Here is a 57,671-nt window from a genome sequence, read left to right as displayed (position 1 = left end):
TATGAAGAAGAACTGTGAAAAAGGAGTTGAAAAAAGTATTTCTTTATAGAAGTACTTTTTTTTCGCCAAAAATTAATTTTTTTGAAATATAGCAGATGTTGCTAGCTTTATATGGGGGATTTCTGGTAAATTATGAGAGTATGGAATCAATAGCGTTCATGCTGAAATTGTTTTTTTATGAAACAATTGGATCAATTAGAGAAAAGTGGTTGAAAAATGAATAAACGTTTAAGCACAAGCCGCTATATTACCGGGTTTGACGGCATTCGAACCTTGGCAGTCATCGGCGTTATTTTATATCATTTACTACCTACTCATATGCGAGGCGGGTATTTAGGAGTTCCAGTATTCTTTGTCGTATCAGGTTATTTAATCACTGACTTGCTGAGGCAAGAGTGGGATCAAAACGGCAAAATCAAAGTCAAAGATTTTTATGTTCGGCGGATGAAACGGCTCTATCCAGGAATGGTGGTGATGCTGCTTATCTCAGCAGCATATATCACGTTGTTCCAGCGAAACCTGTTGAATAATTTGCGCGGGGTTTTTGTTAGCTCGTTGCTGTATTACAACAACTGGTGGCAGATCAATCATGGGTTGTCCTATTTTGATCGGTTCGGTAATGAATCCCCCTTTACCCATCTGTGGTCGCTGGCTGTAGAGGGACAGAACTATCTGATTTGGCCTTTAGTGTTTATTTTGTTGATGAAAATCGGCAAGCAGAGGCATCGCGCCTTTAAATTTACTGCCGCAGTCACGATTTTGTCGGCAATTCTGTTAGCAGTCCTTTACACACCAGGCGCTGATCCGACACGGGTCTATTATGGAACGGATACGCGGCTCTTTTCGATCTGGATGGGGAGTGCCTTAGCATTCATTTGGCCAAGTACCCATTTGAAGAAAGAGATACCGCAAAAAGCCAAACGGGTCTTGAATATCTCTGGCTTTGCTTCCTTGGCTGGTCTGATCGCAGCGTTCTTTTTCTTAGATGATCATTTGACTTTTGTCTATTATGGCGGCATGTTCTTGATCAGTATCCTATGTACGATTCTTGTGGCAGTCACCGCTCATCCCGGAGCCAGCTTGAATCGGGTATTGAGTAATCCGATTTTCAGTTATATTGGCAAGCGCAGTTATGGGATCTATTTGTATCAATTTCCAGTGATGATTTTTTACGAAGCAAAAGTGGGGAATATCGGGGAGAACGTGCTGATGCACACGTTAGTGGAACTATTCTTGATCTTGTTTATCAGTGAATTGTCCTATCGGTTTATCGAAAACCCAATGCGTAAATTCCAGTACAAAGACACATTCAGAACGGTCCGCGGTTGGTTCAGTAAACCGATTTTTAGTTGGAAAAAACCGTGGTTAGTGCCCAGCTTACTGATTACCCTCGTTGCTTTGTTTGGCGTCGTGACCGCACCGACGAATTATGTCGATGCCCAGCAGCAGCAGTTGAAAGACAACATTGCGGCCAATAAAAAAGCGGCAGAGCAATCGCAAAAGAATGCGAATGCTGAAGGCAATGAAGCAGACGATGAGGCGAACACAAGTGAAGATGAAAAAAATATCATGGAAAAATATGATTTAACAGCAGCCCAAGTGAAAAAAGCAGAATCTCTTGAAATCACGGCTTTTGGTGATTCCGTGATGCTGGATGCAACGGCTGACTTGAAAGAAGTCTTTACCCAAGCGGTAGTTGATGGGGATGTTGGGCGCCAGCTGTATGCGAGTCCTGAATTGATCAAAGACTTGAAAGAAAAAAATCTTTTGCGGGATACCGTCCTTGTGGGGCTAGGGACGAATGGTTCCTTTACAGAAGCCCAATTTGACAGCTTTATGAATGAGATCGGTGATCGCAAAGTCTACTGGATCAATGTGCGGGTACCGACACAGCGTTGGCAAAATGAAGTCAATCGGATGTTGGAGCGCATGGCGGAAAAATACGACAATATGACCTTGATCGATTGGTATGATTTGAGTAATGACCAAGAGTCATGGTTCTATGAAGATCGGGTCCATCCAAATCCAGATGGCATGGATCAATACGTGAAGCTAGTTGCCCAAACGATTTTACAAGAGGAATAAACAAGAAAAAGACAAACCTCACGCAATCATAAGGTTTGTCTTTTGTCTTAAACGGTGCTTTGTAAGAGCAGCGTTTTTTAATTCTTTTCTATCACCGTTAATAGTGAGTCAAACAAAATCGCACTAGAAGCCGATCCGGGATCGATATGACCGATGGCACGTTCACCAACATAAGAGGCACGGCCTTTTTTAGCAACGAGTTCTTTGGTATGTTCTTTCGCTGCTTCGATCGTGTCTTTGGTCAATTCACCTTTTTTCAAGGCTTCTGCGACAGGTTGCCAAACATCGATCATCGTTTTGTCTTCAAACTCAGCTTTTCCCCGCATTTTGATGCCCGTCAAGCCTTCTTCAACGATCGTACCTAATTGTTCAAAGGAGTCGATCGTTTCTAGTTCCTTCGTTGCTTTGGTCATATTCATAAACGCCGAACCATAAAGGGGACCTGAAGCGCCGCCGACTTTTGAGATCATTGCCATCGAGAAGACTTTAAAGGTATCACTGATCGTCGTTGGCTGTTGTTTGGCATAAGCTTCTTGATAAGCAGCTACGCCGCGTGCCATATTGTTGCCATGGTCCCCGTCGCCGATCGGTGTATCTAAATCGCTCAAATAGGCTTTGTTTGCTTCGATTTCTTTTGTGAAGGTATCTAACCATGCTTGCACCGTTTCTGTTGTCAATTGCATCTCTATTCGCTCCTTTACCAGGCTATTGTTGTGACGGCTTCATTTAACGCATCGGTGTGATCCGTTTCGCTGAAGTCGATCAAGGTCAGTGAAAGTCCCTGCATATCGATGGAAGTCATGAAATTGCCGACTTTATGGAAGGAGACAGGGATGTCTTTTTCTGCGAGTAATTTCGCGACATCATTGGCAAAAACGAACAGCTCCATTTGCGGCGTACCACCCATACCGTTGATCAAGACACCGACTTTTTCTGGGGTCTTTTCATAATCCGCTAAGATTTTTTCCACCAACTCTTGTGCTAGTTCACGTGAGGGTTTCAGTTTTTCACGACGGTAACCAGGTTCGCCGTGGATGCCCACGCCATACTCGATCTCATCATCGGCTAAGTCAAAACCTGGTTTCCCAACTTCAGGAACTGTTGCCGCTTTTAATGCGACCCCAATGGTTTTGATCGATGCAACCAAGGCATCGCCCAGTGTTTTTAATTCGCTTAAGCTGGCACCATTACGAGCAGCTGCGCCTAAAATCTTGTGGACTAAGACCGTACCGGCAACTCCTCGTTTGCCAGCAGTATAGGTGCTATTTTCAACAGCGATATCATCATCCACGACCACGATCTCCGTCGTGATCTCTTCCATTTCTGCCATATCTTTGGCCATCTCAAAGTTCAAGATATCGCCAGTATAGTTTTTGACGATCAGCAAGACACCTTGTCCTTGATCAGAATCTTGGATAGCCGTCAAAATCTGGTCGGGGGTCGGGGAGGTGAAGACATCGCCTAAAACGGCGGCGCTAAGCATCCCATCACCGACAAAGCCAGCATGGGCCGGCTCATGTCCGCTCCCACCACCAGAAACAAGACCGACTTGTTCTTTTTGATTATTCTTAGCAATCACCCGTGAGTCTGCGACTTGATGGACCAGTTCGGGATAACTGCCTACGATACCAGCCAACATTTCTTCTACGATCATTGAGGGATCATTAATGATTTTTTTCATGCTTCATGCCATCCTTTCTCGGCTGCTTTTTTTGCTTCTGCAACGATTTGCGCCAAATCATCACTGAAACCAGCGGTGATCGCTGCAGCAAAGGCACCTTCCACCAGCGGCGCGTCGATCAGGTGATAGCGTTCTTGTTGCTGAGGTTCCAGCATGTCGTATGCAAGTTCGGCATTCAAAACGGCACTGCCTAGATCGGCAAAGACTAAGATCAGTTCAGCGTCTGCGGATTCGTTGACGGCATCCACGATTTTCGTGGCGTCAGAACCCAGCTCTCCTTCTGCTGTCCCGCCTAAAGAATAGATCGTGACTGACTCGCCGTCAGCCATTTCTTCGATCATCTGTTTTAATCCTTCGGTGAGTTGCTGACTGTGAGAAACGAGTAAAATACTTTTTTTCATCCAATTTCACCAACACTTTCTGATTAAATTTGGCTGTTTGACAAGGGGGTTGCCTTTTCCAAAGAAACACCGTCCTTGTTGAAACCGCCTACAGGTTCAGTATACCAAATTTCTTTCTTCTTGTATGGTTGCACCTATGGAGAGGGCAAAAAAACAGCATCGTCTTTCTGGACAAAGCAAGAAAGAGCGATGCTGTAAAATCAATTAGGATTGTTTAACGAGCACTTTGGCTGAAAAGCGCTTTGTTAGGAAAGAAAGCCCCACGTACAGGCAGATGTTCAATGCCATCATGCCAAGGAAGTAAGGCAATGTTACGGCGGTCAAGAAACCGACTTCCAGCAATCCGTGGAAAAGCATTGCTGCGACATAGATCCCCACGGTAGTGGTAATCGCTAAGAACAATCGCAATGGATTTAACGGCAAGCAAGCGCGAATCACAGCGATACAGCTGATCCCGATCAACAAATAGTACAACAAGGTCGTCGTATCAAATTGCGACCAACCGTAGTCGGTTTGTAAGAAGCGGATCGCAAAGTAATTGACTAACACCAACAAGGCATTTGGTAATGCATTGAGTAAGACCGTCGGCAAGTAGCGCCCCTTGATCGGTGCTTTGTTTTCTTCAAAGGAAAGGAAGAAAGAAGGATAGCCTTCAATTGCTAAGTCGATCAATGTGATTTGGATCGGCAAGAACGGAAAGGCGCTGGATGTCAGGATACAAACCAAAGAGAGCAAGAAGCTGTAAATCGTCTTGATAAAGAAGATCCCCGACGCTTTGGTGACGTTATTGACGACGCGGCGTCCTTCAAATAAAACATCTGGCAACGTAGTAAAGTCAGAATCCAATAAGACAAAGTTAGCGATTTGACGAGCCGCACTGTCGCCAGCAGCCATCGCAATACTAACGTCGGCTTCCCGCAGCGCCAACACGTCATTGACGCCATCGCCCGTCATAGCAACGGTCCGTTGATTGGCTTTTAATTCTTGGACAAGCAGTTTCTTTTGTTCAGGGGTCACACGACCAAAGACCGTATAGCGTGTCGCAGCTTCTCGGACTTCTGCTTCGGTCGTTAAGGTAGAAAGATCGATGGCTTGATCGGCATTCGCAAGACCTGCACGATGGGCGATCGCTGCGACAGCTATTGGATTATCGCCAGAGATCACCTTTAGATCGATGCCTTGATCGGCTAAGTAAGCCAAGGTTTCTTCAGCGTTTTGGCGGATGATATCAGATAAAATCAAGACTGCCACCGCTTGTGCATTGCTTGGGTCAAAGGATGCTGGCGCTTTTGGATCGGTCTCTACAGCTAAAATCAACACCCGCAGACCTGCTTCTTGCGCTTCTTTGACTTGCGGCAAGGCAGCAGAGCCAGCGACTTTTTCAGGTGCGCCAAGATAGACATTTCCTAGATGTTCAAAAGCCACAGCACCCCATTTGCGCTGTGAAGAAAAGGCAGCGACTTCGATCGGCTGATGATCCGTTAGCTCAGGGCAGCCTTGACGCAATGCTTGCATCGTCAAATTGTTATCTGTGCTGGCTGCCAAATAATTCCCTAAGAGCATGTTAGGGTCGCTGTCGGCTTGGAGAGGAACGATCGATTCGAGAACCATATGGCCTTCCGTCAACGTCCCCGTCTTATCCAGACAAAGGGTATCGACATGCGCCAAGGTTTCAACGGCATACATGTCTTGGACCAAAATCCGTTTTTTGGCCAATTTAATGACACCTGTCGTCAAGGCGATACTGATCAGCAGGACAAGTCCTTTTGGTAACATTCCTAATAAGGCAGCGGCAGAAACGACGACGGATTCCTTGATCCCAGCATCTCGCATCATAAAGGCTTGGAAGAACAAAATCACCCCTAAAGGAACGATCACATAGCTGGTGAATTTGGATACACTACGGATCGAAGCAAGCAGCTCAGAGCGGATCGGTTTGTGGACCTTCGCCTCATTGCTTAGTTTCGCTGCGTAGTTTTCTGCACCGACATGAATAACTTTTCCTGTCACTTCACCGCTGACGATGAAACTTCCTGAGAGTAAGGAAGCACCTGCTTCTTTGACAACCAGATCGGCTTCACCAGTCAGCATCGCTTCATTGACTTCGACTAGTCCAGAAAGCACCGTCATATCAGCGGGGATTTGGTCCCCAGCACCAAGAATGACTGAGTCTTCTAAGACCAATTCTTTGGCTGAAATCTCATGGGTTTGACCATCTCGAATCACTCGTACCGTTTGCGGTGAAACAAGTGAGAGTTTTTTTACTAAATTACGTGCGTGCAATTCTTGGCTGATCCCAATGGTGATATTCACAAAAATAATCGCTAAGTAGAACATGTTGGAATAGGCGCCTACGGCAAATAAAAAAACGCCAATCAATAGGTTGAGAAAATTGAATAACGTCAGTAAATTGTCCTTGATGATCGCAGTAGTTGATTTACTGGTTTTTGTTTCATAATCATTGTGCAGCCCCTCTTGGGTTTTCTTGGCCACTTCTGCTGCAGTCAAGCCGGTGGGTAATTGAGTCATAAGCATCTCCATTTCATTTGTTCATTTCTTTCTGATTCCTTTATCTAGTCTAGCCATTCGAAAAAGGCAATGCAATCGTTGCGAGGGAAATAACGATAAAATTAATTAAAATCTTAAACAATCAACACGTGTTCTTTTAAAGAAAGAAAAAAACTGGGGGAACAAACCGCACCATCGACTTTTTTCTGGTGCTTACGTATAATAGGGGAAGAGAAAAAGCCGAGAAGCAGATGCTTAGCGGACAAAAGAGGGTAGCGAGCATGTCTTTAAAAGAAAAAATTATTGCAGAAAGCAAGCGGCTTGGCATCGACAAGATCGGGTTTGCTTCAGCGGAGCCGTTTTTGGCATTGGAGCCTTCCTTGCGGGAACAAAAAGCCAAAGGCCATACCTCTGGTTTTGAGCATCCCGTGATCGAAGAGCGGATCTATCCTGAACGGACATTTGAAAATCCGCAAACGATCATTGCGATCGCTTTAGCTTATCCGACAAAAATCAAAGAGAAAGTCCCGCGGGATGAAAAACGTGGGATGTTTGCCCGTGCCTCGTGGGGCATCGATTACCATGATATTTTGCGAGAACGATTGGATCGCTTGATCGCCTTTATCAAAGAACAAGCGCAAACGATGGAAGAACAAGTCGAATGGCGTTTCGCACCGCAAGTCGATACAGGGGAATTGGTGGATGTGGCGGCAGCGCAGCGGGCGGGTCTTGGCTTTATCGGTCGTAATGGCTTGCTGATCACAGAAGAGTTTGGTTCGTTTGTTTATCTCGGGGAGATCGTCACTAATATCTCTCTTGAACCAGATGAAGAAGTCCCGTTTGGTTGTGGGGATTGCATGCGTTGTGTGACGGCTTGCCCCACCAAAGCGTTATTGGGCGATGGTCGGATGAATGCCCAGCGCTGTTTGTCCTATCAAACCCAGACGAAGGGCATGATGCCAGAAGAGTACCGCAAAAAGATGCATAACGTGATTTACGGTTGCGATATTTGTCAGCTGGTCTGCCCTTATAATCGGGGGAAGGACTTCCATTTTCATCAAGAGATGGAGCCTGAAGTCGATACCGTTTATCCAAAACTGCAACCGATGCTGTCTTTATCAAACAAAGCCTTCAAAGAACAATTTGGCCATCTATCTGGCTCTTGGCGGGGGAAAAAACCGCTGCAGCGTAATGCCATCATCGCCTTAGCCAATGTGGGAGACCGCAGTGCCTTGCCAGCGATTTGGCGCTGTGCGACAGAAGACGTGCGCCCAGTGATTCGAGGAACGGCTTATTGGGCCATTGGTCAGTTGGGCGTCAAAGAACCAGAGATGTGGTTAGAGCGACTGCAACGATGCGCAGAGTTAGAACCCGAAGAAGAAGCACAGCAAGAATTGCAGCCTGCCATCGAACGATTGCAAGCAGTCATTACCAAAAAGCAGGAAAAAGAGCTATAAAAAAAGCAAAACGTGCCCGTGGCCGTTTTGCTTTTTTGTTTAATCTAGTACGTCATCACTTTCAACGATTTCTTCTGAATCGAGTTCAAAATCGGGTGCTGGATGCACACGCTCAGGCAGCTCCATTTCTAACTCGCCTTCTTCGGTGTATTGGTTGTCGGTATCGGCAACGTCAACTAAAATTTCTTCAGGAAGCTCTTGTTCCAACCGATAGCCTTCTGCATGACGTGCATCGAGTAATTCCAAAAGATGTTGCCACTCGTCTTTCGAGATCACTACAACATCAATGCCATCTTTGTTTTGTACCTCTACAACAGAGGAAAGATCGGTGCCGACCGTTTTAATGATCGATTCCAACGACCATTTACTCGTTTCTAAGTCAATTTTTTGTGCCATAAGAATTACCCCTTTTTTGAGAAAAATTTTGTCCTACCTTAATTGTAACGGGAAAGTTGCAGAAAACAAAATAGCTTGATTGGGAATCGTCCCTGATATGCGCAAGAACATTTGCACAGCGGCTTTAACCAAGGTAAGATAAGAGCAAGAAGGGAAGGAATAAAAATGACAGAAAAACAGACATTTCATGTGAATGGGTATTTAGCACTGGTTGTGCTGATCGGGTTATTAGTTGGCGGCGGTTATTTGTTTTATCATGGGTTCGTAAATGAGAGCGTTCTCGAAATCGTTCTCAGTATTCTTTTATGGATCGTTTCGTTTCTGTTCCTTAGTTCGTTAACGATCGTACAGCCCAACCAAGCCAAAGCGATCCTCTTTTTTGGGCAATATTTAGGGACCATTAAAGACAACGGCTTATTCGTGACAACCCCCTTAACCCAAAAAATCAATGTTTCATTGAAAGTCCGTAACTTTAACAGTTCGCTGTTGAAGGTCAATGATTCAGACGGAAACCCGATCGAGATCTCGGCGGTGGTGGTTTTTAAAGTCGTAGATACGGCGAAAGCATTGTTTGATGTCGATTATTACCAAGATTTCATTGAGATCCAAAGTGAAACAGCGATTCGTCATATTGCGACGCAATACCCGTATGACACGTTCAATGACGATGATCTGACGTTGCGAGGCAATACCAATGAAGTTTCTGAAGAACTGGCAAAAGAATTGCAAGAACGATTGGCTGTTGCTGGGGTCGAAGTCATAGAGACCCGCTTAAATCACCTCGCGTATGCGACTGAGATCGCTAGTGCGATGTTGCAGCGCCAACAAGCTAAAGCAATTTTATCAGCACGGCAAATCATTGTTGAAGGGGCCGTCTCCATGACACAAATGGCGTTAGAACAAATCGAAGACGGACAGGACATCAATTTCACAGATGACCGCAAAGTCCAACTGATCAATAATTTATTGGTGTCGATCATTACCGATAAAGGCACGCAGCCGGTGATCAATACGGGCGATGTCAAAGAGAAAGGAGTGTAGCATTTGAAGAAACTTTACATCAAACAGAAGGTTTTCAGCATTGGCGAAAAATTTACCGTCACCGATGATTTACAAAACCCTCGCTATTATGTCGAAGGCAGTTTTTTTAAGATCCCGAAAAGTTTTACGATCTTCAATGAGCAGCAGCGACCGATCGCGGAGATCACCAAAAAAGTGTTCAGTTTATTACCGAAATTTTTTGTGGAAGTCCACGGCCAAGAAGCGATCGTTTTAGAAAAACATTTCACATTTTTTAAAGCCCGCTATTCCATCAGTGCAGAAGGCATCGATGTGGACGGCAATTGGTGGGATATGGATTTTGTGGTCAACCGCAACGGCAAACGGATCGCAGATATCCACAAAAAATGGATCTCTTGGGGCGATACCTATGAAGTTGTGATCTATGAAGAAGATCTAGATGACCTGATCATTGCATTAGTGGTAGCCATCGATCGCGTCAAAGCAGATGATGCCGCAGCGTCAAGTTCAGCAAGTAGTTAGAAAAAAAGGAGCGATGTGCATGTTATACGGTTCGATTGAAGCAGGCGGCACAAAATTTGTGTGCGCCATTGGCGATGAAGAAATGACAATCAAGGAAAGAGTGAGCTTTCCGACAACGACACCTGAGGAAACAATGCCTTTAGTCATTGGTTTCTTCAAACAATACCAAGCAGATTTAGCAGGGATTGGGATTGGCTCATTTGGGCCCATCGATATCCATCGCGATTCTGCCACTTATGGGTACATTACCTCGACCCCGAAATTGGCATGGCAAAATTTTGATTTCATCGGTACCATGAAAAAAGAATTTCCGATCCCGATTTCTTGGACAACAGATGTCAATGCGGCCGCCTATGGTGAGTATGTCTTCGGCAGTGGCAAAGGATTGAGTAGTGTCGTTTATTACACGATCGGTACAGGTGTTGGCGGCGGTGCCTTACAAGAAGGGCGCTTTATCGAAGGCTTTAGTCATCCAGAAATGGGGCATATGCTGGTCGTCCCTCATCCAAAAGATGACTTTGCTGGCAGCTGTCCATTTCATGGCAACTGTTTAGAAGGGATGGCTGCTGGACCCGCCATCGAAAAACGCTTAGGGAAAAAAGGTCAAGAGGTTGCAGAAGATGATCCTTATTGGGAAATCGAAGCCTCCTATATTGCTCAATGTGCCTACAATACAACCTTGATGTTTTCTCCAGATGTGATCATTTTTGGCGGTGGTGTGATGAAACAACGTCATATGCTGCAAAACGTCCACGACGCATTTGCAAAATTGGTCAATGGGTATGTCGAAACACCTGAGTTAAGCAAATATATCGTGACCCCAGCATTGGAAGACAACGCTGGAACGCTCGGTTGTTTGGCATTGGCTCGAGAAGCGGTCTTACATTCATAAATAAAAAAAAGATCATACTCTTTGATATGCTCCCCCTATATAGGACACTGAAATATAAAGTGGCTTATATAGGGGGAGTTTGTATGTCTAGAGGAAAAATGAAATTAAGTTCAGAAGAACGGCTAGCTTTTGTAGAAAGAGCTTTAAAAAATGAAGCTAGCATAAACAGCCTGGCCAAAGAAGCACAAGTAAGTTTCAGTACGATAGAAAGGTGGATCACTCTTTATGAGAATGAAGGACCCACAGGTTTACTCCCTACAAAAAGGAATCAATCATACTCAACAGAGTTGAAACTGAATGCGGTCCATGATTATTTAGCTGGAACACATGGTAGCTTAAGAGCTGTCGCCAAGAAATACGGGCTTCGTAACAAAAAACAATTAGAAGACTGGTTAAAGATATATAATACTCATAGAAACTTCAAATCAGAAAGTGGTGGAAGTAGAATGAGTAAATCCAGAAAAACAACATTGAATGAACGAATTAAAATTGTGCATGACTGTATTATCAACGGTCGAGACTATGGGAAAACCGCAATTCAGTACCAAGTCTCTTACCAACAAGTTCGGAACTGGGTGTTGAAATACGACGAGATGGGAGAAAAAGGCTTAGAAGACCGTCGAGGGCAACGAGCGGGAAGTAAACCTGCCAGAACACCCGAAGAAGAAATGCGCGATAAACTGGCTCAACAAGAACGACGGATCAAGTTGCTTGAAATGGAAAATGACCTGTTAAAAAAAGTCAGCGAGTTAGAAAGGAGGCGGGATTTGAATTAGTTCGTCATACGTTTGAATACCAATCGATCAAAGAGCTGCACGAGACAAAAAGCTATCCAATTAACACCATGTGTACCCTGCTCCATGTCACAAGATCGGCCTATTATCGTTGGTTAAAAAATCCCAAACTGCCTGAAGTGGTATTGAATGAACAGTTGGCAGACCTTGTTCGTTATATTTATGAAGCAGACAACGATAAAGGATATCGCAGAATCTGTGAAGATCTCGTGAATGATTATGGCTTTCAAGTGAATGACAAGCGTATTCTTCGAATCTGTCGCAAACTTCAAATCCAATCAACCATCAAGCATTCAGGCAATAGTATCACTAAGGCATCCAAGACTCCGTATCATATTGCGAAAAATTATTTGAATCGAAAGTTCTATGCGGATCAACCGAATCAAAAATGGCTAACAGATGTGAGTGAATTCAAGTATTATGAAGGGGCCGAAGTGAAGAAAATCTATTTGAGCGCTATTCTCGATCTCGCCGATCGTCGCATTGTTTCATTTGTCATCAGCGACAAAAATGACAATAAATTAGTCTTTGATACCTTCGATCAAGCAGTCGCCGCCGAGCCAACCGCTCATCCGCTATTTCATAGCGATCGCGGATTTCAATATACAAGTAAAGTTTTTTGCACAAAGCTAAAGAAAGCGAAAATGAAGCAGAGTATGTCTCGTGTCGCCCGTTGTACCGATAATGGTCCAATGGAAGGCTTCTGGGGAATGCTTAAGCGAGAAAAATATTATCGGCGAAAGTTTATCAGTAGAGAAAGTCTCGTTGAAATGATCGAGAAATACATGAACTATTACAACAATGGTCGCTATCAACGATGTTTGAAGAGCAAAACACCGATCCAAGTTCATCAAGAATTATTAATGGCAGCTTAATCACTCCCCCTCTTGGACAAGCGAATAGAATAAATCCGCTTAACCAAGAAGGAGGCCAGTCGAGCAAAGTTGAGGTTAAACAAAGTAAAAAACATAAAAACTGCCTACCGAATTTCGGTAGACAGTCGTCAAAATAATTTTATTCTATTTCATTGTCCACTTGACGGGGAGCCCAGCACTTCGGGTATGGTCTTTTTTTACAGCGTATTAGTGGCACTTTTGGCGACTTTTTGTATACTTAAGCTGAGGTGGAAAAGAATGAAATTAGCTGTTCGAAAAAGAAAAATCGGGAATATTCCGGTCTTAGAAGTCGTACCAGAAGAAATGATTTATGAGCCGCTGCCATTGATTATTTACTACCATGGCTGGCAGACGAGTAAAGAATTAGTGTTGACACAAGGCAGAAAGTTGGCTAGAGAAGGTTTCCGGGTGGTCTTGCCAGATGCAGCCAATCATGGGGAGCGCAAGACCCAACTATCGGAGATTCCTTCTCTAACTTTTTGGCAAAGTATCCAAACCAATCTATTTGAGTTTTCTTACTTAGTCGATTTTTTTGAAAACCTTGGTTTGGTCAACGGTCAGATCGCAGTTGGCGGAGTCTCTATGGGAGGGATGACCACGTGCGGTTTATTGTGCCAGCATCCAGAAATTACAGCGGCAGCTTGTATCATGGGTTCTCCTTCCATGTTGAAATACCGTGACCGTATCCAAATGCACGCTGGCGCTGCTGGGTTCTTTGTACCCGAGGATTATGGTCAGCTTTTAAGCTGGATGGATGCTTACGACCTGTCTTCTCAACCAGAGAAATTGGGACAGCGTCCTCTTTTGTTTTGGCATGGTACCCAAGACGAGAAAATTCCTTATGGTGATGTGGAAGCCTTTGTGGCAGAAAATCCAGAAGCAAATTTGCAGTTTATCTCGCGAGAAGAACGCCATCTGGTACGTGGAGAAACGATGGATCAAGTCACAGCTTTTTTCGTGGCAGAGCTCAATCAAACCAATCCATGACACGGTTTGCGCAAGGAAAAAGATTGTGTGAAAAGGTACAAGCATAAAACTCGTTTTTTGTCACGTGATAACCTATACTGTAGGGTGCAAAAAAAGGAGGAATTGGTTTGACATACCGCGTTTTATTATTTTATAAATACACAACAATTGAAGATCCGGAAAGCTTCGCCAAGGAGCATTTAGCATTTGGAAAAGAAATTGGCATCAAGGGCCGTATTTTAGTAGCCAATGAAGGGATCAATGGCACACTTTCTGGAACGGTTGAAGCAACGGATCGCTATATGGAAAAAATGGAAGCTGATCCCCGTTTTAAAGGGATTTTTTATAAGATTGACGAAGTAGAAGAACATGCGTTTAAAAAGCTATTCGTTCGTCCGCGTAAAGAATTGGTTTCATTGAACCTTGAAGACGACATCGATCCATTAGAAATGACTGGAAAATATTTAGATCCTAAAGCGTTCAAAGAAGCGTTGTTAGATGAAGATACCGTGGTGATCGATGCCCGTAACGATTATGAATATGATTTAGGCCATTTCCGAGGAGCCGTTCGTCCCGATATCCGCAGCTTCCGTGAGTTGCCGCAATGGATCATCGATAATAAAGAAAAATTCATGGATAAAAAAGTCGTTACTTATTGTACTGGTGGTATCCGTTGTGAAAAATTCTCAGGCTGGCTGCTGCGAGAAGGCTTTGAAGATGTGGCCCAACTCCATGGCGGTATCTTTGCTTATGGGAATGACCCAGAAGTTCAAGGTGAGCTTTGGGATGGGAAAATGTACGTCTTTGATGAACGCATCAGTGTGGAAATCAATCATGTAGATAAAAAAGTCATCGGCCGCGACTGGTTTGATGGGACACCTTGCGAGCGCTATGTAAACTGCGCCAACCCAGAATGCAATCGCCAATTCTTAACTTCTGAGGAAAATCAGGCTGCCCATTTAGGTGCCTGCAGCTATGATTGTGCCATCCACGAACACAACCGTTACGTGGAGCAACATGGAATCACAGAAGCAGAAAAAGCTGAACGGTTAAAAAACTTTGCAACAAAAAATGAAACAGTCACTGCATAAACCGACAACTGTTTCACAGGAAATGAAGGATTAAAAGAGTCGCACGTGAGTCCGAAAACTGGCTTAGCTCAGTCAGTTTTTCCACCTTCCGTGCGGCTTTTTTGAATGGACAGAGTTGGAAACGATTGTTTTTTAATTATCTGAAAAATCTAACTATTCCAATTGTTCTTTTTTCTTTCCTATCGAGAAAAAACGCAAGGCTCTCGCATATTTCACGATTTTAGAGTAAACTATACCTAATTGTGGAAGAGGAAAGAGGAATTCAGATGAAAATTGTTATTGCTGGTGCAGGTGCTATGGGCAGCCGTTTTGCTATTATGCTAAAAAGAGGCGGAAATGACGTCACGTTAATCGACGGCTGGCCTGCGCATATCGAAGCGATCCGTGAACACGGATTACGAGCAAACTTAAACGGTGAAGAGATCGCAGTCCCTTTTTCGATCTATTCGCAAAATGAGATCCCAACGACTGTACAAGCAGACTTGATCCTGGTCTTTACTAAAGCGATGCAACTGGATCAAATGATGCAAACGATCAAACCGATGATCGGAGAGCAAACGAAAGTCTTATGCTTATTAAACGGGATCGGTCATGAGGACACGATTGAAAAATATGTTAGCACGGATAAAATCTTTTTAGGAAATACCATTTGGACGGCGGACTTGATTGGTCCTGGTAATGTTCGCTTGTTTGGGGATGGTTCTGTAGAACTGCAAAACATCGAACCGGGGAAAGAAGAAGATGCCCGTCAATTGGCGGCAGTCTTGGCTGATGCTGGGTTGAATGCGTCTTATTCTGAGAACATCCGTTACTCCATCTATCGCAAAGCCTGTGTCAACGGCACCCTAAATGGCTTGTGTTCGATTTTAAATGTGAATATTGCCCAATTCGGACAAACCTCAACGGCGCGTGCGATGGTCCAAACGATCGTGGAAGAATTTGCGGCAGTTGCTGCCCATGAATCTGTTGAACTGGATGTATCCGAAGTAGTCCACCATATTGAAGAAACCTATGATCCAGAAGGCATCGGAATGCACTATCCATCCATGTATCAAGATTTGATCAATAATCATCGCAAAACCGAGATCGATTATATCAATGGCGCAATCTCGAGAAAAGGCCGCAAGTACCAAGTGCCAACGCCTTATTGTGACTTTTTGACTCAAATGATCCATGCTAAGGAAGATATTTTAGCAGCAGAATAACCTAAGTAAATCTATTCTAAACATGCAAAAACGGCGTATCCTTTTAGGGTTCGCCGTTTTTTTGTCCATTTATTGAAAATGTGTTGTTGTAGAGTGCATTCAAAGGTGACGCTATTGAGCAGGCAGATCCGCCATAAACCGTTCGCTACCTTGAAAGACCGCTAATTGATTGACACCAAAGGAACGCAATAGATCGCTCATCGCTGCAAAATCTAACCGATAGTCACTGGCTTTATGGGCATCAGAGCCGAGGGTGAACAATTTACCACCGACACTTTGATACAGCGGGATTGCATATTGATAAAGGTGGGCATTTTGATAGGGGCCAAAGCTCTTCGCGTTGATTTCCATCGCTAAGTCACGGGCAACGATTTTTTTGAAGATCGTCGTTAACTCTGTTTCAAAATGGGCGGCCAATTCCTCAGCTGTAAATTGGAAACGACGCAAGCCATAATCAAAGTGGGTCACGATGTGCCCGTCAGAAAACGAGTCCAACACGTGGGCCATTTGGTCAAAGTATTGTTTGGCGACTGCAAATTTGTCCTTGTTCAACACGGCATCGTCCATATAATCAAAGGTACCGTTTTGATGGATACTGATCAATTTCAAGTCATAGGGATGGCTTTCAAGATAGCGCAAGATTTCTTGTTCTTGACCAGGCACGACACCAATCTCAATGCCTTTTAAGAGTTTCGTCGCTGTGGTCTCTTGCAGCTTCTGGTGGGTATTTACTAGTAATTCATAGTCAGGAATATCATCACGGAATCCCGAATAGGGGTTCTTCAAATCGAAATGATCTGTCGCAACGAAGTAGGCAGGCTGGTAAGCAAGATAATTCTCAAACTGTTCATCTGAATCAAAAGACAAAAATGTATGCAGATGTTGATCATAATAATTCATAAACAAGACTCCTTTTCTTGAATACGATACCACAAAAAAGCAGAAGAAACTATGATTGGCTGAGAAAAGGTTTTCTCTTGGACAATTTTTCGCTTATAATAAATAAGAATAGAGCGAAGGAGTCGGTCAGCCATGAGTATGTACCTTGAAATTCCTGAATTTGAAAGTGAATTTCGTTTTCGAACGTTTCTAAATGATGGGTTGACCATCGTTTACCCCCATGTCCATAAAGAAATCGAGATCATTTACGCTAAGCGCGGCACGGTCAATATTGGTGTTGACGATACGATCATTGAGTTGGAGGAAGGGGATCTGTATCTTTTTTCCAGCGGGCAACCCCACTATTTTCTAGCATCGCCTGAGAGTGAACGCTATGTCTATCAATTTGATATGAAGCTTTTTGAAGAGCCGTTGCTTCGAGAAAATGAAGTATCCTTGATGACACTCTTTGAAGAAGGGGAGCCCCACAGCAAAAATTGGCCAACGAGTTTTACGGAAAAAATAACAGGTCTCTTGATCGAGTTGTATCAGTTGGAAGAGGAAAATGTTGTTGGGAAGCGTTATTTGACTCTCGGGCTGCTTTACCAGTTGATTGGGGAGTGCTATCAAGGTTTGCCTAAGCGCAAACAAGCCGTCAATCCGCTAAAACGAACGGCCGCACAATACAAAGAAACCTTGCAGCGTCTGAATGATGTCTTTGAGTACATCGAATCTCATTACCAAGAAGTCTTGACGATGGAGGACACCGCAAGACATGTAGGGTTTAGTCCCCATTATTTCACGCGTTTCTTTAAAACCAATACTGGCAAGACCTTCATGCAGTTTTTGACGGAATACCGCATCAATCAAGCCAAATTTATCTTGGCCAATGAAAAGATCCCCATGGCAGAAGTCGCTGAAAAAGCAGGTTTTGCCAGTGTCAAAACATTTCACCATGTCTTTAAGGAAGCCGTTGGTCAATCACCGTTGCAGTACCAGAAACAACTGAATCAAAATTGATAGAAACAGCCGATGAGTCTTTGCTTGTCGACTGTTTTTTTGTCAATTTGGCACTATTTTTCTCTCGATAGTGTTTTTTTAAGCGCTTTTCATAAATTGTGGAGTGGTTCTTTTTGTTAAAGTTTCATAAGATAATTTTCGGGAATTTTTTCAATGGAAACTGGGAAGAACTGCTTTCGATGTTTCGCTATAATGAGGAGGTAGAAAATAATAAGCGTTTTCAGGAGGAAAGATATGACAGTTAAAGTTGGAATCATTGGGTGCGGTGGGATCGCAAACGGCAAGCACATGCCTGCCTTGTCTCAAGTAGAAGAAGTAGAAATGGTTGCCTTTTGTGATCTGCTGGTTGAACGTGCAGTTGAAGCGAAATCAGCATTTGGGACCGAAGATGCCCAAGTATTCAGCGATTATCAAGAAATGTTGGCACAAGCTGATCTAGATGTGATCCATGTGTGTACACCAAATGCCTCACATGCTGAGTTGACGATTGCCGCACTAGAAGCGGATTGTCATGTCATGTGTGAAAAACCAATGGCAAAAACAGCGGCAGAAGCCAAAGCAATGATCGAAGCAGCTAACCGAACAGGGAAAAAACTCACGATCGGCTACCAAAACCGTTTTAGAAAAGATTCTCGTTATCTTCATGAAGTGTGCGCCGAAGGACAATTAGGAAACATTTATTTTGGGAAAGCTCATGCGATCCGTCGTCGGGCTGTGCCAACTTGGGGTGTTTTCCTTGATGAAGAAGCGCAAGGCGGCGGTCCGTTGATCGATATCGGTACCCACGCATTGGATCTGACCTTATGGATGATGAACAATTACAAACCAAAATTTGTTGTCGGAAAAGCGTATCATGAGTTGTCGCAAACCAAAAATGCCGCAAATGCTTGGGGTCCTTGGGATCCAGAGAAATTCTCAGTAGAAGATTCGGCCTTTGGTTTTGTGGTCATGGAAGATGGCGCAACGATTTTCTTAGAAGCTAGCTGGGCGCTCAACAGCTTGGATGTGAAAGAAGCCAAAACGACACTGATGGGCAGCAAAGCGGGTGCGGATATGAACAACGGTTTGACCATCAACGGAGAAGACCACAGCTTGCTGTATGAAAAAAATATCGAACTTGAAACAGGCGGCGTTGATTTTTATGAAGGAAACGGCGAAACGCCAGAAATTTTAGAAGCACAATCGTGGATCCATGCGATCATCAACGATACCGAACCAGTGGTCAAACCTGAAGAAGCAATGGTCGTGACGGAGATTTTAGAAGCGATCTACAAATCATCGCAAACCGGTGAGCCAGTCTACCTATAAGAACTGCTGGAAGAAAAGGAGCGAGCATAAATGACAAAACCGAAAATCGCTTTACAGCTTTGGAGTATTCAAGAGGACTGCAAGACAGATCTTTTTGAAGCGTTGAAAACAGTTAAACAAAACGGCTATGACGGTGTTGAATTTGCCGGTTATCATGGACACAGTGCTGACCAGATCAAAGAAATGCTGGAGCAATTGGATTTGGCGGTCGCGGCTTCCCATATCCCGTTTGAAGCATTGCGAGATCGTTTTGAAGAAACCGTCGCTTTTGAAAAAACGATTGGCAATCAACGGATCGTCATTCCGTATGCCAGTTTTGATTCTTTGGAAAAATGGCAAGCCTTTGCTGCGGAGCTGACCCAGATCACCCAAAAGTTGCAAGCAGAAGGGCTGACTTGCTACTACCACAACCATGCCCATGAATTTACTGAAGTTGCTGGAGAATCTATGATCGATGAACTGATCAAAGACAATCCGCAACTGCGTTTGGAAGCCGACCTTTACTGGTTAGCCTTTGCAAACGTGGCTGTTTTACCTTGGCTAAAGGAACGCGAAACGAAGGTCGGCTTGGTTCATATCAAAGATATGCAAGAGCAGCCGCAGGAAAGCACCGAGATCGGCAATGGGCTTTTACCAATCAAGTCGTATGTAGAAGCAGCTAAAGCATTAGAACTACCATGGTTGATCGTCGAGCAGGAAGCGTTTCAAAAATTCGCTCCTTTAGAAGCCAGCGGGATTGATTATCTGCAATTAAAAAACATCGTAGAGGAGGTCTACCAATGATCCACGTTACGGTATGGAACGAGTTTCGTCATGAAAAAACGAATGAGACCGTCCAAAAAATGTATCCAGAAGGAATCCATGGTCAAATTGCCAAGTTTTTAGAAGAGGATGATTTCCAAGTGCGAACGGCGACCCTTGATGAACCAGAACACGGGTTGACGGAGCAAGTATTGGCTGACACGGATGTGTTGGTTTGGTGGGGCCATATGGCGCACGAAGAAGTCGATGATGCTATCGTTGCTCGTGTGCAGCAGCGTGTATGGGAAGGAATGGGACTGATCGTCTTGCATTCTGGTCATTTTTCGAAAATCTTTAAAACCTTGATGGGAACGTCGTGCGATTTGAAATGGCGAGTAGACGATCAGCATGCGCGGATCTGGAATGTCAATCCAAGCCACCCAATCGTTGAAGGAGTCGGCGAATGGATCGAACTAGAGCAAGAGGAAATGTATGGCGAGCACTTTGATATTCCAGCGCCGGATGAATTGATCTTTGTCAGCTGGTTCCCTGGTGGTGAAGTTTTCCGTAGTGGCTGTACATTCCGCCGTGGGAATGGCAAAATCTTCTATTTCCAGCCTGGTCATGAGACATTCCCAAGCTATTACAATCCCAAAGTGCAAAAAGTGATCCAAAATGCGGCTCGCTGGTGTGCACCAACAGAAAATCGTTACCCAACATATGGGCATTTTCAAGCAATTGAGGAGGAAAGAAAATGAAATTAGGTGTTTTTACCCCGTTATTCAATCAACTTAGCTTTGAAGAAATGATCGATGAAGTAGCGAAAAAAGGGCTGCAAACCGTCGAGATCGGTACCGGTGGTTCTCCAGGCAATGCCCACTTAGACATTGACCGTTTACTAGCAAGTGAAGCAGAGCGAAAAGAATACTTAGCGAAATTAGCTGATAAAGGATTGGAAATCTCAGCTTTGAGCTGTCACAACAACCCAATCTCTCCATTAAAAGCAGAAGCGCAAGAAGCCGATGAACTTTTGCGCAAAACCATCAAATTAGCCAGCTTAATGAATGTACCTGTTGTGAACGGATTTTCAGGCGTTTCAGGCGGAAATGCAACAGATACACAAGTCAACTGGCCAGTATTGCCATGGCCAACGGAATACGATGACAATTATAATTATCAATGGGAACAAAAACTGATTCCTTATTGGAAAGGCATCAACACGGAAGCGGAAGCGGCTGGTGTTAAAATTGGGATCGAACTTCATGGTGGCTTTTTGGCACATACCCCTTATACGATGTTGAAACTGCGGGATGCTGCGGGTAAAGCCATCGGCTGTAACTTGGATCCAAGTCATTTATGGTGGCAAGGGATCGACCCAGTGGCAGCGGTCAAAATCTTAGGGGAAGCCGATGCGATCCATCACTTCCATGCCAAAGATACGTATTTGGACCAAGACAATATCAACATGCATGGCTTGACGGACATGCAACCATATAGCAATGTCAAAACCCGAGCTTGGACCTTCCGTTCAGTCGGTTGCGGCCACAGCTTACAAGTCTGGTCAGATATTATTTCTGCGCTTAGAATTTATGGGTATGATTATGTCTTGAGTATTGAACATGAAGATCCAATCATGTCCATTGATGAAGGACTGACGCGTGCCATCAGTAACTTGAAGACGATTATGATCCGTGAAGAAGCTTCATCCATGTGGTGGGCATAAGAAGAAAACCGAGGAGTGTCAGACATGAGTGCAATCAATTTTGCAGTAATCGGATATGGCGGCATGGGTGCGTACCATGTCCACAATATCTTACCAAATGAAAACGAACGAATCCACATCGTAGGAACTTACGATATCAATGAAGAACGTCAAGCGATCTCCCAAGAAAAAGGCCATAAGATCTTTAAAAGCTATGATGAAGTCTTAGCCGATGAGACGATCGAAGCAGTATTGATCGCCACACCTAATGACTTGCACAAAGAGTTATCGATCGCTGCGTTGAAAGCAGGCAAACATGTTGTTTGCGAGAAGCCTGTTGCGCTGAATACTGCGGAACTAGATGAGATCGTGGCGGTTGCCCAAGAAACTGGCAATACCTTTATGGTTCACCAAAACCGCCGTTGGGATCCTGATTTTCTACTTGTACGCGAACTGTACCGTAATGGACAGATCGGTGATTTGTTCCAATTAGAGTCACGGGTCCAAGGGGCAAACGGCATCCCAGGAGACTGGCGCCATGTGAAAAAACAAGGTGGGGGAATGCTTTTAGACTGGGGCGTTCACTTGCTGGATCAAATGCTATGGCTGATCGACAGTCCAGTGAAAGATGTTAAAGCGGATCTTAGCTTTGTGTTGGGGGAAGAAGTCGATGATGGGTTCTTCGCGTTGATTACCTTTGAAAATGGGGTCAAAGCAATCGTGGAAGTTGGAACTTCCAATTACACGCAATTGCCTCGCTGGTACATCAAAGGAACAGAAGGAACAGCCACCATCACCGATTGGGATCTAAATGGGGAAATGGTGCAAGCAACAGGTCGCGAAGATGTGGCAGCACCAAAACCAGTCCAAGCAGGCGTCGGCTTGACGAAAACGATGGCACCGCCATCGGAATTGGCAGCCAAAGAAATTCCTTTCCCGAAAGCCGAAGCGGATTTTGAACCTTTCTACAAGAATTTTTACAACGTTGTACGCAACGGTGCCGAACCTATCGTTAAAAACGAAGAAGTCCGAGCAGTGATGCAGTTGATCGAACGCATTTTTGCCACAGCGTAAGAGAATAGAAAAAAGCACTAGCTGAGGGAGTGATCTCTTTTCGCTACGTGCTTTTTTTGTGTAATGAAACGATAACAGTTATTCCGATACGTAAAAATTGAACAATAAATCTTGAGGATAATTTCCCCATCGATCGCCGAAGATGGTCAAACCACCAGCATTTTCGGCAGTTGCAGGTGCAGCAATTTTAAAGGTGAAAAAATCACTGTGGTCTAAGTCGATTTCATTCAGGTTGTGATCGGTTAATTTTTCTCCATCGAGGGAAGTATCATAGCGATTGATGCGTAAATGCTTAAGTAATCCATATTGACTGAACTCATCGATCCACCATTGCGGAGTCAGAGAACCTCTGACATCCGAAAAGTTTCCTGGTACGGTATAGCTACCGATGCAGTGATTGTTTAAGTAAAAGGAAAGATCACTGGGCCAATAGTTATTCGAAATTGGGAACTCTGAAGCGATCTCCATACTAATTTCTAGTAATTCGATTTTTTCACCATTTTTCAAAGGATTTGGGATTTTGTATTCTAAAAAACCGTTATTTAGCCAGATGATACTTGCATCAACACGTTCTTGATCCAGAAAAGATTTTGGATCATCTAAGGCGCCAATCAAGCGGTCTTTGGTCGCCATTCCACAAGAAGGCTCAGCTTTAAAATCGGTGAAGTGGCCAATTTTCACGGATTGGGAGGTTAGATTCATTTCTGGAAACACTTTTGCTGGGAAATTGATATTGATGAAATCAGTTTTTAGAGATAAATATTTTTTCTTCCAGTCTTGCCCCGATCCTTTTTCTGTTTTGATCAACTGAGCTTCTTCGAGTTTACGGATATGTTTGGTCATCAAAGCATTGCTGATTGCTAATTTTTGTCCAATTTCACTGATGCTTTTCTTCTTATCGCCTAATTCTCTTAAAATCGCTAAGCGAGTTTCATTTGCCAGTGCTTCGTAGATCGGTAAAGATGCGTTTGTTAGATCCAATTCCATAGCGATCACCTCGTTATACTAAAATGTTTAATGAAAAGATGGTTTAATTATAACACAACCTTGTGAATTTACCAAATAGTAAAATGATGATTTTTTTAGCTATCCCTTGTTAAAATAATGTTGACAGCGCTTTATATTTATAGTAACTTTACGGTGTAAACATTATTCGACGATAGTCTAACGATTATGTTTATTGATAACTGGATGTCATTTTACTTTTTAGTTAAATTAAAAGGAGTGTAAAAAATGAAAGTAAGTAAATCAATTGTTTTAGTAGGGACAAGCTTATTATGTACAGTGTTGTTAGCTGCTTGTGGCGGAAGTGGTAGCTCAAGTAATAATTCAGAAATTTTGCTTTGGTCTTCGACAACAGGACCGGACGGTGAAAAAATCAAAAAAACGATTGATCAATACAATGAAACAGACCCAGACTTTAAAGTGAAGTTAGTAAGCATGCAAGGTGATACCTTTACTTCAAAGTTGACGACTGCGGGGAAATCGGGGAAAGGTGTCCCTGATTTGGCTTTGATCGCCTCAGAAGCTTTGCCTACGTATAAACACCAAGACATGCTTGAAACTTGGGATGACATGATCGATGGGACAGAATTGGCACGGGAAAACTACGTAGAAGCTGCTTGGGACACTGGTGTAGTGGATGATAGTCAATATGGGATTCCGGCAACCATGGGTTCGTGGGTGATGTATTACAACCAAGATTTGGTGGATAAATATATTCCAGGAGCGTTGGATGATGGCGTAGTGACGTATGAAGAAATCAGACAAGCTGGGGAAAAAGCAAAAGCAGATGGTATCTATAGTTTTGGCTATACATGGGGCATGCAGAATTATTCGAATCTCTACCAACAAATGGGTGGGGAATGGCAAGATGCACAAGGAAACATCAATATCGATAATGAGTTTTCTTACAATGCCGTTCAAGAGTTTAAGGATCTATACGATGCCGGCTACATGGTCCCAGATGGTGAAGATGCAAATAAACTTTTTGCAAACCAGCAGCTGATTTTTCTTCCAGAAGGAACATGGATGCTAAGTAATATGGAAGAAATCAGTGACTTCACTTGGGGTCAAACATTTACTCCTCAATGGGATGCGGAACATATCATTCAGGGTTCAGGCGTCGATCAGTTTGCGATGTTCAAAACGAACGAGGAACGTTCCGATGAAAAGAAAAGTGGCATGGTCGACTTTCTGACTTGGTTACAAGCAAACCAATTAGAGTGGGTCAAATCAGGTGCAAATCCTACTTCCTTAGCAATGCTAGACAATGAAGAATATGTTGAGATGCCACAATCCTTCTTATTGAAGACAGAAAAAGGACAAGCGGCAATTTCTGTTAACGCAGTTGATGGCTTATCGTATATCTTTGGTGAATACGATAATCGTTCATGGGACATGATCACAGGAAAAGCAGATATTCAAACGACTTTTGGTGAGATCCAAAAAGTTGTAGAAGAAAAGATGAAATAATCTTCTCACGTGGAGGCTGTGGCAGAAGGAAGAGCGACCATAAAAGAATTCAGTCCATTTTTTGATAGGGTAGGAATTCTGATGGGGAGGCTTAAAGGGCTGTCACAGTCGTTTCTTGTTGAGAGCTGCACTAGAAATACAAGGAAGGATGGGTATTGATGAAAAAAAGGTTAAATGGCTGGCCAATCGTTTTTATTGGTCCGCATATGCTCCTTTTTCTTTTATTCTTTTTAGTTCCTGCAGTGATTGGGATCTATGTTTCTTTTACTGAATGGGATCTGTTCAGTACGCCGATTTTTGTCGGGTTTGATAATTTTAAAACGATTTTGTTTGATCAAGACTCGTTGTATCATACGCAATTTTTTAATGGAATGAAAAATACGCTGTTTTTTGCGGCAATCTCCGTTCCGTTATGTATTGTAATTCCCTTGTTGCTGGCGGTTGCATTATCTGCTAAACCAAAAATGATGCGTTTTTTTCAATCGATTCTCTACCTGCCAACATTATTTGCAATCTCTGCCGTCATGATTATTTGGGGGTTCCTTTTGAGCAAATCTTTTGGACCGATCAAAGAAGTATTCGGTATCGACATCAATTTTGTAGGCACGCAACCATGGGCATGGATCGCTATTTTGATCGTGACGATTTGGTGGACATTAGGTGGGAATCTAATTATTTATGTTGCTGCATTAAATGGCGTCTCCAAAGAGCAGTTAGAAGCAGCAGAATTAGATGGTGCGAATAGTATCACGAAATTTTTCCGTATTTCTTTGCCGAGTATTCGCAACCAGCTTGTTTTTACCACGGTCATGACGACCATCGCTCAGTTTAATATTTATGGTCAGCCACTAATGCTGACGGGAGGCGGACCCAACAATTCTACTCGCGTGTTGATGATGTACATCCAAGAAAATGCCTTTGGTAGTAGTACCTCGGTTGCAGGAATTTCTTCAGCGATGGCCATTCTACTAGGTTTTGTAATCATGGCAGTTTCGATTGTGCAATTTATGGTCATCAAAAAAATGGAAAGATAGGAGGGATGAAGATGCGAGAAAACAAACTAGGGAAAAGAATTGCCTTTATTTTACTAGCGATCGTCTGTGTGATTTGGATCTTTCCTTTGATATGGGCAATTTTTACCTCGTTTAAATCGGAGGCAGAGATTCAAAAGGTTGGGTTCAGTTTGATTCCGCAAGATTGGACGCTGGCTAACTTTTTGGGCTTGTTACAAGGCAATGATTCTTCTCCTGTGTTCCGCTGGTTTGTGAATTCAATGATTATTTCAACTTCACATACGCTGTTAGTTATGGTGGTCGTCTCGTTTGCGGCTTATGGCTATACACGACTCACCTTTAAGGGGAGAGATTTGATTTTTGCCTTATTGTTAGGAACGATGATGTTTCCCGGGGTGGTCAATTTGATCCCGAATTTTAAAATCGTTGATACGTTAGGTTGGACCAATACATTTCTGGCAGTCATCGTTCCTGGAGCAGCAGGTGTTTATAACATTTTTCTCGTTCGGCAGTTCATTTTAGGGATTCCTAAAGAATTGGATGAATCGGCTGTGATCGATGGGGCCAACGAGTTTCAAATCTTTTATCATATCATTTTACCGTTGATCAAACCTGTATTGACGGTGGTTGCGTTATTTAGTTTTACTGGCTCATGGAATGACTTCTTGTGGCCATCGATCGTGATAAACGATATTGATAAATTGCCAATTACACCGGGGCTGCAATTGCTACAAGGGCAATACATGACCTATCCGGGAATTGGAACTGCTGGAGCAATCTTAGCCTTGATCCCTACCTTTTTATTGTATTTGGTGGCGCAAAAAAGCTTTATGGCGTCAATGTCGTTGCAAAGTGGCATAAAATAATTTGTTTTTGGAGGAAATATGAGTAGAGAAGAATACCCGAGACCGCAATTTGAGAGAGAGAATTGGTTAAGCTTAAATGGTGAATGGCAATTTGCCTTTGATGACCAAAATCTTGGTTTAAAAGAAAAGTGGTACACAAACGAAGCAAACTATCCGTACAAGATCAATGTTCCCTTTGTCTATCAAAGTGCATTGAGCGGCATTGATCATCGAGAAGTGCACGACGTTGTATGGTATTATCGGACCTTCGATGTGCAAGTCCCTGAAAAAAGTCGTGTCCTTTTGCATTTTGGGGCGGTGGACTATGAAGCAGATGTGTTTGTCAATGGAAATCATGTGAAAAATCATTGCGGAGGGCATACCTCGTTTGATATAGACATCACGGATGCTCTAGTATCTGGACAAGAGCAAATACTAAGTGTGCGAGCATTTGACCCGCATTTTGATGAAAGCATTCCACGGGGGAAACAATTTTGGGAAGAAGAATCAGCAGGAATCTGGTACACAAACTCAACAGGGATCTGGCAGCCAGTCTGGCTTGAAGTAGTTGCTGAAACCCATCTGCAACAGGTGAAATTTACGAGTGATTTTGATGCTGGCGCCGTGAAGATCGATGTAGAACTGAACCAGTTACAGCCGCAAGTAGTCTTAGAATATCAAATCTATTTTAAAGATGCTTTAGTTACCAGCGGAAAGGCAGACTTTATCACTTCTAAGTTGAGTTTTGCAGTTGATATTTTCCAGCAAGAAATTTTTCGGACGAATTTTCACCACGAAGGCTGGTCTTGGACACCTGAAAAGCCGCAATTATTTGATGTTGAATTGACGCTTAGAGAAGCAGGGAATGCCATCGATCAGCTAAAAAGTTATTTTGGTATGCGTAAAATACATACAGAAAACGGTATGATTTACTTAAATAACAAGCCTTACTACCAGAAGTTGGTTCTCGATCAAGGCTATTGGCCGAGCGGCTTGTTAACTGCACCAACAGATGAGGACTTTAAACAAGACATCTTATTGGCCAAAGAAATGGGATTTAATGGTTGCCGAAAACACCAAAAAACAGAAGACCCACGCTTTTTATACTGGGCAGATAAATTAGGATTTCTTGTTTGGGGAGAGTGTGCGGCGCCGGCAATCTATACCGATCGTTCTGTGATGCGTTTGATGCAAGAGTGGGCAGAGATCATCACTCGGGACTATAGTCACCCTTCGATCGTTACTTGGGTACCAATCAATGAGAGCTGGGGTGTGCCAAAAATATCATTTGATCGTCAGCAACAGCATTTTTCTCAAGCAATGTATCACTTTATCCATTCGCTAGACCAGCAACGGTTGGTTATTTCAAATGATGGTTGGGCGATGACGGAGACAGATATTTGTGCGATTCATAATTATGCGCATGGGCAAGAATCTGAGCGGCAAAAATATCTATACTTCAAAGACAGTCTCAGCACGAGAGAAAAATTGGTGAATCGAGTATCGACCCCATGGCCGATTTTCGCTGGAGGATTTTCTTATCAGGATCAGCCTATTTTATTGACCGAGTTTGGCGGTATTGGCTTCGATGTTTCGGGGCAACCTGGTTGGGGCTATACCTCAGTGGAAAATCAACAAGATTTCTTGAAGGATTATCAGCGAATCATGACAGCTGTTTATGATTCTGTCGGGCTCTGGGGCTATTGCTACACTCAGTTGACAGATGTTGAACAAGAAATCAATGGATTACTGACCTATGACCGCCAACCAAAAGTTGATTTGGCAGCGATTAAAGAGATCAATGAGCAGTTTCATCCACCACAGATAGAATAAAATGATTGGTAAGGAAAGGGGCGATGTCCGATGGGGAAATCAGCAGCTTGGCTCAGTGGAGTAAGTATCTTGATTGCTGCGCTTATGATAACCGGTTGTAGCACAGGAACTGATCCAGGGGAAGAAGTGTCCGATTTTACTTCAATTATCGATAATGATGGGGCAGATCCTTGGATCTTGCAAACGGAAGCGTTCTTTTATTATACCAAAACGACTGGGAATAATTTAACGCTCTGGCGTGCTGAAAACCTCTCTCACGTTGCTGCTGGTGAAAAAAAGGTCATCTGGGAAATGCCAGCAGAATTTGAAAGTATCTGGGCACCCGAGCTTCATTACTTAGATGATCGCTGGGTGATGTATTTCGCGGCTAATCGTCCTTCAGAAACGCATCGTATGTACGCATTGGTCAACCATCAAAAAGATCCTTACATGGGTGAGTGGCAATTGGAAGAGATCAAAGGGATGGATGATAAATTTGCGATTGATGGAACAGTCTTAGAGATCAATGACAAACGCTATTTCCTTTGGTCGGGCTGGGAAGGGTATGAAAATGTTGCGCAAAATCTTTATTTAGCAGAAATGGCCTCCCCTACGGAAGTGATTGGGGAGAAACGGCTTATCTCAGAACCAGAATATGAATGGGAAATGCGGCAAACACCATTGATCAATGAAGCCCCTCAAGTGATTATCAAAGACGAAACAGTCAATTTGGTATACTCTGCCAGTGGAAGCTGGGACAATGATTACGCTCTTGGTCTTATGACCCTAGATGTAGCTGATGATCCGCTAGAAAGAGCGAATTGGCAAAAGGAACCAGAGCCGATTTTCCAACAGACAAACACTGTCTATGGACCTGGTCATAATGGATTTGCCAAATCAAAAGATGGTTCTGAAGACTGGTTGATTTATCACGCTGCTCGGTGGGATCATTCGGGCTGGGACCGTTCGATCCGCTTGCAAAAGTTTGGTTGGGATCAAGAGGATAAAGTCCTACTGGAAGCTCCTTTGGATGAGTGGCATGTTCAAGCGTTGCCAAAAGCTGAGCCGAATCGACTGCGATTAACTGCTAGCCGTGCTTTGTTGGAAGGCGATTTAGCGCTTGTCGAAGATGAGGCAGCACTCTCTAAGAAAGTCGTCCAAGGCTTTGAATCAACGACTGACAAAATTATCTTTACCCCGCAGATTGAAGAATCAGATGAATTTCTGGTGATTGCCTATGTCAAAACCACTGATTATCTCTCCTTAAATGACCCAATTCAGGTCAAGATTGAAACGAAACAAGCAAGTCACGTGGTGGATGTCTATCCTTCCGAATATTATCAACCGCTACAAGTCCGCATGAAGTTACCGGAAGGATCGCAGGAAATCACCCTTTCGTCTGAGATTGGGGTTGACACGCTAAGTATTGATCGTTTAGAAATCGTCAAATTCCAATAAAGAATAATGAGGAAGTTTTTTTAATCCAAGCGATGGGTGATGATCGTTTGACTCCTGCTACTTTGTCTTTAGACAATGTGGCAGGATTTTTTTATCCTTGAAAATTCCCAACTCCTACCGCCATAGCCTAAAATTCCATGTATAATAAAGAAAACGACCGTTTTATTTGGCGAAGGGAAAAGAAAAAGCAAAAGAGGTGCGAACTATGAGGATGAATCAAGAAAAGCTGACTTCATCAAATGGGAAGGATCAGCTTTTTGTCAAAACGTGGCTGCCAGAAGAACAGCCGAAAGCAGTCGTGCAAATCGTTCACGGAATGATCGAACACATTGAACGTTACCACGAGTTTGCGGAATGTTTGACTGCGCAAGGCTATGCGGTGGTCGGTCATGATCACTTAGGGCATGGGCAATCCGTGAAAGAAACACAGGCCTATGGGCATTTTGGTGAAAAAGAGGGCGCCAACTATTTAGTGGCAGATGTGGGAGTGGTCCATCAGTACGCAGCTGCTTGCTACCCAGACCGACCATACTTTATCTTAGGGCACAGTATGGGGTCGCTGGTGTTGCGAAATTATTTGTTTAGTCAGCCACATCCATTGTCAGGAGCAATCATCATGGGCACCACGATGGAAAAAGCCGTGCTGATGCAAGGAGGCAAACTTGTCACGAACTTGTTGCGCCCGTTTGCCGCTCAGCAATGGCCTTATCACGTAATGGAACAGCTGGTTTTTGGCCAGCACAACCGGCGTTTTCGTCCCAATCGGACCGCCAAGGATTGGTTGACCAGTGATCCGCAACAAGTGGATCGCTACTTGAAGGACCCTTACACGCAATTTCATTTTTCCTTAGCGGCTTACAAGGATCTCTTTACATTGACGCAAGCTGCCAGTGATCCGGATCAACTGCGCAGGATTGATCCAGAATTGCCGCTGCTCTTGATTTCAGGTGCAGATGATCCTGTGGGGCACTATGGCAAAAGCGTCCGCCAATTGGCTCAGCAGCTGAAGCAAAATGCTGACGTGACGATGTATTTGCTTGAACAGGGCCGGCATGAGATTTTGAATGAGCGCAACCGCGAGATCGTTTACAATGAAATTTCTCGCTGGCTGTTTGAAAAAATGCCGAAATGACGAACGTTAAGAAATTGGTAGTCTTTTCTGAAAATTCAAAATTATTTTCTCTTTTAAGGCTTTTTTCATTTTCGGCTATCTGTTATAATGATTTTCACATCTAACATAAAGGAGAGATTTTTTGTATGACAGTTTATAACTTTTCAGCTGGTCCTGCCGTATTGCCCCGTCCCGTATTGGAGAAAGCACAATCCGAACTTTTGAATTACCGCGGAAGTGGGATGTCCGTTATGGAGCTGAGTCATCGGTCCTCCTTGTTTGAAGAGATCATTAAAGATGCAGAAGCACTTTTACGAAAATTGATGGGAATTCCTGAAAACTATCAGGTACTGTTTTTACAAGGCGGCGCGAGTCTCCAATTCAGTATGATCCCTTTAAATCATGCACAAAACAAAAAAGCCTTATACGTAAATACCGGTTCTTGGTCGAAGAAAGCTATTGAAGCAGCAAAAGCGCTTGGAAACGTGACGGTGAAAGTCGTTGCCTCTAGTGAGGATCAAAACTTTACCTATATTCCAGAAATTTCAGAAGATGCGATCGATCAAGAAGCGGCTTATTTGCATATCACCACGAACAATACCATTGAAGGGACGGCCTTTCAAACGATTCCGCAGGCTGGCAACGTGCCGATCGTAGCGGATATGTCCTCAAATATTTTAGCCAATGACTATCGCGTAGAAGACTTCGGTGTGATTTATGCTGGGGCCCAAAAGAATATTGGTCCTGCAGGGTTGACGGTAGTGATTATCCGAGAAGATTTACTCAATGATGATGCTGTTTTCGCTCCAATGCTGGATTATCGTCTACAGGCTAAAAATGACTCATTGTACAATACACCACCAACGTATGCTATCTATATTGCTAAATTGGTGTTTGAATGGTTGGAAGAATTAGGCGGCATTCCTGCCATTTTAGAACAAGACCGCCAAAAAGCGGCGCTTTTATACGAAACGATCGAAGCCTCTGCTCTTTACAGTAGTCCTGTGGCTGTTGATAGCCGTTCACTAACGAATATTCCTTTTGTGACAGGGGATAAAGCATTAGATCAGCGCTTCAATGAAGAAGCTGTCAAAGCTGGCTTTGAGAACTTGAAAGGGCATCGTTCCGTTGGAGGAATGCGAGCAAGCTTGTACAATGCCTTTCCATTAGCTGGCGTTCAAGCGTTAGTCGACTTTATGAAATCATTTGAAGCGGAGGTCAAATAAATGTTCCAAATCAAAACATTCAATGCGATCGCACCAGAAGGATTACAGCGTTTAGAAAAAGAAAAGTATGCCATCAACGAAAGCGACCAACCGCAAGGGATTTTGCTGCGCAGCCAGAAATTGCACGATTACGCTTTTCCTGAAAGTGTCTTAGGTATTGCCCGTGCAGGGGCTGGGACCAACAACATTCCCGTCAAAGCATGTACTGAAAAAGGGATCGTCGTCTTTAATACGCCAGGCGCCAATGCCAATGCGGTCAAAGAATTAGTGATCGCTAGTCTGCTCTTAAGTGTCCGTCCGATTTTACGAGGTGCCCAATGGGTCCAAACCTTGAGCGGTGATAATGTGGAAGAACAAGCAGAAGCGCAAAAAAGTCAATTTGCTGGAACAGAGTTAGAAGGCAAAAAGTTAGGAATCATCGGCCTTGGTTCTATTGGAGCGATGGTCGCCAACGATGCTTATCGTCTAGGGATGGAAGTAGTCGGTTATGATCCTTACGTGTCAGTGGATACTGCTTGGACGATCTCTCGTCGGGTCAAGCGTGCCAATGATATTGCGGAAGTCTTTTCAACCTGTGATTTTATTACGGTTCATGTGCCGCTAATGGAAAACACGCATCATCTCGTCGGGGAAGCCGAACTTGCGAAAATGAAACCAACAACGAAGCTATTCAACTTTTCTCGTAAAGAAATCGTCGATACAGATGCCGTTTTACGTGCGTTAAAAGCTGACCGTCTAGCGGGCTATACGACTGATTTTGCGGATGAACAATTGCTGCACAATGAAAAAGTCCTCGTCTTGCCGCATTTAGGTGCATCAACAGAAGAAGCCGAAGTCAACTGTGCCAAAATGGCAGCCCGAACATTGAAAAAATTCTTGGAATTTGGAACCATCAAGCGCTCAGTGAATTTTCCAACTGTTGAGATGGCTTTTCATTCGCCTTATCGTCTGACGATCATCAATCGCAATGTACCGAATATGTTAGGTCAGATTTCATCGATCATTGCGGAATCTGGGATCAATATCGACAATATGCTGAATCGTGGACGGGAAGACTTTGCTTACACCCTAGCCGATGTCGCTTCTGAAGATGAAGCCTTATTGAATCAATTAGCCGATAAACTGCGGGAGAACGAAAACATCGTTCGTGTACGGGTCATCAAGAATCAGGAGGTTGGGTATTAATGGTTCAAGTATTTCCGTTTAAAGCCATTCGTCCAGAAGCCTCATTGGCAGAAAAAGTGGCCGAGCTACCGTATGACGTGGTCAATTCACAAGAAGCCGCAGCGTTTGCGCAAGGCAATCCTTACAGCTATTTCCACATCGACCGTTCGGAGATCGACTTGCCAGGAATCGATCCTTATGATCCACAGGTGTATCAAAAAGCGGCGGAAAATCTTGCATCTTTTCAAGAAGAAGGCTGGTTGATTCAAGAAACGGCGCCCGCATATTATTTGTATGAATTGACGATGGCTGGTAGAAGCCAAACTGGGCTTGTCGCCTGTACCTCGATCGATGATTATGTCGCTGGGAAAATCAAGAAACACGAGTTTACCCGTCCAGAAAAAGAAATCGATCGGATCAATCATATTCTGGCATGTGATGCCAATACAAGTCCGATTTTCTTGAGCTATCGCCAACCAGCAGCAGTCAAAGAAGCGATCGATGCGTGGCAAGCAGAGCATGCGCCAATCTATGATTTTGTCAGCTATCATGAGGTGCAACATCGTGTTTGGCTGATCGATGATCCAGCGCTAGTCGCCTCTTTTGCCCAGCAGTTTCAAGCTGTAGATGCCCTTTATATTGCGGATGGGCATCACCGCACAGAGTCAGCAGTCAAAGTCGGCTTGCAAAAGCGAGCCGATGGCCAAAGCAGTCAAGAAAGCGACCGCTTTTTAGCGATTTTATTCCCAGAAAATGAATTAGCGATTTGGGAATACAATCGGGTTTTGCGGGTACCAGTGCCAGAAAACTTTTTTGAGCAGGCAGCCCAGCATTTTACGATTCGAGAAACTACAAGGAAGAAACCAGCGCAACGTGGTTCGATTCATCTGTACCTAAACCATGCGTGGTGGGAGTTGACCATCAAGCCGGAAGCTGTGCCGCAAGATGCGGTAGGACAGCTGGATGTGTCGCTTTTACAACAATACGTGCTGGCTGATATTTTCGCGATCCAAGATGTGCGGACAGACAAACGCATTGATTTTGTCGGCGGAATTCGTGGTCCAGAAGAATTGGAACGTTTGGTGGATAGCGGAGAATGGACATTGGCCTTTTCCATGTATCCAACGCAAATGGCCGATCTTTTGGCAGTAGCTGATGCGGGAGAAATTATGCCGCCAAAATCAACTTGGTTTGAACCAAAACTGTTGAGCGGTCTGTTTTTACATGATTTAGAAACGAATTAACCAAAAAAAGCTTACGAGGCTACCTCGTAAGCTTTTTTTCTATTAGAAGCTGCCGAGTGTTTCGATGATCAAGCGGACATTCAAGACCGTCAGTGCAATGGCACAGATCCAGCCTAAGGTAGAGACCCATAGCGGATTCTTGAAGCGTTCCCCCATGATTTTTTTTGAGCTGGTAAAAAGAACCAACGGAATCATCGAAACGGGTAAGGCGATGCTTAAAAAGACTTGCGAATAAATCAGCAGATCGTCCAAGGCTTGTTCGTTGCCGCCAAAGTAAATCGTACAAAGCAAGACGGGGATCACCGATAAGCCACGGGTGATCAGACGTCGCGCCCAAGTAGGGATCTTCATATGGATAAATCCTTCCATCACGACTTGCCCCGTCAGTGTCCCAGTGATCGTTGAATTTTGACCAGATGCCAAGAGCGCCACGGCAAACAGAACGCTCAAGACTGGACTGGCGACAGCACCAGCAATGGAGGAATCTTGCAAAGCATCAAACAGCGCGGAGAAGGTGCCGACTTCTTCACTATGACCAAAGAACAAGGCGCTTCCTAAGATCAAAAGCAGGCAATTGACCAAAAACGCAGCGGATAATTGGATGTTGGAATCCCAAGTAGCGAACCGCACGGCCGTTGCCACTTCTTGGGTATCGCTGCGATCGATTTTTCGTGATTGGGAGATCGAAGAATGCAGATAGAGATTATGCGGCATCACAGTCGCACCAACGATCCCCAACGCCATTGTCAGCTGTCCATGGTTCAAGACTTGCTTTTGGGGAATAAAGCCTTGCAAGACAGCAGGCAAATTTGGTTGAGCAATAATGACTTCGTAACAAAAGACCAGCATAATGACCAAAATCAGTGTCATGACGATCGCTTCGATTTTTCGGAAACCCAATTTCATTAAAAAGAGCAGAAGCAGTACATCGAAAATCGTTAAGATGACTCCAACTAATAAAGGTAAGCCGAATAGTAGATTGAGAGCGATCGCTCCTCCGATCACTTCCGCGATATCCGTTGCCATGATAGCCAATTCGGTGACGATCCACAAAACAAAGCCTAAGCCTTTGCTGGTGTGTTTACGAGTTGCTTGCGCAAGGTCCATCTGGGTCACAATCCCTAGCTTGGCTGCCATGTATTGCAGCAGCATAGCAATCAAACTGGAAATCAAGATCACAGAAAGTAAGAGATAGCCATATTCAGCACCGCCTCCGATCGAGGTGATCCAGTTTCCTGGGTCCATATAGCCCACGGCTACCAATGCCCCAGGACCAGAGAACGCTAAGAGATTGCGCCAAAAGCTGCCGTTTTTTGGAATGGCAACTGTATTATTTATTTCTTCCAAGCTAGGACCGTTGGCCGCTTGGATCAATTTTTTTTCATCATTCATCGTTTCACGTCCTATCTTTTTAGGTATACCTAAAAACAAATCTATTGTATTCCTCATTTATGAATTTTTCAAGAGAAACCTTTTGGAAGTCAGAAGGAAGGACAAAAAAACAGCAGCCAAAGGAATGGCTGCTGTCTGTTGGGTTTTCTTATAAAATTAGTCGGCGCGTAAAGCGATCGCTGCATCTTTTTTCGCTGCCATTCGAGCTGGAATGTGGCCGCCGATCATCGTTAGGACGGTGCTGACAGCAATCAAGATCAGGCCGTGGACCGGATTTAATTGAGCAACATTTTCCAGATCAGTCATACTATATAAGATCGCGTTGATCGGGAATGTGGCTAACCAAGCAATCAGGACACCTAAAGCTCCTGAAGCGATCCCTAAAATACAGGTTTCGGCATCAAAGACGCGGGTGATGTCTTTTTTACGAGCACCTAATGCTTTTAAGACCCCAATTTCTTTCGTACGTTCAAGTACAGAGGTGTAGGTGATGATACCGATCATGATCATGCTAGTTACCAAGGAGATTCCTGCAAAAGCGATCAAGACGTAGGTGATGGCATCCATCAAGCCACCAGTCAATTGAGTCATCGTACCCGCTAAATCGGAATAAACGATTTGGTCTTCTTTGTCTTTGCCTTTGTTGAAGTCATCCAAGTAATCAAGGATTTTTTCTTTGGCACTGAAATCATTCGGATAGATCATAATGCTGTTTGGTAAATCACTGCCGCCAAGATAAGCGATCAATGAATCTTTAGCACTTTCGTCAACGGGTTCATTCGTCATCACGTTGGTGTCGCTGTCTTTTTGGGCTTGGACGATCGCTGAGTCTTGGTTTTCTTTGATGACTTCTTGCGCGAGGGCATCACTGTAGGCAATGCCAGTTGACAGCAAGTTCATCGTAGAGTTTTGCTTGATACGTAAGATTCCGCTGATCGTTAATTCTTTGTTGTTACTGTTATCGAAAACGTCATTTAAATCTTGATTTGGAATGAAGTTTCCAGTTGGTAATTCGGTGTAAAAGGCATCATTAGACGCCAATGTGATTTTTGTTCCCACGATATCGTCGAAGGACACCTTGTCGCCATCTTCAATGTCAAAACCGAGATTGATCAATGCATTGACATTCGTTACGTTGTTTTCATCGACGATCAAAACGACATCTGTGCTAGCACTTGGGTAGCTGCCTTCTAAAAGGTCGTAGTTGTCTTTTAAGAAATTGCCGTTATCCTCTGATAACTGCTCGGGGAAAGTCGAAACCCCAATCCCGGTGGAGGCACTCATGGCAGACATCATGGCATTGGTCTGTTCATTGTCAGGTGATGCATTGGAGAAGCTGACTTGTTCCACAGTATCATCGATCTTACGGAAAAGGTTCAAGGAAGTGGAACGAGTGTAGCCGATATTGTTGCTTAATTCAGGATCAATGTCGTTGATGTAATCGAGAAACTCTTGATCGATTTTGTTGATATGGGTTGCACGATCCGCATCACTTAATTTGGCAGTGACCTCTTTATCTGAAGGGAAATCTTCAGATTTCTCCCGCGTCCCCATGGCTGATGGATCTTGTTCAGTGGCTACTTGCGAGATCGTGATCGGAAAACGAGCTAATGTTTCTGACTGGGTATTGTCGATTTGTTTTTGGAATCCCGTTGACAGTGACAAAACAATGGCGATTCCGATGATCCCGATACTAGAAGCAAAGGCTGTCAAGAAGGTGCGCCCTTTTTTGGTGCGGATATTGTTAAACGACAAACGTAAGGCAGTCATGAAACTCATTTTTGTGTGCTTTAATTCGAATTGGTCTTTCTTTTGTCCTTCGACATGAGGGTTCGAATCTTTAATGATTCGTCCGTCTTTGAACTCAATGATCCGTCCAGCGTATTTGTGCGCCAATTCAGGATTATGAGTAACCATGATGACCAATTTTTCTTTTGATAGTTCTTGGATCAGTTCCATGATTTGGACACTGGTCTCTGAATCCAAGGCACCTGTTGGTTCATCACAAAGAAGGATATCAGGATCATTTGCTAAGGCACGAGCGATCGCTACCCGCTGCATTTGACCACCAGAAAGCTGATTTGGTTTTTTGTGCATATGCTCAGCTAAGCCCACACGCGTCAAAGCATCGGTTGCTTTTGCGCGTTTTTCTTCTTTTGACACACCGCTCAAGGTCATCCCAAGCTCGACGTTGTCGATGATGCCTAAATGACTGATCAAATTGTAGCTTTGGAAGACAAAGCCGATCGAATTGTTCCGATACGCATCCCAGTCACGATCTTTAAAGGATTTCGTTGATTTGCCGTTGATGATCATATCACCAGAATCGTAATTATCTAAGCCGCCGATCACGTTCAACATGGTTGTTTTCCCAGAGCCGCTTGGCCCTAAAATGGCAACAAACTCTTGTTTACGAAAGGCGACGGAGACACCATCGAGGGCTTTTGTAGTACTGGCGCCAACCGTATAATACTTCTTGATATCTTTTAATTCTAACATGCTGTCACTCTTTTCTTGCCGTTTTCACGATTATTTTCATTATGTAACCACGCTATCATAATGGTTAACAAAAATCAACGATTATCATTGTTTAAACAAATAATTTATACTAAACTAAAGACAGAAAAGAGGGAGAGTATGGAAAAAGCGTTAGGAACATTCAATATGGCGGTATTTGCGGAAATCTTTTCGCTGATGGGAAACATATTGTTTGAAGAAATCGGTCTGGAAGATTTAAAATTGACCAAAATGGAAATCTTGGAACTCGTGGTGATCTCTAGTAATGAAGGAATCACGATGTCCGAGTTGGCCCAGCAAATCGGTACGTCAAAAGTCCAAATCAGTCGTTCGATCTCGGGGTTAGAAAAGGCTGGCTTTGTGGTCCGCAAAACCAACGGCGTCAATCGCCGCAACGTCAATGTTTATTTGGAAGAAGCTGGGAAGCAGTTGTTTGTCCAAAAGAAAAAACAAGTGGAAGACCGCTTGAATGCCAAAACCGCTCAAATGGCTGCAGAAGATATCCAGCAGTTGAGTCAGTCGTTGACGGAAGCAGTGGGGATCTTGCGGAAATATGACATTTTACGGACTGGCAATCAATGTGAGAAAAATACGCCGTTTGATTAAAAAAGGGCGAAGCAATCGTTTGCTTTTTAATTACTGAATTAATTTCATATTAACTTATATTATCGATTTTTTAGATAAAGCAACCGATTGCGTTTTTCTCTTGTTTTGACTTCTGATTTGTGCGACAATGAGTATATCAAACAAGTCAAAGGAGTCTGCTATGAATACTACTGCCATTTATCATCGTCCCGAAAGTGAATTTGCGTATTTGTACGAGAAGGATAAAATGCATATCCGTTTGCGTACCGCCCGTCAAGACGTCCGCCATGTCCAGCTGCTTTGCGGTGATCCTTACACACTGTATAAAGAAGCTTGGTACCAGCAAAGAATTGAAATGAAAAAAATTCTTTCCACGGACTTGCATGATTATTGGCAAGTATCGGTCGGAGCAGAATTCCGCCGTTTGTCTTACGGCTTTTCCATCGAAAGTTACGATGGGTTGCATGTCTTTTATGGAGACCACGGGGTCTATCCTTTTGAGCAGCATTATTTAGAAATGAACAACAATTATTTTCGGATGCCTTACTTCCAAGAAGCCGATCGTTTCAAAATTCCCGAGTGGGCAAAAGAAACCGTTTGGTATCAAATCTTCCCTGAACGCTTTGCAAATGGGGACCCATCAAATGATCCAGAAGGTGTATTACCTTGGGGATCAAAAAATCCCGATCGCCAAGACTTTTTCGGCGGGGATCTGCAAGGGGTCATCGATCATTTGGATTACCTCGTCGATCTAGGCATCAATGGGATCTACTTCTGTCCGATTTTTGAGGCCTATTCGAATCACAAGTATGATACCATCGATTATTTAGCCATTGATCCAGCGTTTGGGGATAACGACACCTTTAAACGCTTAGTGGAGGAATGCCACAAACGAGGTATCAAAGTCATGCTAGATGCTGTGTTCAATCATATGGGAGATACTTCGCATCAATGGCTAGATGTCATCAAAAACGGCAAAGATTCGCCCTTTGCTGATTGGTTCCACATCAATGAGTTTCCTGTCAACTACAAAGAAGGGGAAAACTTTGAAGATGCTTATGACATCACCTATGATGTGTTTGCCTTTACGCCGCATATGCCAAAACTCAATACGGAAAATCCTGACGTGCAAGATTATTTGTTGAAGATCGCTCGTTATTGGATCGAAGAGTTTGATATCGATGCTTGGCGCTTGGACGTTGCCAATGAAGTCAGTCACCACTTCTGGAAAAAATTCCGCCAAGTGTGTGATGATGCCAAAGATGATTTTTATATCCTTGGGGAAATTTGGCACTCTTCTCAACGGTGGTTACAAGGCGACGAGTTTCATGCAGTCATGAATTACGCCTATACGGATGCAATCATTGAATATTTTGTCAAAGACGAGATCTCCATGACGAAAATGGTCTCGGAATTAAATAACCAGCTGATGTTGTATCGGGAGCAAACCAACCAGGTACAGTTCAATATCTTGGATTCCCATGATACCCCGCGCTTGTTAACTTTGGCTCGAGGAGACAAAGACTTGATGCGCCAAGTGATGGCCTTTACGTATCTGCAACAAGGCGTTCCTTGCCTGTATTACGGTGATGAGATCGGTTTGACCGGCGATATGGACCCGGATTGCCGTAAATGTATGATTTGGGAAGAAGAAAAGCAAGATCGTGATCTCCTGCATTTCACTCGCTCATTGATCAGCATTCGCAAAGACAACCAGAAAGTCTTATCAGAAGGTTCCTTGAGTTGGAACTGGGTTTCGGAAGAGGATGGACTGATCATTTTCGAACGAGAGTTAGGGGCACAGCGGATCATCGGTATTTTCAATACGGGCGATGATCAAATCACCCTTTCTCGTCCTGATTCGATCCTGATGGAACAGTTTGTCCAACTGGAAGATGAAACGATGATTATTGATAACAAAGGCTTTGCTATCGTGAAAGTAAACAACGAAGAATCGAATGAAGCATAAAAATGAGGCAAGAATTGCATATGCAATTCTTGCCTCATTCAATGTTTTGGGTATTTTTAATTTCCCCATGCACGTTGGAAAGAATCTTCCCCAAAATTCCTTCTGTCGGTATTATATCCTATAACACCTGAATGTGACAAATGATAACCCTTAAATATAGGTAGATTTTTTCTGCAAAGGGGAAAAAGATTGAAAATTTAGACAGTATTGCCTTCTTTTTGCGCTTCTTTCCACGAAAGGTCTTTTCTTTTTTACAAGATATGATAAACTAGTAAAAATGTATTTTTATTCGAGGAGTGATTTGATGAGTACAGGGTATCACGTAGCAGTTGTCGGGGCTACCGGCGCAGTAGGAACAAAAATGATTGAGATGTTGGAGAAGACCACGTTGCCGATCAAAAAAATAACGTTGTTGGCATCCAAACGTTCTGCTGGGAAGACCCTTGTGTTCAAAAATGAACCGCTCGCTATTCAAGAGCTGACCGCAGATTCCTTTGCAGGCGTCGATATTGCATTGTTCAGTGCCGGTGGCGGCATTTCAAAACAATTTGCTCCAGAAGCAGTCAAACATGGTGCAGTCGTGATCGACAATACCAGTCATTTTCGGATGGACCCGAATGTTCCTCTAGTCGTTCCTGAGGTGAATCCTCATGCATTAGCGCAACATAAAGGAATCATTGCCAATCCGAATTGTTCAACGATTCAAATGATGGTGGCGTTAGAACCGATTCGTCAAAAAGTCGGTTTATCGAGGGTCTTGGTTTCGACGTATCAAGCAGTTTCAGGTGCTGGCGCCCAAGCCTTGGCTGAATTGACTCGTGAATCTCAAGAATTATTAGCTGGCAAAGCCGCTGATGAACTAAACCCTGAGATTTTACCAGCAGGCAGCGACAAGAAGCACTACCCGATCGCGTTTAATGCCTTGCCGCAAATCGATGTTTTCGCCGAGGAGGATTATACTTACGAAGAGTGGAAAATGATCAATGAAACGAAGAAGATCATGGAAGATACGCAGATCAAAGTAGCAGCTACGTGTGTGCGGATCCCTGTGTTTAGCGGTCATTCAGAGTCGATTTATATCGAGACCAAAGACCATGCTAGTGTTGAGGAAGTCAGACAGTGGATCAGCGAAGCGCCAGGAGCTGTCTTGCAAGATGATCCGAGTCAACAATTGTACCCGCAAGCTTTGACCAGTGTGGACAAAACAGAAACCTTTGTTGGTCGGATTCGCAAAGATTTGGATGTCGAAAACGGCTTGCATTTATGGGTCGTTTCTGATAATTTGCTGAAAGGTGCGGCATGGAACTCCGTTCAAATCGCCGAAAGCCTGCATCAGCAAGGATTAGTTCATGTGTAAACCATAAGTTTTTCAGAAAAGTGTGGTGAATGCCACGCTTTTCTTTTTTTTGTTGTATAATAATAGGGACGGCTTATGCTTGGGAAATAATACAGTAGAAAAAAATTAAGAGGTGAATAAAAGTGGAAACGATAAAAATCATTCCTCTTGGCGGTGTACGCGAAAACGGAAAGAACATGTACATTGCTGAAGTTGGCGAGGATATATTTGTGCTGGATTGCGGTGTCCGTTATCCAGAAAATGAATTATTAGGGATCGATACAGTGATTCCAGACTTCACATATTTAGAAGAAAATGCCGACCGTGTGGCGGGTGTCTTCTTGACCCATGGGCATGCAGATGCGATTGGTGCATTGCCTTATTTCTTGGAGAATATCCAAGTACCGGTCTTTGGGACCGAGTTAACGATCGAACTAGCAAAATTGACCGTGAATAAAAATGAAGCTACCAAGCGCTTCAAAGATTTTCATGTGATCGATGAACATTCGGAGATCGACTTTGGTCATGCGACCATCAGCTTTTTCCGTACGACCCACTCCATCCCTGATTCTGTTGGGATCAGCGTCAAAACAGAAGCTGGCAATATCGTTTATACAGGAGATTTCAAGTTTGACCAAACAGCGATCCCTATGTATCAAACCGATTTTGGCCGCTTAGCGGAAATTGGAAAAGAAGGCGTCTTAGCATTGCTAAGCACGTCTTCAAATGCCGAAAATCCAACGCCGATCGCTTCTGAATTGACGATCCAAGATGAAGTTTACGACAATATCCGTTATTGGGAAGGTCGAATCATCGTCGCTAGTGTTGCCAGCAATTTGCAACGGGTGCAACAAGTATTAGATGCGGCGTTTCGTTCTGATCGCAAAGTCGTTTTGACCGGGCAAGATTTTGGTCGGATCATCAAAACGGCCATGAAGTTAGGGAAATTAAAATTACCTGCCGAAGACTTGCTGATCACCCAAAAAGAAATGAAAAAATACTCAGACGAACAGTTGCTGATTTTAGAAACAGGTCGTATGGGTGAACCAATCAAAGCGTTGCAAAAAATGGCCAACGGCTCTCACCGGACGCTGCGCATCAAAGAAGGAGATCTTGTTTACATCACAACGACGCCGACAACGGCAATGGAAACTGTGGTTGCGAAAACGGAAGATATCATCTATCGCGCTGGCGGTACCGTGAAACAGATCTCGGATAATTTCCGTGTTTCTGGTCATGCCAACCCGAATGATCTGCAGCTGATGTTGAATATGATGAAACCGAAGTACTTTATCCCTATTCAAGGCGAGTACCGCCAATTAGCCGCCCATGTGGACTTGGCGCAAGAAGTCGGGATTCCGATGAAAAATATCTTCATTACTGCTCGTGGAGATGTGTTAGAGTACAAAAAAGGCGAAATGCTTGCCGCAGGTGCGGTTCCAGCTGAAAACGTCATGATCGATGGGATCGGTGTCGGTGACATTGGGAATATCGTCCTGCGAGACCGCAAAGTCTTATCTGAAGACGGAATCTTCGTTGCGGTAGTGACGATCAATCGTCGCGAAAAGAAAATTATTTCTGCACCACAAATCACTTCTCGCGGGTTTGTCTATGTGAAAGCCAGCCGCGATCTGATTCGTGAAAGTGGCGAGATCGTGGAAGAAATCGTAGAAAAACACCTTCATGATGAAGAGTTTGAATGGAGCAAATTGAAACAAGATATCCGTGATCGTTTGAGTCGTTTCTTGTTTGAACAAACCAAACGCCGTCCAGTCATCTTGCCGGTCATCATGGAATCAAGCCAAAGAAATCGCAACCGTAAATAATTCGTTTTGACCTACTGACAAAAGCAGGTGAAAGAATAGCCGTTTGACGGCCGATTTCTTTTCACCGAAGCTTTTGTCTTTTTTTATGTAAGAAAACAGGTGGCGTTTTTTTTACAAAATGCCCCTTGTTTTGGTCGTGATGAGCAGATAAGGATTGACGGCGAATGGATTTCGATCAATAATACAAAGTTGTCCCCCTAAGACTAGAGGAACAAAACAAGCAAAGAGAGGATGGTCGATTTGTGAATAGTTATCAAGAAAATCCCGTAGTACAACAGAGAAAGTGGTGGATTCTCATTGCTGTTTCGATGTTTACCTTTATGTCAACACTGGATGGGAGTATCGTAAATATCGCTTTGCCGACGATCTCGGCAGATATGGGTGTCCCTATGAATCAAGCGGAGTGGGTCGTATCCGTCTACTTGATGATCGTTTGTGCCTGCCTTTTGTTATTCGGTAAGGTAGGCGATAGTTGGGGTAAGATCAAAGTATTCCGCTTGGGGATGCTGATCTTTATTATCGGTTCGCTGTTATGCGGGTTTAATCATTCCTTAGCATTTCTGCTATTTGCCCGAGTCGTGCAAGCGATCGGAGCCAGCATGACGATGGCGACAAATACCGGAATCATTACTGAAGTTTTTCCTATGAGTGAACGAGGACGTGCCTTAGGGATGATTGGTGCCTTTGTTTCGTTAGGATCCATCGCCGGTCCTGGATTAGGCGGAGTGATTTTGGCGCATTTTTCTTGGCCGTTTATTTTTTGGATCAATGTTCCAGTCGGTATTCTGACAATGATTGCTGGAGAAAAGGTGTTGCCAAAAGATATCACCATGAGTCATGATTCCATCGATAAAACCGGGTTTGTGCTGTTTTCAATTGCAATTATCAGCTTCTTCGGCGGCATTTTTCTTGGACAAGAGCGTGGCTTTCTAACGTGGCTGCCGCTGCTGTTGGTGGGGATCGCCTTAGTGGCATTCATCGTCTTTTTGCGAGTAGAAGCGCGTGTGAGCAAACCGCTGATTACCTTTGGGATCTTTCGTAATAAAATTTTCACCATGAGCCTGATCACGGCGTTGCTGATCTTTTCTGCAAACTTTTTTGTCAATGTCGTGATTCCCTTTTACTTGCAAAGTGCCCGAGGCTTAACGCCGAGTGTGGCAGGAATGCTGATGATGGTCTTTCCTTTGATGATGGTCATCGGTTCACCACTTAGCGGCTATTTGACGGACCGTGTAGGACCGGAGATCTTGGTCTTAGCTGGCTTAGCGTTGCTGTCCATCACTCAGCTGATGTATATGTTTATGAATCAGCATACGCCGATTTGGTACTATGTCGTCGCTACTGCCATCATGGGGTTAGGCAATTCGTTGTTCCAATCCCCCAACAATACGATGGTGATGAGCAGCGTCACCAAAGAAAATCTTGGGGTGGCAGGTAGTCTAAATTCCTTTGCCCGTAACTTGGGCATGGTCTTAGGGATATCCTTAGCAACGACGATTCTTTATGCCGCAATGAGTCAAGCCTATGGGAAGCATGTGACGACCTATATCGCAGGTCGGGCAGATATTTTTGCCTATGGCATGAAAATCACCTTCTTTGGGGCGTTCCTTCTTTGTATCACGGCGTTATTCTTAACAGTCTGGCGCATCTATAAACAAGGCGGACGTAAGAAAACGCTATGATCGCTTGAAGTCATCAGGTCGAACTGTTCTATTCCTTATTCAGAAAGGGTAGAACAGTTTTTTTATTTTTCTTGACAAGAACCAGAAAAAGGACGGATGTAATAAAGCTGCCAGAATTTGTGCTTTTGGATTTCTGGCGTTATCTGTTATAATGAAAAATATTAGACTGTATTACTTAGATGGAAAGGGGAATGTTGTATGAAACTTACGTATCACGGACACTCGGTGCTTGCTATCCAATTAGCGGATGGCCAAAAATTGTTGTTTGACCCTTTTATTACTGGAAATGCTCTGACTGATTTGGATGCAGACACAGTGGAAACCGATTGGCTTTTGATCACGCATGGTCATAGCGATCATATTGGGGACATGGTGCCGATCGCCAAAAGAAATGAAGCACCAGTGATCAGTGTCGTTGAAATTTGCCGCTATGCAGCCCGCAAAGGCGTTGCTGAGACGCATGGCATGAATATGGGAGGCTCTTTTGAGTTTCCGTTTGGCAAAATCTCAATGGTGGAAGCGAAACACAGCTCTGGTCTTGAAGAAGACGGAACGATGATCTATATGGGCAATCCAGTGGGGATCATTTTAGAAGCAGAAGGCAAAACCATCTACCACGCTGGCGATACTGCCCTCTTTAGCGATATGGCGATGATCGGTGAACGTTTCGACATCGATGTGGCGTTTTTACCGATCGGGGATAATTTTACGATGGGCGTTCAAGATGCTGCAACAGCAGCGGCGCTTTTAAACGCGAGCAAAGTAGTACCGATCCATTACAATACGTTTCCAATGATCAAGCAAGATCCGCAAACCTTCGTGAATTTATTGCCGGCAGGTGTGGGCCAGATCCTTGCAGTTGGTGAGACATTAGAAGTTTAAGCAACAGGAAGATTCGTAGTAGGAATAGGGGATAATTATGGCGACAAAACACGACTTGATTTTAGCGCATATCGAGAATCTGCCTGTAGGCGATCGCATCTCGGTGCGGGGAATCGCAAAAGACTTGAATGTCAGTGAAGGAACAGCCTATCGGGCGATCAAAGATGCGGAAAATATCGGCTTGGTTTCAACGATCCAACGTGTGGGAACCATTCGGATTGAACGGAAACTAAAGAAACACATTGAAAAACTAACTTTCGGCGAAGTCGTCCAAATCATTGAAGGCGATGTTTTGGGCGGCGCAGCCGGTTTAGACAAAGACTTGAACAAATTTGTTATCGGCGCCATGAAGGAATCGGCAATGGAACGCTACATCACGCCTGGTTCCTTAGTGATCGTCGGAAACCGTAACGAAGTCCACAAGTTGGCACTGGAAGATGGCGCAGCCGTCTTGATCACGGGGGGCTTTGAAACCTCAGAGGAAATCTGTCGCTTAGCAGACGAATTGGAGCTGCCGATTTTACAAACGACCTATGACACCTTTACCGTGGCAACGATGATCAACCGTGCCTTGAGCGACCAGCTGATCAAAAAGGACATCATGCTGGTGAGTGACATTTATATGCCATTGGAAAAAACCAAGTATCTACACACCTTTGATACGGTCAAGGATTACAAACTGCTTTCGGAGTCTACCAACCACTCCCGCTATCCAGTCGTCAACAAGAATATGCGGGTCGTTGGGATCATCACAGCCAAAGATGTCCTAGAAAAGCCTGACACGCAGATCATCGAACGAATCATGACCCGGGAACCACGGGTCGTAAAAAAAGAGATGAGTGTGGCCTCTGCCAGCCATCAGATGATTTGGGATGGCTTAGAAGTGATGCCCGTCGTAGCAGATGACCTTTCTTTGATTGGGATCGTTACACGCCAAGACATCATGAAAGCGATGCAGATGGTCCAACGACAAACACAAATTTCAGATACGATTTCAGACCAAATCTCGGGACAGATGCAGGTCATCGAACAAGATTTTGAAGGGAACAAATTGCCGCAGCCACATTTCAGCTTTGCGGTGACGCCTCAAATGGTCAATGAAGTCGGAACGATCTCTTTTGGTGTCTTGAGTGAAGTGATTGCTAATACGGCGAAACGAACGATGCAGTTGAATCAACGGCGCAATAGTTGGATCGAGCAAGTCAATCTGCATTACTTCCGTTTGATCCAATTAGAAAGCGAGATCATCATTCAACCGAAGATTCTAGAACTGGGGCGACGTTCGGCGAAAATCGATATCGAAGTATCGATCGAAAATTCCTTAGTGGCAAAAGCGATCGTGGTATGCCAAGTAATGGAACGCCCATAAATCATCGAAAACGGCACTTATGGAAAAATTTTAGAGAGAAAGTTGAGACCATTCATGAAGGTACAAGAAGAAATACTTGCAACAATCAAAGCATTCGACCGAATCATTATCCATCGGCACCAACGCCCTGATCCAGATGCATTAGGATCACAAGTGGGCTTGGCAGAAATTTTACGAGCTAGTTTTCCCAAAAAAGAAATCTATCAAGTCGGCGGACCTGTTGAAGGATTGGATTACTTGGCGCTGATGCAGACAATCCCTGATGATTTGTATAAAGGAGCGTTGGTGATCGTTACAGATACGGCCAATGCACCACGGGTCAGTGACCAACGCTATGATCAAGGGGCGAAATTGATCAAAATCGATCATCACCCTAATGATGAGCCTTACGGAGAGCTGGTCTGGGTCAATACAAAAGCCAGCAGCTGTAGTGAGATGATCGTTTCGTTTTGGCAAATGTTTCAAAACGAGCTGACGATGACGCAAGAAGCGGCTCGTCTGCTATATGCAGGCATTGTTGGTGATACTGGACGGTTTTTATATCCGGCAACGACAGCGACAACGCTGCGCTTAGCGGCTGAACTATTGGATTACGGTTTTGATGCACCGAAGATCAATCGGCAATTGGATCAAGTCTCTCGCAGTGTTGCTCGCCTTTCAGGGTATGTCTACGAAAACATCGAGATCGATGAGATTGGTGCTGGCAAAGTGATCCTATCACAAGAATTGCAGCAGCGTTTTGGCGTAGTGGATTCGGAAACCTCAGCAGTCGTTTCCTTACCAGGGAAAATCGACGAAGTGATGGCTTGGGCGATCTTTGTCGAACAACCAGAAGGCTATTATCGGGTGCGGATGCGTTCGAAAGGTCCAGTGATCAATGAGATCGCCAAACGCCATCATGGCGGCGGACATCCCCTTGCCAGTGGAGCAAACGCAAAAGACCTTGAAGAAGTTGCCATGATCTATCAAGAGATCCAAGCAGCGATCAAAGAATTTCAAGCAGAATAAACACTTTTACAAGAACATTTACCAATAGAAAAAGGGCGTGCCAAAAGCTTTCGGCACGCCCTTTTTTAGACAAAACGCAGCGCAGGCTCATCACTGAACCCGCACTGCGTTTTTTTGTTTATTTTTGAGAAAAGCGCGGTTTAGCCCCGTAGATCGTCTAAAAATTCGGTTTTGCTTTTCGTTTTCTCGTCTTTCATTTTGATGACTTTGGCTGGTGAGCCAGCAACGACTGCTCCAGCAGGGACATCTTCCGTTACCACAGAACCGGCAGCGACGACTGCACCTTCGCCGACACGGACGCCTTCAAGGACGACGGCATTTGCACCGATCAAAACATTGTCTTCAATGATGACTGGGCTTGCTGAAGGTGGCTCAAGAACGCCAGCCAAGACAGCACCAGCGCCAATATGGGCTTTTTTCCCAACGGTTGCTCGGGCGCCTAAAATCGCACCCATGTCGATCATGGTTTCTTCACCAACGACGGCACCAATGTTGATCACGGCCCCCATCATGATAACGGCATTTTTTTCAATGATGGCTTGGTCACGGATAAAGGCACCTGGTTCGATACGGGCATCGACTTTCGTCAAGTCCAATAAAGGGATCGCTGAGTTGCGGCGATCATTTTCCAGATAGTGATCGGTGATTTTGTCTTGGTGCGCGGTTAAAAACTCAGCCACTTTTTGACTGTCACCAACCACGAAATAGAAGGTGCCGTTACCAAACAATTGGATACCATCTGCTTGGACGTTACTAAGATCTCCATTGATATAGACTTTTACAGGTGTTTGTTTATTTGCTTCTTTGATGTATTTTGCTAATTGATAAGGATCGGAAAATTGTAATTCTGTCATGAGAGACCACCTTTACTTGTCGATTAGATTTTGCATGGAATAAAAACCAGCTGGTTGGTTGGCTAAAAATTCCGCTGCTTTTAGCGCACCATTGGCGAAGATTTCGCGGGAGAGCGCTGTGTGTTTTAATTCAATGATTTCATCCTGCCCAGCGTAGATGACAATGTGTTCTCCAGGAATCGTTCCGCCGCGAACGGCATGGATGCCCATCTGCTTGCGGTCATTTACTAGATCACTGCCTTCACGCCCGTAGAGATACTCTTTTTTCGTTTCGCAGCTGTCATTGATACTATCTGCCAACAGCAAAGCTGTACCACTTGGTGCATCGAGTTTTTGATTATGATGCTTTTCGATGATCTCAATGTCAAAGTCAGCTTCTAATGCGGGGGTGATACTTTGTAGTGCTTTGATCAGTACATTGATCCCCAACGACATATTGGCAGAATAGAAAACTGGGATCACTTTAGCAGCCAACGGCAGCATCATCTGCGTGTCTTCCGTCAAACCAGTTGTAGCAACCACGATAGGCAGCTGCTGTTCGACACAATAGTTCAATAAGGCAGGGACATTGCTATAATGAGAAAAATCAATCACCAAATCGATCGGCTGCGTGATTTTTTCTGGACGATCATAGATTGGAAAGGGACCATCTAATTGCTCGGTACGATCCAATCCGGCGGCCACTTCTAACTGAGGGTGCTTTGCGATCAGGCTTTGCAACACTTTGCCCATACGACCGTTTGCACCGCTTAATAAAATCTGTTTCACCAAAAACTCCTCCTTACAGCAATCCGTAATTGGTCATTTCTTCTTCTAAATGAACGAGGGTCGCATCTTCTGGGACACCCAAAGGCAAACGATAATGCAATTCGCATTTGCCTAGCAAGGAGACCGCTGCTTTGATCGGCACAGGATTTACTTCACTGAAAATCGCATCGATCAACGGTTTTTGTCGCAATTGCTCTTTGATGGCGGCTTTTACATCACCATTTAAGAAATCAGCAACGAGTTGTGCCGTTTGTTTCGGAGCGATATTGCCGATCGTTGAAATCACGCCAGAGCCACCTAAAGCTAGAATTGGGGTTACTTGATCGTCATTTCCTGAGTAGATCGCAAAGTCATCATCCGCAAGACGAGCGATTTCTGCGATTTGCGAAATGTCGCCGCTGGCTTCTTTGATGCCTTTGATATTAGGGATTTTTTTCAGTTCTGCCACAGCTTCAGGTGTTAAATTTAAGCCGGTTCTTGAGCTGACGGAGTATAAGATCACTGGCAGCTCGACGCTTTGACAGATTGCTTCATAGTGAGCGACTAAACTTTTCTTGGTCGCTTTGTTGTAGTAGGGTGTTACAACCAATAATGCGTCAGCACCAACGCGCTGTGCTTCTTTTGAAAGATGGATCCCATGTTGGGTGTTGTTGGAGCCTGTTCCGCCGATGACGGGGATTCGACCAGCAACTTGTTTTACCACCGCTTCGATCACCGCGATATGTTCTTCATCGTCTAACGTGGATGCTTCACCGGTCGTACCGCATGCAATGATTGCATTCGTTCCTTGCTGCACATGCCACTCCGCTAACTCCTTCAGCTTATCGAAATCCACCGAACCATCTTGAAGCATAGGGGTGATCAACGCAACACCAGAACCTTTGAATATTGTCAAACTACGACACATCCTTTCAACCAATTTATTTTTCGTAACTCTACGTATAAGTGTACCAAAACGAGGGGTAAATTTTTCAATAAAAATCGAAACATTTCGACAATTTATACTATAGATTATTCGAATTATATACTATAATATTAAACAATATCAATGAAAAACTGAATATTCGTTGGTTTTTATGGATATTTTTAAAAGGAATGAATAGAAAGGTGTTTTAACATGCAAGTATCGCAAGCAGTCAAAGAATTAACCGAAGACGTGGTTCGTTTTCGTCGTGAATTACATACAATCCCTGAATTAGGGTTAACTGAGTTCAAAACAAAGGAATACTTGCTGCGTCAGTTGCAATCCTTTGGAATCAAAGAAATCTATCCAGTGATTGAAACCGGCTTGATTGCGGTCTTTCGCAGCGATCGTCCAGGAAAGACGCTGGCCTTTCGAACGGATATCGATGCACTGCCGATCAAAGAAGAGACAGGTGTTTCCTTTGTTTCCAAACATGAAGGGAAAATGCATGCCTGCGGTCATGACGGCCATATGGCAACGATGCTAGGGTTTGCTAAATATTTAGCAACACATCCTGAAGTGATTCGTGGAACGATCGTTTTGATTTTCCAACCAGCCGAGGAAAGCCCCGGTGGCGCTCAATTGATGATCGATGAAGGCATCTTACGAGATTTTGGCGTGGAAAAAATCGTGGGGCTGCATGTCTTCCCAGACTTTCCCGAAGGAGTCATTGCGAGCCGGAAAGGTCCGATGATGGCCCGTAACGGCGAGATCAATCTAACGATCAACGGCACGAGTGCCCATGGTGCCCAGCCTCATCAAGGACATGATGCCATTTTAGCCGCGGCTGCGATTATTCAAGGATTGCATTCGATCATTTCACGCAATATCAGCCCGCTTTCTGCTGGGGTCATCACTTTTGGGAAGATCCATGGGGGAGATGCGGAAAATATCATTCCCGGTAAGGTCGTTTTAAAAGGAACGATGCGGGCGTTTGAAGATGAAGTCTATGAAACGATGACGCACAGAATCACCACCGTCGCACAAGAAATCGCCAAAGGATATGATTGCACGGCGGATGTCGAATTCGAACATCTTTATCGTGTCGTGGACAATGATCCTGAGATGGTGGAAGTGTTGGAAAAAGTGGTCGGGGAGAGCTACCGAGAAACACCACCATATATGTTGGCAGAGGATTTTTCGATGTACCAAAAGGAGATCCCAGGTGTCTTTTTCTTTGTGGGTACCCGAAATGAAGAAAAAGGCTATGTCCACCCTTTACACAGCAGCAAAATGAATTTTGACGAAAAAAATCTATTGCAAGGCATCGAATGCTACGTTCGTTTGATCGAGGCGTTGAACGAGCCAACAGACAAGGAGTAAAGCGATGGCAAAAGAAATCAAGAACAATCACTTATACATTGACGGTTGTGATACCGTTGAGCTGGCAAAAACCTTCGGAACCCCCCTTTACGTGTATTCCGTTTCGGAGATTCGCGAAGAATGCCAAAAGATTCAGGCGCAGTTTTTGACGCGCTACAGCAAGACACGGGCAGCCTATGCCGCTAAAGCTTTCTGCACCACAGCAATGCTGCAAGTGATCAAGTCAGAAGGACTCTCATTAGACGTGGTTAGCGGTGGAGAGCTGTATACAGCAATCCAAGCTGATTTTCCAGCAGAACACATCGAGTTTAACGGGAATAATAAATCGATTGAAGAATTAGCAGCTGCCCTTGATTATGGCGTAGGACGGATCATCGTTGATGGCATTCAAGAAGTCGGCTTGATCCGCGCGTTATGTCAAGAAAAGCAAGTCGTTGCTAAAATTTTGTTGCGCATCACACCCGAGGTTTCGGTCAGTACTCATCAATTTATCTCGACCGGACAAAAAGATTCGAAATTCGGGATTCCTTTAGATGAAGAAATCTTATTTCCGTTAGTGGAAGAAGTGATTCAAGCACCTGAATTGGATTTCTATGGCCTGCATTTTCATGTCGGCAGTCAATTGTCGGACAATCGCTCACATCTAGCGGCAGTTGATGCGGCTTTGGCCCTTGTCCAAACCATTCATGAACGCTTTGATTATTGGATCAAAGAACTAAATGTTGGTGGCGGCTTTGGCGTTCGATACACAGATGCAGATATTCGCCAACCCTACAGCTACTTTTTAGATCCTGTGATGGAAAAAATCGACGCCTTTTATGCGCAGCACCAGAGCGAACGCCCGACCATCGTTATTGAACCTGGGCGCAGTATCGTCGCAGAAGCAGGTATCAGTTTGCACACCATCGGCAGTATCAAGACATTGCCGGGAATCAGAACATACGCCAGCATTGACGGTGGCATGACAGACAATATTCGTCCTGGTCTTTATCAGGCAACTTACACTGGGATCTTAGCCAACCGCGCTTCCGAAGCTGCGACACAAAAGATCACCATTTCTGGTAAAGCTTGTGAGAGCACGGACATCTTAGTAAAAGACCTTGCATTACCGCCCGTTGAAACTGGGGATCTGTTTGCTACGTTCGCAACAGGAGCTTATGGCTATTCGATGGCCAGCAGCTACAATAATTTACAGATTCCTGCAGTCGTCTTTGTGGAAAACGGCCAAGCGGAATTAGCCGTTAAACGCCAGTCCTACGAGCAAATGCTGCAAAATGAAGTGGTTCCTTCGTTTCTAAAAGAGGGAGCTTCCAGCAAGTAAAATTTTGAAAAGCAGGTGACAACATGACGATTCCTTATACAAAAATGCAAGGTGCAGGAAATGATTTTATCGTAATCGATAACCGCACATTGAAATTCTCCCATGAACAACTGTCGCAATTTGCTGCTCAGGTTTGCCATCGGAAATTTTCTGTTGGCGCGGATGCAGTCATGGCAGTGGATTTTCCCACAGGAACCGCTGATTTTCGGATGCGGTTTTACAATGCTGATGGGACCGAAGCAGAAATGTGCGGCAACGGCGCTCGCTGTATTGCCCGTTATGCCTTTGAGAAGGGAATTGCTGGCGAGCAGATGACCATCGAAACAGTTGCTGGCGATGTCCCCGCATGGCGCTTGTCGGCAAAACACTACAAAGTAACCTTGAATCCACCCACCGTGACTACATTTGATCAAGCGTACCCGAATCCAATGGTTTCTTTCGTGGACTATGTGGAATTGGGTGATCCAGGAATCCCTCATGCGGTGGTTCACTATCCTGGTCTGGCAGAAACTGAGTTGGAACAGCTGGCTGAACTTGCCAAAGAGATACGCTATTGGGAAGTTTTCCCAAAAGGGGCGAATGTCAATTTCTATGAAGAAGATGACAAGGGTGATCTGATCGTTCGCACGTATGAACGAGGGGTGGAAGGTTTTACCTATGCGTGCGGCACAGGTTCTGGTGCCACTGCGTATGTCGTGACCAAACGTCACCAGCAAGCGGCAGCGAATGTCTTGCTGCACGTGTTAGGTGGCGAGTTAACGGTAGAAGTTGATGTTGATCAGGGCGCATTAGAATTGATCGGCGATGCGGTTATGGTATCTGAAGGCTTGATTTTAGATGAGAATTTGACTGTGTAAACGCTGTGAAAACCATTGTAAAAAGATGGTGTTTTCGTGAAAAAAAGAATTGACATTCATTTGAGGCTATCGTATAGTTAAACACAACTTAAAAACACGCGATGATAAGAAGAGTAAGTCAGTTTCGATTGGATCAGAGAGCTCGGATTGGTGAGAAAGAGCACAGCCGTTTGACTGAAGATGGCCTTGGAGCGTTTGGACGTGAGCAAAAGCAAGCGTGCAGCGGGATTGCCCGTTACAGCAAAGCAGTTGATAAACTGATAAGGTTGGCAGCTTGTGCCAATGAATTAAAGGTGGTACCACGAACATGGTTGTTTCGTCCTTTCTCTATGATGGAGAAAGGACGTTTTTTTATTATAAAAAGGGGGAACTAAAAAATGAAACAGTTGAAAAAGGGAATCGTTGGGTTAGTTGCTGCTGCTGTCTTAATTACATTGGCAGCTTGTGGCAATACTAGCAGCACGGAGGATACACAGTCTGGTGAAAATAGTGTAGATGCAGTGGAAGAAAAAGTCGTTGGAGTGGCACCTGGACCATATGGGGATATGGTGACAGAGGTGATCTCTCCATTACTGGAAGAAAAAGGGTATCAACTAACGACCAAAGTGTTTAATGATTATATTCAGCCGAACAATGCCTTGGCGAATGGACAAATCGATGCCAATTTGTTTCAGCATACGGCCTATCTAGAAAAATTTTCGGCAGATAACCAGTTATCTCTTACGGCATTACAAAAAGTGCCAACATTGGGAATGGGCATCTATTCGAAGCAACTGTCCAGCTTGGATGAGTTAGCAGACGGGGCGACTGTTTCGATTGCCAATGATGCCTCAAATTTAGCTCGGACCTTGCAACTGTTAGCTGCCAATGAGTTGATCACCATCGCAGACAATATCGACGAAACGAAGGCAACGGTGAATGATATCGAAGAAAATCCGAAGAATCTGACATTTAAAGAATTAGACGCAGCCCAATTGGCTCGTTCGTTAGATACAGTCGATTTAGCTTTAGTACCAGGAAACTTCGCTTGGGCGGCTTCTCTTGATCCTGCAGATGCTTTGGCGTTGGAGTCGTTGAAAGAAGAATATAAAAATGTCTTTGTGGTGTCCACCGAAGAAGAAGACAGTGATTTTGCTAAGGCAGTTACGGAAGTATTAGAAAGTGACGCATTTAAAGAAGCGATTGCCGAATCACCGTTCAGCAACTTTGATCAACCGAAATTTTGGACTGAGTAAGAAGGGCATACCTTATGGCAAAAATAGAAGTAAAACAAGTATCAGTGACATTCACTCATAAAAAACAAATCAAAAAAGCAGTGGATTCCGTTGATTTTTCCGTTCAAGCTGGAGAAGTATACGGGATCGTCGGATTGAGCGGGGCTGGGAAAAGTACCTTGGTTCGTACGTTGAATCTACTGCAGGTGCCCTCTAGCGGTCAAATTCTGATTGATGGTCAAGACATCACGCAAGCCAAAGGCAAACACTTGCGTGAAGTACGACAAAAAATCGGGATGATCTTTCAGCATTTCAATCTGATCCATAATCGAACCATCAAGGAAAATTTAGCCTTTGCTTTGCGCGCTGGTGATTATCCGAAAGATCAGCAAGAAGCGAGGATCAAGGAACTGTTGGAAATGGTGGATCTGCCTCACAAAATTCACGAGTATCCGAATAATTTGTCTGGGGGAGAAAAGCAACGGATCGGCATTGCACGAGCGATTGCCAACGAACCTGAGATTTTATTGTGTGACGAAGCTACCAGTGCGTTAGATGTTGAAACGACCGAAGAAATTTTGAAATTGTTGATCCGAATCAAGGAACAGACAGGCATCACCATCGTCTTTATCACTCATGAATTGGATGTTGCCCGTAAGTTTTTTGATCGGGTGGCAGTGATGGAAAAGGGGCGCATCGTTGAAGAACAAACGACCTATGGCTTGTTCAGTCAGCCTAAACAGCCTATTACGAAAAAACTGGTAGGCCGCTACTTGGATCTGACGCTTCCTGAAGAGATTCTAGCATCTTTCACGCAA

Annotated in this window: 51 protein-coding genes and 1 other annotated feature (2 of these 52 only partly in view); of the genes, 39 read left to right on the top strand and 12 right to left on the bottom strand. The window is 44.1% G+C overall.

From position 1 onward, the window contains the following. Window positions 1-18, top strand: the end of a protein-coding gene (locus IGI72_RS15225; RefSeq protein ID WP_010750004.1) for a YitT family protein. The gene continues 858 nt to the left of window position 1, outside the view; the window shows 18 of its 876 coding nt (coding positions 859-876); the start codon falls outside the window, past its left edge; its stop codon occupies window positions 16-18. Window positions 19-216: 198 nt separating this feature from the next. After that, complete coding sequence (locus IGI72_RS15220; protein ID WP_008379546.1) at window positions 217-2,085, top strand: acyltransferase family protein; 1,869 nt, start codon at window positions 217-219, stop codon at window positions 2,083-2,085. Window positions 2,086-2,162: 77 nt separating this feature from the next. Here IGI72_RS15220 and dhaL read toward each other — a convergent pair whose 3' ends face one another. From dhaL to IGI72_RS15200, 4 genes are all read right to left on the bottom strand, one after another. Next, window positions 2,163-2,768 carry a dihydroxyacetone kinase subunit DhaL gene (dhaL, locus tag IGI72_RS15215; RefSeq protein WP_016609484.1) on the bottom strand — a complete coding sequence of 202 codons (606 nt, stop codon included), beginning with the start codon at window positions 2,766-2,768 and terminating at the stop codon, window positions 2,163-2,165. A 14-nt stretch (window positions 2,769-2,782) separates the two neighbouring features. Further along, on the bottom strand, window positions 2,783-3,766 hold the full coding sequence (dhaK, locus tag IGI72_RS15210) for a dihydroxyacetone kinase subunit DhaK (protein WP_010750002.1): 984 nt from the start codon (window positions 3,764-3,766) through the stop codon (window positions 2,783-2,785). Then, on the bottom strand, window positions 3,763-4,167 hold the full coding sequence (gene dhaM, locus IGI72_RS15205) for a dihydroxyacetone kinase phosphoryl donor subunit DhaM (RefSeq protein ID WP_005228160.1): 405 nt from the start codon (window positions 4,165-4,167) through the stop codon (window positions 3,763-3,765). The genes dhaK and dhaM overlap by 4 nt, the downstream gene beginning before the upstream one ends. A gap of 204 nt (window positions 4,168-4,371) precedes the next feature. Continuing rightward, window positions 4,372-6,696, bottom strand: a complete 2,325-nt coding sequence (locus IGI72_RS15200; protein WP_123833652.1) for an HAD-IC family P-type ATPase — start codon at window positions 6,694-6,696, stop codon at window positions 4,372-4,374. 260 nt (window positions 6,697-6,956) lie between these two features. Between IGI72_RS15200 and queG the strand changes: the two genes are divergently transcribed. Then, window positions 6,957-8,132: a tRNA epoxyqueuosine(34) reductase QueG gene (gene queG / locus IGI72_RS15195; RefSeq protein WP_005228165.1), complete on the top strand. Its 1,176-nt coding sequence runs from the start codon at window positions 6,957-6,959 to the stop codon at window positions 8,130-8,132. A 39-nt stretch (window positions 8,133-8,171) separates the two neighbouring features. Here queG and IGI72_RS15190 read toward each other — a convergent pair whose 3' ends face one another. Next, window positions 8,172-8,528 (bottom strand): hypothetical protein, encoded by a 357-nt coding sequence (locus IGI72_RS15190; protein WP_005228172.1) that lies wholly within the window; start codon window positions 8,526-8,528, stop codon window positions 8,172-8,174. 165 nt (window positions 8,529-8,693) lie between these two features. On the opposite strand from IGI72_RS15190, the gene IGI72_RS15185 reads away from it, so the two are divergent. The 8 genes from IGI72_RS15185 (at window position 8,694) to IGI72_RS15150 (ending at window position 15,914) form a co-directional block, all read left to right on the top strand. Then, the gene (locus IGI72_RS15185) at window positions 8,694-9,569 is read left to right on the top strand and encodes an SPFH domain-containing protein (protein WP_010750000.1); all 876 of its coding nucleotides are present in this window, start codon (window positions 8,694-8,696) and stop codon (window positions 9,567-9,569) included. A 3-nt stretch (window positions 9,570-9,572) separates the two neighbouring features. Then, window positions 9,573-10,070: an LURP-one-related/scramblase family protein gene (locus tag IGI72_RS15180; protein WP_438754711.1), complete on the top strand. Its 498-nt coding sequence runs from the start codon at window positions 9,573-9,575 to the stop codon at window positions 10,068-10,070. 19 nt (window positions 10,071-10,089) lie between these two features. Further along, window positions 10,090-10,962 (top strand): fructokinase ScrK, encoded by an 873-nt coding sequence (gene scrK, locus IGI72_RS15175; RefSeq protein WP_010749999.1) that lies wholly within the window; start codon window positions 10,090-10,092, stop codon window positions 10,960-10,962. Between the two features lie 83 nt (window positions 10,963-11,045). Continuing rightward, complete coding sequence (locus tag IGI72_RS15170) at window positions 11,046-11,738, top strand: helix-turn-helix domain-containing protein (RefSeq protein WP_074935028.1); 693 nt, start codon at window positions 11,046-11,048, stop codon at window positions 11,736-11,738. Between the two features lie 26 nt (window positions 11,739-11,764). Further along, the gene (locus tag IGI72_RS15165; RefSeq protein ID WP_311776546.1) at window positions 11,765-12,631 is read left to right on the top strand and encodes an IS3 family transposase; all 867 of its coding nucleotides are present in this window, start codon (window positions 11,765-11,767) and stop codon (window positions 12,629-12,631) included. Window positions 12,632-12,889: 258 nt separating this feature from the next. After that, complete coding sequence (locus IGI72_RS15160; RefSeq protein ID WP_010749998.1) at window positions 12,890-13,639, top strand: alpha/beta fold hydrolase; 750 nt, start codon at window positions 12,890-12,892, stop codon at window positions 13,637-13,639. Window positions 13,640-13,746: 107 nt separating this feature from the next. After that, a complete protein-coding gene (gene trhO, locus IGI72_RS15155; protein WP_010749997.1) occupies window positions 13,747-14,709 on the top strand; it encodes an oxygen-dependent tRNA uridine(34) hydroxylase TrhO in 963 nt (320 codons plus the stop codon). A gap of 266 nt (window positions 14,710-14,975) precedes the next feature. Beyond that, window positions 14,976-15,914 carry a 2-dehydropantoate 2-reductase gene (locus tag IGI72_RS15150; RefSeq protein ID WP_005228196.1) on the top strand — a complete coding sequence of 313 codons (939 nt, stop codon included), beginning with the start codon at window positions 14,976-14,978 and terminating at the stop codon, window positions 15,912-15,914. Between the two features lie 111 nt (window positions 15,915-16,025). Here IGI72_RS15150 and IGI72_RS15145 read toward each other — a convergent pair whose 3' ends face one another. Further along, window positions 16,026-16,814: a PHP domain-containing protein gene (locus IGI72_RS15145; protein WP_060791485.1), complete on the bottom strand. Its 789-nt coding sequence runs from the start codon at window positions 16,812-16,814 to the stop codon at window positions 16,026-16,028. A 132-nt stretch (window positions 16,815-16,946) separates the two neighbouring features. Between IGI72_RS15145 and IGI72_RS15140 the strand changes: the two genes are divergently transcribed. From IGI72_RS15140 to IGI72_RS15115, 6 genes are all read left to right on the top strand, one after another. Beyond that, on the top strand, window positions 16,947-17,813 hold the full coding sequence (locus IGI72_RS15140; RefSeq protein ID WP_005228201.1) for an AraC family transcriptional regulator: 867 nt from the start codon (window positions 16,947-16,949) through the stop codon (window positions 17,811-17,813). A gap of 234 nt (window positions 17,814-18,047) precedes the next feature. Then, window positions 18,048-19,121: a Gfo/Idh/MocA family protein gene (locus tag IGI72_RS15135; protein ID WP_005228203.1), complete on the top strand. Its 1,074-nt coding sequence runs from the start codon at window positions 18,048-18,050 to the stop codon at window positions 19,119-19,121. 30 nt (window positions 19,122-19,151) lie between these two features. Continuing rightward, the gene (locus tag IGI72_RS15130; RefSeq protein ID WP_438754710.1) at window positions 19,152-19,904 is read left to right on the top strand and encodes a sugar phosphate isomerase/epimerase family protein; all 753 of its coding nucleotides are present in this window, start codon (window positions 19,152-19,154) and stop codon (window positions 19,902-19,904) included. Then, window positions 19,901-20,620, top strand: a complete 720-nt coding sequence (locus tag IGI72_RS15125; protein WP_005228207.1) for a ThuA domain-containing protein — start codon at window positions 19,901-19,903, stop codon at window positions 20,618-20,620. The genes IGI72_RS15130 and IGI72_RS15125 overlap by 4 nt, the downstream gene beginning before the upstream one ends. After that, window positions 20,617-21,585: a sugar phosphate isomerase/epimerase family protein gene (locus IGI72_RS15120; protein WP_005228209.1), complete on the top strand. Its 969-nt coding sequence runs from the start codon at window positions 20,617-20,619 to the stop codon at window positions 21,583-21,585. Before IGI72_RS15125 ends, IGI72_RS15120 begins: the two co-directional genes overlap by 4 nt. 24 nt (window positions 21,586-21,609) lie before the next feature. Then, window positions 21,610-22,638: a Gfo/Idh/MocA family protein gene (locus tag IGI72_RS15115; protein ID WP_010749991.1), complete on the top strand. Its 1,029-nt coding sequence runs from the start codon at window positions 21,610-21,612 to the stop codon at window positions 22,636-22,638. A 78-nt stretch (window positions 22,639-22,716) separates the two neighbouring features. On the opposite strand, the gene IGI72_RS15110 is transcribed toward IGI72_RS15115, so the two are convergent. Beyond that, a complete protein-coding gene (locus IGI72_RS15110; protein ID WP_008380365.1) occupies window positions 22,717-23,625 on the bottom strand; it encodes an ArsR/SmtB family transcription factor in 909 nt (302 codons plus the stop codon). A gap of 246 nt (window positions 23,626-23,871) precedes the next feature. Here IGI72_RS15110 and IGI72_RS15105 point away from each other — a divergent pair, with 246 nt between their 5' ends. The 9 genes from IGI72_RS15105 to IGI72_RS15065 all read left to right on the top strand — a co-directional run bounded on the left by IGI72_RS15105 (window position 23,872) and on the right by IGI72_RS15065 (window position 34,986). Beyond that, entirely contained in the window at window positions 23,872-25,113 is a 1,242-nt protein-coding gene (locus IGI72_RS15105) for an extracellular solute-binding protein (RefSeq protein ID WP_270289761.1), read from the top strand. A 158-nt stretch (window positions 25,114-25,271) separates the two neighbouring features. Then, on the top strand, window positions 25,272-26,147 hold the full coding sequence (locus IGI72_RS15100; protein WP_016609464.1) for a carbohydrate ABC transporter permease: 876 nt from the start codon (window positions 25,272-25,274) through the stop codon (window positions 26,145-26,147). Window positions 26,148-26,158: 11 nt separating this feature from the next. Then, entirely contained in the window at window positions 26,159-26,992 is an 834-nt protein-coding gene (locus IGI72_RS15095; protein WP_438754709.1) for a carbohydrate ABC transporter permease, read from the top strand. An 18-nt stretch (window positions 26,993-27,010) separates the two neighbouring features. Continuing rightward, window positions 27,011-28,804: a glycoside hydrolase family 2 protein gene (locus tag IGI72_RS15090; protein ID WP_074536782.1), complete on the top strand. Its 1,794-nt coding sequence runs from the start codon at window positions 27,011-27,013 to the stop codon at window positions 28,802-28,804. 30 nt (window positions 28,805-28,834) lie between these two features. Beyond that, complete coding sequence (locus tag IGI72_RS15085; protein ID WP_438754708.1) at window positions 28,835-30,241, top strand: glycoside hydrolase family 43 protein; 1,407 nt, start codon at window positions 28,835-28,837, stop codon at window positions 30,239-30,241. A gap of 205 nt (window positions 30,242-30,446) precedes the next feature. Next, window positions 30,447-31,373 carry an alpha/beta fold hydrolase gene (locus IGI72_RS15080; RefSeq protein WP_015510334.1) on the top strand — a complete coding sequence of 309 codons (927 nt, stop codon included), beginning with the start codon at window positions 30,447-30,449 and terminating at the stop codon, window positions 31,371-31,373. A 125-nt stretch (window positions 31,374-31,498) separates the two neighbouring features. Next, window positions 31,499-32,578: a 3-phosphoserine/phosphohydroxythreonine transaminase gene (gene serC, locus IGI72_RS15075; RefSeq protein ID WP_438754707.1), complete on the top strand. Its 1,080-nt coding sequence runs from the start codon at window positions 31,499-31,501 to the stop codon at window positions 32,576-32,578. After that, window positions 32,579-33,763, top strand: coding sequence for a phosphoglycerate dehydrogenase (locus IGI72_RS15070; RefSeq protein ID WP_016609459.1), 1,185 nt, complete (start codon window positions 32,579-32,581; stop codon window positions 33,761-33,763). Next, window positions 33,763-34,986, top strand: coding sequence for a DUF1015 domain-containing protein (locus IGI72_RS15065; RefSeq protein WP_010749987.1), 1,224 nt, complete (start codon window positions 33,763-33,765; stop codon window positions 34,984-34,986). Before IGI72_RS15070 ends, IGI72_RS15065 begins: the two co-directional genes overlap by 1 nt. 42 nt (window positions 34,987-35,028) lie before the next feature. Here IGI72_RS15065 and IGI72_RS15060 read toward each other — a convergent pair whose 3' ends face one another. After that, window positions 35,029-36,378, bottom strand: coding sequence for an Nramp family divalent metal transporter (locus IGI72_RS15060; protein WP_086337887.1), 1,350 nt, complete (start codon window positions 36,376-36,378; stop codon window positions 35,029-35,031). Between the two features lie 156 nt (window positions 36,379-36,534). Further along, window positions 36,535-38,877, bottom strand: a complete 2,343-nt coding sequence (locus IGI72_RS15055) for an ABC transporter ATP-binding protein/permease (protein ID WP_096741681.1) — start codon at window positions 38,875-38,877, stop codon at window positions 36,535-36,537. A gap of 138 nt (window positions 38,878-39,015) precedes the next feature. On the opposite strand from IGI72_RS15055, the gene IGI72_RS15050 reads away from it, so the two are divergent. The 8 genes from IGI72_RS15050 (at window position 39,016) to IGI72_RS15015 (ending at window position 49,552) form a co-directional block, all read left to right on the top strand. After that, window positions 39,016-39,501: a MarR family winged helix-turn-helix transcriptional regulator gene (locus IGI72_RS15050; RefSeq protein WP_010749984.1), complete on the top strand. Its 486-nt coding sequence runs from the start codon at window positions 39,016-39,018 to the stop codon at window positions 39,499-39,501. Window positions 39,502-39,661: 160 nt separating this feature from the next. Beyond that, complete coding sequence (locus tag IGI72_RS15045; RefSeq protein WP_438754705.1) at window positions 39,662-41,449, top strand: glycoside hydrolase family 13 protein; 1,788 nt, start codon at window positions 39,662-39,664, stop codon at window positions 41,447-41,449. Between the two features lie 304 nt (window positions 41,450-41,753). Further along, window positions 41,754-42,806 (top strand): aspartate-semialdehyde dehydrogenase, encoded by a 1,053-nt coding sequence (locus tag IGI72_RS15040; protein WP_438754704.1) that lies wholly within the window; start codon window positions 41,754-41,756, stop codon window positions 42,804-42,806. 122 nt (window positions 42,807-42,928) lie between these two features. After that, entirely contained in the window at window positions 42,929-44,611 is a 1,683-nt protein-coding gene (locus tag IGI72_RS15035; RefSeq protein WP_010749981.1) for a ribonuclease J, read from the top strand. A gap of 242 nt (window positions 44,612-44,853) precedes the next feature. Next, window positions 44,854-46,293: an MFS transporter gene (locus IGI72_RS15030; RefSeq protein WP_015510327.1), complete on the top strand. Its 1,440-nt coding sequence runs from the start codon at window positions 44,854-44,856 to the stop codon at window positions 46,291-46,293. 198 nt (window positions 46,294-46,491) lie between these two features. After that, the gene (locus IGI72_RS15025; protein ID WP_005228247.1) at window positions 46,492-47,175 is read left to right on the top strand and encodes a metal-dependent hydrolase; all 684 of its coding nucleotides are present in this window, start codon (window positions 46,492-46,494) and stop codon (window positions 47,173-47,175) included. A gap of 37 nt (window positions 47,176-47,212) precedes the next feature. Further along, window positions 47,213-48,544, top strand: coding sequence for a DRTGG domain-containing protein (locus IGI72_RS15020; protein ID WP_005228249.1), 1,332 nt, complete (start codon window positions 47,213-47,215; stop codon window positions 48,542-48,544). Window positions 48,545-48,598: 54 nt separating this feature from the next. Continuing rightward, on the top strand, window positions 48,599-49,552 hold the full coding sequence (locus IGI72_RS15015) for a DHH family phosphoesterase (protein WP_438754703.1): 954 nt from the start codon (window positions 48,599-48,601) through the stop codon (window positions 49,550-49,552). Between the two features lie 140 nt (window positions 49,553-49,692). On the opposite strand, the gene dapD is transcribed toward IGI72_RS15015, so the two are convergent. The 3 genes from dapD to dapA are packed head-to-tail and all read right to left on the bottom strand — an operon-like array spanning window position 49,693 to window position 52,069. Beyond that, window positions 49,693-50,406, bottom strand: a complete 714-nt coding sequence (gene dapD, locus IGI72_RS15010) for a 2,3,4,5-tetrahydropyridine-2,6-dicarboxylate N-acetyltransferase (protein ID WP_005228253.1) — start codon at window positions 50,404-50,406, stop codon at window positions 49,693-49,695. 12 nt (window positions 50,407-50,418) lie between these two features. After that, complete coding sequence (gene dapB / locus IGI72_RS15005; RefSeq protein WP_015510324.1) at window positions 50,419-51,174, bottom strand: 4-hydroxy-tetrahydrodipicolinate reductase; 756 nt, start codon at window positions 51,172-51,174, stop codon at window positions 50,419-50,421. A gap of 13 nt (window positions 51,175-51,187) precedes the next feature. Continuing rightward, window positions 51,188-52,069, bottom strand: a complete 882-nt coding sequence (gene dapA, locus IGI72_RS15000; RefSeq protein WP_008380503.1) for a 4-hydroxy-tetrahydrodipicolinate synthase — start codon at window positions 52,067-52,069, stop codon at window positions 51,188-51,190. Between the two features lie 222 nt (window positions 52,070-52,291). Here dapA and IGI72_RS14995 point away from each other — a divergent pair, with 222 nt between their 5' ends. The 5 genes from IGI72_RS14995 to IGI72_RS14975 all read left to right on the top strand — a co-directional run. Further along, complete coding sequence (locus IGI72_RS14995) at window positions 52,292-53,461, top strand: M20 metallopeptidase family protein (protein ID WP_438754702.1); 1,170 nt, start codon at window positions 52,292-52,294, stop codon at window positions 53,459-53,461. A 4-nt stretch (window positions 53,462-53,465) separates the two neighbouring features. Next, a complete protein-coding gene (gene lysA, locus IGI72_RS14990; RefSeq protein ID WP_010749977.1) occupies window positions 53,466-54,782 on the top strand; it encodes a diaminopimelate decarboxylase in 1,317 nt (438 codons plus the stop codon). 23 nt (window positions 54,783-54,805) lie between these two features. After that, entirely contained in the window at window positions 54,806-55,639 is an 834-nt protein-coding gene (gene dapF / locus IGI72_RS14985) for a diaminopimelate epimerase (RefSeq protein ID WP_005228261.1), read from the top strand. Window positions 55,640-55,731: 92 nt separating this feature from the next. After that, window positions 55,732-55,966, top strand: a binding site (T-box leader). A 50-nt stretch (window positions 55,967-56,016) separates the two neighbouring features. Next, window positions 56,017-56,874 (top strand): MetQ/NlpA family ABC transporter substrate-binding protein, encoded by an 858-nt coding sequence (locus IGI72_RS14980; protein WP_074934143.1) that lies wholly within the window; start codon window positions 56,017-56,019, stop codon window positions 56,872-56,874. A gap of 14 nt (window positions 56,875-56,888) precedes the next feature. Then, window positions 56,889-57,671, top strand: partial view of a methionine ABC transporter ATP-binding protein gene (locus IGI72_RS14975; RefSeq protein ID WP_060791469.1) — the 5' portion only. Its footprint extends 243 nt past the window's final position; the window shows 783 of its 1,026 coding nt (coding positions 1-783); its start codon is at window positions 56,889-56,891; its stop codon lies beyond the right edge, outside the window.

It is taken from the genome of Enterococcus sp. DIV1059_2 (assembly GCF_051713685.1).
Lineage (GTDB): Bacteria > Bacillota > Bacilli > Lactobacillales > Enterococcaceae > Enterococcus_D > Enterococcus_D casseliflavus.
Note: the sequence above shows the minus strand (reverse complement) of the source record. Positions and strands in the feature narration are given on the sequence as shown.

Bases quoted from the DNA above. Each gene is read 5' to 3' on its own strand.
- IGI72_RS15125 (WP_005228207.1), top strand. From the start codon at position 19,901: ATGATCCACGTTACGGTATGGAACGAGTTTCGTCATGAAAAAACGAAT.
- IGI72_RS15135 (WP_005228203.1), top strand. From the start codon at position 18,048: ATGACAGTTAAAGTTGGAATCATTGGGTGCGGTGGGATCGCAAACGGC.
- IGI72_RS15095 (WP_438754709.1), top strand. From the start codon at position 26,159: ATGCGAGAAAACAAACTAGGGAAAAGAATTGCCTTTATTTTACTAGCG.
- IGI72_RS15105 (WP_270289761.1), top strand. From the start codon at position 23,872: ATGAAAGTAAGTAAATCAATTGTTTTAGTAGGGACAAGCTTATTATGT.
- IGI72_RS14995 (WP_438754702.1), top strand. From the start codon at position 52,292: ATGCAAGTATCGCAAGCAGTCAAAGAATTAACCGAAGACGTGGTTCGT.
- IGI72_RS15085 (WP_438754708.1), top strand. From the start codon at position 28,835: ATGGGGAAATCAGCAGCTTGGCTCAGTGGAGTAAGTATCTTGATTGCT.
- IGI72_RS15015 (WP_438754703.1), top strand. From the start codon at position 48,599: ATGAAGGTACAAGAAGAAATACTTGCAACAATCAAAGCATTCGACCGA.
- IGI72_RS15160 (WP_010749998.1), top strand. From the start codon at position 12,890: ATGAAATTAGCTGTTCGAAAAAGAAAAATCGGGAATATTCCGGTCTTA.
- IGI72_RS15080 (WP_015510334.1), top strand. From the start codon at position 30,447: ATGAGGATGAATCAAGAAAAGCTGACTTCATCAAATGGGAAGGATCAG.
- IGI72_RS15090 (WP_074536782.1), top strand. From the start codon at position 27,011: ATGAGTAGAGAAGAATACCCGAGACCGCAATTTGAGAGAGAGAATTGG.
- dapF (WP_005228261.1), top strand. From the start codon at position 54,806: ATGACGATTCCTTATACAAAAATGCAAGGTGCAGGAAATGATTTTATC.
- dhaK (WP_010750002.1), bottom strand. From the start codon at position 3,766: ATGAAAAAAATCATTAATGATCCCTCAATGATCGTAGAAGAAATGTTG.
- IGI72_RS15190 (WP_005228172.1), bottom strand. From the start codon at position 8,528: ATGGCACAAAAAATTGACTTAGAAACGAGTAAATGGTCGTTGGAATCG.
- dhaL (WP_016609484.1), bottom strand. From the start codon at position 2,768: ATGCAATTGACAACAGAAACGGTGCAAGCATGGTTAGATACCTTCACA.
- IGI72_RS15040 (WP_438754704.1), top strand. From the start codon at position 41,754: ATGAGTACAGGGTATCACGTAGCAGTTGTCGGGGCTACCGGCGCAGTA.
- IGI72_RS15185 (WP_010750000.1), top strand. From the start codon at position 8,694: ATGACAGAAAAACAGACATTTCATGTGAATGGGTATTTAGCACTGGTT.
- IGI72_RS15070 (WP_016609459.1), top strand. From the start codon at position 32,579: ATGTTCCAAATCAAAACATTCAATGCGATCGCACCAGAAGGATTACAG.
- IGI72_RS15115 (WP_010749991.1), top strand. From the start codon at position 21,610: ATGAGTGCAATCAATTTTGCAGTAATCGGATATGGCGGCATGGGTGCG.
- IGI72_RS15060 (WP_086337887.1), bottom strand. From the start codon at position 36,378: ATGAATGATGAAAAAAAATTGATCCAAGCGGCCAACGGTCCTAGCTTG.
- IGI72_RS15150 (WP_005228196.1), top strand. From the start codon at position 14,976: ATGAAAATTGTTATTGCTGGTGCAGGTGCTATGGGCAGCCGTTTTGCT.
- lysA (WP_010749977.1), top strand. From the start codon at position 53,466: ATGGCAAAAGAAATCAAGAACAATCACTTATACATTGACGGTTGTGAT.
- serC (WP_438754707.1), top strand. From the start codon at position 31,499: ATGACAGTTTATAACTTTTCAGCTGGTCCTGCCGTATTGCCCCGTCCC.
- dapD (WP_005228253.1), bottom strand. From the start codon at position 50,406: ATGACAGAATTACAATTTTCCGATCCTTATCAATTAGCAAAATACATC.
- IGI72_RS15050 (WP_010749984.1), top strand. From the start codon at position 39,016: ATGGAAAAAGCGTTAGGAACATTCAATATGGCGGTATTTGCGGAAATC.
- IGI72_RS15140 (WP_005228201.1), top strand. From the start codon at position 16,947: ATGAGTATGTACCTTGAAATTCCTGAATTTGAAAGTGAATTTCGTTTT.
- IGI72_RS15120 (WP_005228209.1), top strand. From the start codon at position 20,617: ATGAAATTAGGTGTTTTTACCCCGTTATTCAATCAACTTAGCTTTGAA.
- queG (WP_005228165.1), top strand. From the start codon at position 6,957: ATGTCTTTAAAAGAAAAAATTATTGCAGAAAGCAAGCGGCTTGGCATC.
- IGI72_RS15045 (WP_438754705.1), top strand. From the start codon at position 39,662: ATGAATACTACTGCCATTTATCATCGTCCCGAAAGTGAATTTGCGTAT.
- IGI72_RS15170 (WP_074935028.1), top strand. From the start codon at position 11,046: ATGTCTAGAGGAAAAATGAAATTAAGTTCAGAAGAACGGCTAGCTTTT.
- dhaM (WP_005228160.1), bottom strand. From the start codon at position 4,167: ATGAAAAAAAGTATTTTACTCGTTTCTCACAGTCAGCAACTCACCGAA.
- IGI72_RS15065 (WP_010749987.1), top strand. From the start codon at position 33,763: ATGGTTCAAGTATTTCCGTTTAAAGCCATTCGTCCAGAAGCCTCATTG.
- IGI72_RS14980 (WP_074934143.1), top strand. From the start codon at position 56,017: ATGAAACAGTTGAAAAAGGGAATCGTTGGGTTAGTTGCTGCTGCTGTC.
- IGI72_RS15145 (WP_060791485.1), bottom strand. From the start codon at position 16,814: ATGAATTATTATGATCAACATCTGCATACATTTTTGTCTTTTGATTCA.
- IGI72_RS15110 (WP_008380365.1), bottom strand. From the start codon at position 23,625: ATGGAATTGGATCTAACAAACGCATCTTTACCGATCTACGAAGCACTG.
- IGI72_RS15025 (WP_005228247.1), top strand. From the start codon at position 46,492: ATGAAACTTACGTATCACGGACACTCGGTGCTTGCTATCCAATTAGCG.
- IGI72_RS15200 (WP_123833652.1), bottom strand. From the start codon at position 6,696: ATGACTCAATTACCCACCGGCTTGACTGCAGCAGAAGTGGCCAAGAAA.
- IGI72_RS15055 (WP_096741681.1), bottom strand. From the start codon at position 38,877: ATGTTAGAATTAAAAGATATCAAGAAGTATTATACGGTTGGCGCCAGT.
- IGI72_RS15020 (WP_005228249.1), top strand. From the start codon at position 47,213: ATGGCGACAAAACACGACTTGATTTTAGCGCATATCGAGAATCTGCCT.
- IGI72_RS15130 (WP_438754710.1), top strand. From the start codon at position 19,152: ATGACAAAACCGAAAATCGCTTTACAGCTTTGGAGTATTCAAGAGGAC.
- IGI72_RS15220 (WP_008379546.1), top strand. From the start codon at position 217: ATGAATAAACGTTTAAGCACAAGCCGCTATATTACCGGGTTTGACGGC.
- IGI72_RS15100 (WP_016609464.1), top strand. From the start codon at position 25,272: ATGAAAAAAAGGTTAAATGGCTGGCCAATCGTTTTTATTGGTCCGCAT.
- scrK (WP_010749999.1), top strand. From the start codon at position 10,090: ATGTTATACGGTTCGATTGAAGCAGGCGGCACAAAATTTGTGTGCGCC.